This window comes from Litchfieldella anticariensis FP35 = DSM 16096, from assembly GCF_000409775.1.
Lineage (GTDB): Bacteria > Pseudomonadota > Gammaproteobacteria > Pseudomonadales > Halomonadaceae > Litchfieldella > Litchfieldella anticariensis.
In genome coordinates this window covers 1-56197 of record NZ_KE332393.1, presented here as the reverse complement: position 1 = coordinate 56197, position 56197 = coordinate 1, and the positions used below count along the sequence as shown (strand labels likewise).

General features: G+C 60.5%; 55 protein-coding genes (1 of these 55 cut by a window edge). 24 read left to right on the top strand and 31 right to left on the bottom strand.

What is annotated here, in order from left to right:
- From L861_RS18690 to L861_RS18675, 4 genes are all read right to left on the bottom strand, one after another.
- Positions 1-1070 carry the 5' portion of a sodium:solute symporter family protein gene (locus L861_RS18690; RefSeq protein ID WP_016418212.1) on the bottom strand. It extends 427 nt beyond the left edge of the window, so only the first 1070 of its 1497 coding nucleotides appear in the window; its start codon is at positions 1068-1070; its stop codon lies beyond the left edge, outside the window.
- 289 nt (positions 1071-1359) lie between these two features.
- Positions 1360-1752, bottom strand: coding sequence for a RidA family protein (locus L861_RS18685; protein WP_016418211.1), 393 nt, complete (start codon positions 1750-1752; stop codon positions 1360-1362).
- Positions 1749-3215, bottom strand: coding sequence for an N-acyl-D-amino-acid deacylase family protein (locus L861_RS18680; RefSeq protein WP_016418210.1), 1467 nt, complete (start codon positions 3213-3215; stop codon positions 1749-1751). Before L861_RS18680 ends, L861_RS18685 begins: the two co-directional genes overlap by 4 nt.
- A gap of 2 nt (positions 3216-3217) precedes the next feature.
- Entirely contained in the window at positions 3218-4081 is an 864-nt protein-coding gene (locus L861_RS18675) for a MurR/RpiR family transcriptional regulator (RefSeq protein WP_016418209.1), read from the bottom strand.
- A 164-nt stretch (positions 4082-4245) separates the two neighbouring features.
- Here L861_RS18675 and L861_RS18670 point away from each other — a divergent pair, with 164 nt between their 5' ends.
- Positions 4246-5478 carry an amino acid deaminase gene (locus tag L861_RS18670; RefSeq protein ID WP_016418208.1) on the top strand — a complete coding sequence of 411 codons (1233 nt, stop codon included), beginning with the start codon at positions 4246-4248 and terminating at the stop codon, positions 5476-5478.
- Positions 5479-5484: 6 nt separating this feature from the next.
- Here L861_RS18670 and L861_RS18665 read toward each other — a convergent pair whose 3' ends face one another.
- The 4 genes from L861_RS18665 to serA form a co-directional block, all read right to left on the bottom strand.
- Positions 5485-5721 (bottom strand): hypothetical protein, encoded by a 237-nt coding sequence (locus L861_RS18665; protein WP_016418207.1) that lies wholly within the window; start codon positions 5719-5721, stop codon positions 5485-5487.
- Between the two features lie 75 nt (positions 5722-5796).
- A complete protein-coding gene (locus L861_RS18660; RefSeq protein WP_016418206.1) occupies positions 5797-6690 on the bottom strand; it encodes a DMT family transporter in 894 nt (297 codons plus the stop codon).
- Between the two features lie 148 nt (positions 6691-6838).
- Positions 6839-7801 (bottom strand): oxygen-dependent tRNA uridine(34) hydroxylase TrhO, encoded by a 963-nt coding sequence (gene trhO, locus L861_RS18655; RefSeq protein ID WP_016418205.1) that lies wholly within the window; start codon positions 7799-7801, stop codon positions 6839-6841.
- A gap of 162 nt (positions 7802-7963) precedes the next feature.
- A complete protein-coding gene (gene serA, locus L861_RS18650) occupies positions 7964-9214 on the bottom strand; it encodes a phosphoglycerate dehydrogenase (RefSeq protein ID WP_016418204.1) in 1251 nt (416 codons plus the stop codon).
- Positions 9215-9573: 359 nt separating this feature from the next.
- On the opposite strand from serA, the gene L861_RS18645 reads away from it, so the two are divergent.
- The 4 genes from L861_RS18645 to djlA all read left to right on the top strand — a co-directional run bounded on the left by L861_RS18645 (position 9574) and on the right by djlA (position 13544).
- Positions 9574-9855, top strand: a complete 282-nt coding sequence (locus L861_RS18645; RefSeq protein ID WP_016418203.1) for an exodeoxyribonuclease VII small subunit — start codon at positions 9574-9576, stop codon at positions 9853-9855.
- Positions 9839-10735 carry a (2E,6E)-farnesyl diphosphate synthase gene (gene ispA, locus L861_RS18640; RefSeq protein WP_016418202.1) on the top strand — a complete coding sequence of 299 codons (897 nt, stop codon included), beginning with the start codon at positions 9839-9841 and terminating at the stop codon, positions 10733-10735. Before L861_RS18645 ends, ispA begins: the two co-directional genes overlap by 17 nt.
- Positions 10736-10808: 73 nt before the next feature.
- Positions 10809-12734: a 1-deoxy-D-xylulose-5-phosphate synthase gene (dxs, locus tag L861_RS18635; protein ID WP_016418201.1), complete on the top strand. Its 1926-nt coding sequence runs from the start codon at positions 10809-10811 to the stop codon at positions 12732-12734.
- 33 nt (positions 12735-12767) lie between these two features.
- Positions 12768-13544, top strand: a complete 777-nt coding sequence (djlA, locus tag L861_RS18630) for a co-chaperone DjlA (RefSeq protein ID WP_016418200.1) — start codon at positions 12768-12770, stop codon at positions 13542-13544.
- Positions 13545-13665: 121 nt separating this feature from the next.
- Here the strand turns inward: djlA and L861_RS18625 are convergent, their stop codons facing one another.
- The 3 genes from L861_RS18625 to ribA all read right to left on the bottom strand — a co-directional run bounded on the left by L861_RS18625 (position 13666) and on the right by ribA (position 15483).
- Positions 13666-13959 (bottom strand): hypothetical protein, encoded by a 294-nt coding sequence (locus tag L861_RS18625; RefSeq protein ID WP_016418199.1) that lies wholly within the window; start codon positions 13957-13959, stop codon positions 13666-13668.
- A 155-nt stretch (positions 13960-14114) separates the two neighbouring features.
- A complete protein-coding gene (gene trhA / locus L861_RS18620; protein WP_016418198.1) occupies positions 14115-14786 on the bottom strand; it encodes a PAQR family membrane homeostasis protein TrhA in 672 nt (223 codons plus the stop codon).
- Positions 14787-14847: 61 nt separating this feature from the next.
- A complete protein-coding gene (gene ribA, locus L861_RS18615; RefSeq protein WP_016418197.1) occupies positions 14848-15483 on the bottom strand; it encodes a GTP cyclohydrolase II in 636 nt (211 codons plus the stop codon).
- Positions 15484-15671: 188 nt separating this feature from the next.
- On the opposite strand from ribA, the gene hemE reads away from it, so the two are divergent.
- The 7 genes from hemE (at position 15672) to L861_RS18580 (ending at position 22643) form a co-directional block, all read left to right on the top strand.
- A complete protein-coding gene (gene hemE, locus L861_RS18610; protein ID WP_027947947.1) occupies positions 15672-16748 on the top strand; it encodes a uroporphyrinogen decarboxylase in 1077 nt (358 codons plus the stop codon).
- The gene (locus tag L861_RS18605) at positions 16741-17121 is read left to right on the top strand and encodes a VanZ family protein (protein ID WP_016418195.1); all 381 of its coding nucleotides are present in this window, start codon (positions 16741-16743) and stop codon (positions 17119-17121) included. Before hemE ends, L861_RS18605 begins: the two co-directional genes overlap by 8 nt.
- 104 nt (positions 17122-17225) lie before the next feature.
- Positions 17226-18086, top strand: a complete 861-nt coding sequence (gene speE, locus L861_RS18600; protein ID WP_016418194.1) for a polyamine aminopropyltransferase — start codon at positions 17226-17228, stop codon at positions 18084-18086.
- 347 nt (positions 18087-18433) lie between these two features.
- Positions 18434-19435, top strand: a complete 1002-nt coding sequence (locus L861_RS18595; RefSeq protein ID WP_144063080.1) for an amino acid ABC transporter substrate-binding protein — start codon at positions 18434-18436, stop codon at positions 19433-19435.
- Positions 19436-19548: 113 nt separating this feature from the next.
- Entirely contained in the window at positions 19549-20739 is a 1191-nt protein-coding gene (locus L861_RS18590; protein WP_016418192.1) for an amino acid ABC transporter permease, read from the top strand.
- Positions 20740-20749: 10 nt separating this feature from the next.
- Positions 20750-21850 (top strand): amino acid ABC transporter permease, encoded by a 1101-nt coding sequence (locus L861_RS18585; protein ID WP_016418191.1) that lies wholly within the window; start codon positions 20750-20752, stop codon positions 21848-21850.
- A 64-nt stretch (positions 21851-21914) separates the two neighbouring features.
- Positions 21915-22643, top strand: a complete 729-nt coding sequence (locus tag L861_RS18580) for an amino acid ABC transporter ATP-binding protein (protein WP_035568903.1) — start codon at positions 21915-21917, stop codon at positions 22641-22643.
- A gap of 76 nt (positions 22644-22719) precedes the next feature.
- Here L861_RS18580 and L861_RS18575 read toward each other — a convergent pair whose 3' ends face one another.
- A complete protein-coding gene (locus L861_RS18575; RefSeq protein WP_016418189.1) occupies positions 22720-23217 on the bottom strand; it encodes a hypothetical protein in 498 nt (165 codons plus the stop codon).
- A 200-nt stretch (positions 23218-23417) separates the two neighbouring features.
- On the opposite strand from L861_RS18575, the gene L861_RS18570 reads away from it, so the two are divergent.
- Entirely contained in the window at positions 23418-23846 is a 429-nt protein-coding gene (locus L861_RS18570; RefSeq protein WP_016418188.1) for a host attachment protein, read from the top strand.
- Positions 23847-23978: 132 nt separating this feature from the next.
- Positions 23979-25865 carry a methyl-accepting chemotaxis protein gene (locus L861_RS18565; protein WP_016418187.1) on the top strand — a complete coding sequence of 629 codons (1887 nt, stop codon included), beginning with the start codon at positions 23979-23981 and terminating at the stop codon, positions 25863-25865.
- Positions 25866-25951: 86 nt separating this feature from the next.
- On the opposite strand, the gene L861_RS18560 is transcribed toward L861_RS18565, so the two are convergent.
- Entirely contained in the window at positions 25952-26878 is a 927-nt protein-coding gene (locus L861_RS18560) for a LysR family transcriptional regulator (protein WP_016418186.1), read from the bottom strand.
- Positions 26879-27025: 147 nt separating this feature from the next.
- On the opposite strand from L861_RS18560, the gene L861_RS18555 reads away from it, so the two are divergent.
- Positions 27026-27802 (top strand): ferredoxin--NADP reductase, encoded by a 777-nt coding sequence (locus L861_RS18555; protein WP_016418185.1) that lies wholly within the window; start codon positions 27026-27028, stop codon positions 27800-27802.
- 120 nt (positions 27803-27922) lie between these two features.
- Here L861_RS18555 and glnK read toward each other — a convergent pair whose 3' ends face one another.
- The 3 genes from glnK to L861_RS18540 form a co-directional block, all read right to left on the bottom strand.
- Complete coding sequence (gene glnK, locus L861_RS18550) at positions 27923-28261, bottom strand: P-II family nitrogen regulator (RefSeq protein ID WP_016418184.1); 339 nt, start codon at positions 28259-28261, stop codon at positions 27923-27925.
- 167 nt (positions 28262-28428) lie between these two features.
- Positions 28429-29679 (bottom strand): ammonium transporter AmtB, encoded by a 1251-nt coding sequence (locus tag L861_RS18545; RefSeq protein ID WP_016418183.1) that lies wholly within the window; start codon positions 29677-29679, stop codon positions 28429-28431.
- Positions 29680-29761: 82 nt separating this feature from the next.
- Positions 29762-30100 carry a P-II family nitrogen regulator gene (locus L861_RS18540; RefSeq protein ID WP_016418182.1) on the bottom strand — a complete coding sequence of 113 codons (339 nt, stop codon included), beginning with the start codon at positions 30098-30100 and terminating at the stop codon, positions 29762-29764.
- A 272-nt stretch (positions 30101-30372) separates the two neighbouring features.
- Here L861_RS18540 and L861_RS18535 point away from each other — a divergent pair, with 272 nt between their 5' ends.
- The 4 genes from L861_RS18535 to L861_RS18520 all read left to right on the top strand — a co-directional run bounded on the left by L861_RS18535 (position 30373) and on the right by L861_RS18520 (position 34959).
- Entirely contained in the window at positions 30373-30723 is a 351-nt protein-coding gene (locus tag L861_RS18535) for an accessory factor UbiK family protein (RefSeq protein WP_016418181.1), read from the top strand.
- A gap of 111 nt (positions 30724-30834) precedes the next feature.
- Entirely contained in the window at positions 30835-32343 is a 1509-nt protein-coding gene (locus L861_RS18530; RefSeq protein ID WP_016418180.1) for a YifB family Mg chelatase-like AAA ATPase, read from the top strand.
- Between the two features lie 145 nt (positions 32344-32488).
- Positions 32489-33913 carry an amidase gene (locus L861_RS18525; RefSeq protein ID WP_016418179.1) on the top strand — a complete coding sequence of 475 codons (1425 nt, stop codon included), beginning with the start codon at positions 32489-32491 and terminating at the stop codon, positions 33911-33913.
- Positions 33913-34959, top strand: a complete 1047-nt coding sequence (locus tag L861_RS18520; protein ID WP_016418178.1) for a sodium:calcium antiporter — start codon at positions 33913-33915, stop codon at positions 34957-34959. The genes L861_RS18525 and L861_RS18520 overlap by 1 nt, the downstream gene beginning before the upstream one ends.
- 1 nt (position 34960) lies before the next feature.
- On the opposite strand, the gene L861_RS18515 is transcribed toward L861_RS18520, so the two are convergent.
- From L861_RS18515 to L861_RS18505, 3 genes are all read right to left on the bottom strand, one after another.
- Positions 34961-36070, bottom strand: a complete 1110-nt coding sequence (locus L861_RS18515; RefSeq protein ID WP_016418177.1) for an aminotransferase class I/II-fold pyridoxal phosphate-dependent enzyme — start codon at positions 36068-36070, stop codon at positions 34961-34963.
- A 74-nt stretch (positions 36071-36144) separates the two neighbouring features.
- Entirely contained in the window at positions 36145-36639 is a 495-nt protein-coding gene (locus L861_RS18510; RefSeq protein WP_016418176.1) for a hypothetical protein, read from the bottom strand.
- Positions 36636-37640, bottom strand: coding sequence for an alpha/beta hydrolase (locus L861_RS18505; RefSeq protein ID WP_016418175.1), 1005 nt, complete (start codon positions 37638-37640; stop codon positions 36636-36638). Before L861_RS18505 ends, L861_RS18510 begins: the two co-directional genes overlap by 4 nt.
- 217 nt (positions 37641-37857) lie before the next feature.
- On the opposite strand from L861_RS18505, the gene L861_RS18500 reads away from it, so the two are divergent.
- Positions 37858-40044, top strand: a complete 2187-nt coding sequence (locus tag L861_RS18500; protein ID WP_027947944.1) for a malate synthase G — start codon at positions 37858-37860, stop codon at positions 40042-40044.
- 106 nt (positions 40045-40150) lie between these two features.
- On the opposite strand, the gene L861_RS18495 is transcribed toward L861_RS18500, so the two are convergent.
- The 6 genes from L861_RS18495 to L861_RS18470 all read right to left on the bottom strand — a co-directional run bounded on the left by L861_RS18495 (position 40151) and on the right by L861_RS18470 (position 47531).
- Entirely contained in the window at positions 40151-41083 is a 933-nt protein-coding gene (locus tag L861_RS18495; protein ID WP_016418173.1) for a substrate-binding domain-containing protein, read from the bottom strand.
- Between the two features lie 112 nt (positions 41084-41195).
- A complete protein-coding gene (locus L861_RS18490; protein ID WP_016418172.1) occupies positions 41196-41975 on the bottom strand; it encodes an ATP-binding cassette domain-containing protein in 780 nt (259 codons plus the stop codon).
- Positions 41972-43057 carry an ABC transporter permease gene (locus tag L861_RS18485; RefSeq protein WP_016418171.1) on the bottom strand — a complete coding sequence of 362 codons (1086 nt, stop codon included), beginning with the start codon at positions 43055-43057 and terminating at the stop codon, positions 41972-41974. The genes L861_RS18490 and L861_RS18485 overlap by 4 nt, the downstream gene beginning before the upstream one ends.
- A gap of 55 nt (positions 43058-43112) precedes the next feature.
- Entirely contained in the window at positions 43113-44132 is a 1020-nt protein-coding gene (locus L861_RS18480; protein WP_016418170.1) for a sugar ABC transporter substrate-binding protein, read from the bottom strand.
- 122 nt (positions 44133-44254) lie between these two features.
- On the bottom strand, positions 44255-46777 hold the full coding sequence (locus L861_RS18475) for a PAS-domain containing protein (RefSeq protein WP_021029228.1): 2523 nt from the start codon (positions 46775-46777) through the stop codon (positions 44255-44257).
- Between the two features lies 1 nt (position 46778).
- Positions 46779-47531, bottom strand: a complete 753-nt coding sequence (locus L861_RS18470) for a response regulator (protein ID WP_016418168.1) — start codon at positions 47529-47531, stop codon at positions 46779-46781.
- Between the two features lie 234 nt (positions 47532-47765).
- On the opposite strand from L861_RS18470, the gene L861_RS18460 reads away from it, so the two are divergent.
- Positions 47766-48179, top strand: a complete 414-nt coding sequence (locus L861_RS18460; protein ID WP_016418166.1) for a PaaI family thioesterase — start codon at positions 47766-47768, stop codon at positions 48177-48179.
- Positions 48180-48238: 59 nt separating this feature from the next.
- Here L861_RS18460 and L861_RS18455 read toward each other — a convergent pair whose 3' ends face one another.
- Positions 48239-48691: a DUF423 domain-containing protein gene (locus tag L861_RS18455; RefSeq protein WP_016418165.1), complete on the bottom strand. Its 453-nt coding sequence runs from the start codon at positions 48689-48691 to the stop codon at positions 48239-48241.
- Between the two features lie 174 nt (positions 48692-48865).
- Here L861_RS18455 and thiS point away from each other — a divergent pair, with 174 nt between their 5' ends.
- Genes thiS through trmB form a run of 3 tightly spaced genes read left to right on the top strand, consistent with a single transcriptional unit; the run spans position 48866 to position 50662 of the window.
- Positions 48866-49066: a sulfur carrier protein ThiS gene (gene thiS / locus L861_RS18450; protein WP_016418164.1), complete on the top strand. Its 201-nt coding sequence runs from the start codon at positions 48866-48868 to the stop codon at positions 49064-49066.
- Positions 49067-49087: 21 nt separating this feature from the next.
- Complete coding sequence (locus L861_RS18445; protein WP_016418163.1) at positions 49088-49885, top strand: thiazole synthase; 798 nt, start codon at positions 49088-49090, stop codon at positions 49883-49885.
- Positions 49886-49915: 30 nt separating this feature from the next.
- Positions 49916-50662, top strand: a complete 747-nt coding sequence (gene trmB, locus L861_RS18440) for a tRNA (guanosine(46)-N7)-methyltransferase TrmB (RefSeq protein ID WP_016418162.1) — start codon at positions 49916-49918, stop codon at positions 50660-50662.
- Between the two features lie 168 nt (positions 50663-50830).
- On the opposite strand, the gene L861_RS18435 is transcribed toward trmB, so the two are convergent.
- The 5 genes from L861_RS18435 to L861_RS24815 all read right to left on the bottom strand — a co-directional run.
- A complete protein-coding gene (locus L861_RS18435) occupies positions 50831-51094 on the bottom strand; it encodes a PAAR domain-containing protein (protein WP_016418161.1) in 264 nt (87 codons plus the stop codon).
- A 47-nt stretch (positions 51095-51141) separates the two neighbouring features.
- The gene (locus L861_RS18430; RefSeq protein WP_144063075.1) at positions 51142-51987 is read right to left on the bottom strand and encodes a hypothetical protein; all 846 of its coding nucleotides are present in this window, start codon (positions 51985-51987) and stop codon (positions 51142-51144) included.
- 172 nt (positions 51988-52159) lie between these two features.
- Positions 52160-53284: a hypothetical protein gene (locus L861_RS25100; RefSeq protein WP_016418159.1), complete on the bottom strand. Its 1125-nt coding sequence runs from the start codon at positions 53282-53284 to the stop codon at positions 52160-52162.
- 75 nt (positions 53285-53359) lie between these two features.
- Entirely contained in the window at positions 53360-54478 is a 1119-nt protein-coding gene (locus L861_RS25095) for a hypothetical protein (RefSeq protein WP_016418158.1), read from the bottom strand.
- A 7-nt stretch (positions 54479-54485) separates the two neighbouring features.
- On the bottom strand, positions 54486-56197 hold a 1712-nt coding region (locus L861_RS24815; protein WP_016418157.1), incomplete at its 5' end, for a hypothetical protein.

The window sequence follows — 56197 nt, the reverse complement described above, 5'->3', positions numbered from 1 at the left end:
ACCACGTGTCGTGCGGCGGGCGTGCGCCCGGTGAATAGCACGTAGATATCGCGCATCAGCGTCGAGACGCCGGCGATGGCATCCGAGCTGGCGCTGGACATGGTCGCTGAGAGGCCGGCGACCAACAGCAGTAAGCCGAACCCCAGCGGCAGGACTTCGGTCGCCAGGAATGGGAAAGCGTAGTTGCTGTTGTCCAATCCCGGATTCAGGGCGTGGGTGGCCATGCCGAGAATTGCCGGGATGATCGAGAAGCCCAAGTAAAGCACGCCGGTAATCACAAAGGAACGGCGTACCGAAGCCACCGAGTCGCCGGAGTAGATGCGCTGGCGGAACGACGGTGTGGCGAGCACACCCACGGCTATCACTGCAGCCAGCGACAGGGCCGGCAGGCCGCCAATCTTGCCGATACCGAGGAAGCTGGCTGCGCCGGCGTCCATGCTGGCGGTTAGCCCGCCGAAGCCGCCGACCTCGATCAACGCCAGTACCGCCATCAGCAGGAAGCCGGCAAATAGGATCACGGCTTGAACGGTATCGGTCCACACCACGGCGAAATAGCCGCCGATCACACAATAGATGCCAAAGCCCAGTGCTACCAGGATCCGCGCCGTATCAAGGTCGATATCGGCCATCCACGACAAGTAGAGGCCGCCGCCGAGAATATGTGCGCCCAGCCAGCCAATGCAGGCGATATAGATCAGCACTGCGACCAGGTTGCGCACCAGCCGGTTGGCGCCGACGTAGTAGGAGAGCTCTTCGCTCATGGTCATGAAGCGCAGCTTGCGTATCGGGGCGAAGCATAGCGCCAGTAGCAGGATGCCTACCGCACCGCCGATACCATACAGTGCGCCAGCCCAGCCGTTGGCATAACCGAAGCCCACTGCCCCCATGCTCGAGCCAGTGCCGACCATGGTCGCCACAGTGGTGCCGATGGTCAGGAAGACGGGGATGCTGCGCCCGCCGAGCAGGAAGTCGTCGCCAGTGCCGCGTTTATGGCGCGAGATCCACCAGCCGAAACCGATCATGACGAGCACATACGCCAGAAAGGCGCCAAGGAAAATCTGACTGTTCATGGTATCCTCTTGTCGTTGTTTACGGAAACACTGCACAAATGTCTACGCGTGCGAATCGCTGCGTTGCGCGGTGCTCGAAAGCCTCACCTATACCCCATAGGCTCCGGTTTCTGCGCTCCGTGCGCCTTGCGCTTCATCCCGCTTGACGATTTTCTCAGTGCTTCCTTGCCCGGTCGTTGCCGCGACCGGCGGTAAGCAATGTCATGATTGCGTCGGGTGGTCCGTCACGGCCCTTGCCCGTACGCATCTCGGCGTCGCGTTCCTTGCCGGGAGCGCGACGCCCCTCGTCTCAGGCCCGCTCGGCCCGAAAGCACTTCACATCGACCTCCACCTTGCAGTCGACCACCAGGTCCTGGACGCTGCAGATCCGGGCTGGGGGGTTGTCGGCGAAGAGCTCGTGAAACACCTTGTTGAACGACGAGAAATAGCGTGCATCGGTGAGTACGGCAGTGACATGCACCACGTCCTCGAGGTCGTAGCCAGCTTCCTGCATGATTGCCAGGCAGTTGTCGAAGGCTAGTCGCGTCTGCTCGACGATGCCGCCTTCGACCACTTCGCCATCGACCATCGGTGTCTGACCGGAGACATAGAGCCAGCCACCGGCCTCCACGGCGCGGGCAAAGGGCAGTTTCTGGCCGCCGGTACCGACGCCACCTTCGACGCCGTAGCGGGTGATGCTCATGGGGAGTCCTCCATACGGTGGGTGAGATGTCGTGAGCGGCGCAGCATGCGTCCGGCACGTTCGCCGGTGGCTGCGCCATGTCGATAACCGATCACGCCATTGACCATCACCAGCTCGATGCCGTGAGCCGGTGCGATGGGGATGTCGTAATCGGCAGTGTCTTCGAGGGTTTCGAGATCGAAGAGCGTCAGGTCGGCGAAGGCACCTTCACGGATCACTCCGCGATCGGTGAGGCCAAAGTTGGCCGCCGAGAGGCTGGTCATCTTGCGTACCGCTTCGCTCAACGGTATCAAGCCCAGATCTCGACTGTAGCGAGCCAGCACGCGTGGAAAAGCCCCCCACAGCCGTGGGTGCGGGTGCGGGTCGTTGGGGAGGCCATCGGAGCCAACCATCGACAGTGGATGGGCGAGCACCTGCTGCATGTCGTCCTCACTCATGTTGTGGTAGACCGCGCCAGCCGGTTGCAGACGCCTGGCGGCTTCGAGCAGCGATACGCCCCAGTCGGCGGCGATGGCCTTGAGCGGACGCCGGGCCTGGTCGGGGTGCGGCTCGGACCAGGTGATGGTGATCTCGATCTCGTCGCTGACCTGGCCCAGGTCCAGGGTCGAGGAGCCAGCGGTGTAGGGATAGCAGTCGCAGTGGGCGCGCTGATGACGGGCCGCCGTGTCGAGCCTGTCCAAGGCGCGGTGGGCGTTGCCCCAGTTGCCGGCCCCGGCGCACTTCAGATGCGAAATCACCAGTGGTACCTCGCCACAACGGGCGGTGGCGAAGGCTTCGTCCATGGCATCGAGCAAGCCAGCGAACTCGTCACGTAGGTGAGTGGTGTAGACGCCGCCGGCCTTGCCCACCGCTGCCACCAGGGGCTTCATTTCCGCTGTGGGCGCATGAAAGGCATTGCGGTAGGCGAGCCCTGAACTCAATCCCAGCGCTCCCTCATCGAGGGCTCGCGCAAGAAGGGCCTGCATGGCGTCTATTTCAGCCATACTGGCGGGACGGGCGAAGTCGTTCATCACCTGGCTACGAAGGCTGGTATGACCGACCAGGGCGGCGACATTGACGCTGGGTATGGCGGCATCCACCGCCGCGGCATAGGCGGCGAAGCTTGGGTAACGAAAGTCCTCGACGCGGCCGAGCAGATTCATGGGGTCCGGCACCTTGCCTTCGAGGCTGACGGGGCTGGCGCTGATGCCGCAGTTGCCCACCACCACCGTGGTCACGCCTTGGGACAGCTTGGGTAACATTTCCGGCGTGCGGATGACGTTGGTGTCATCATGGGTATGTACATCGATGAATCCCGGTGCCAGGTATCGGCCCGTGGCATCGAGGCTGGCCGTGGCCGTGTGCTGACCCAACTCACCGATGGCGACGATACGTTCGTCACGAATTCCGATATCGGCCTGGAAGGGAGGAGCGCCGGTGCCGTCGAGCACCTGAGCGCTGCGAATCAGTACATCAAAATGCATGGTCAATCTCCCAACGGCTGGCGATTGTCGCCGCCGCGGTGGGCATCGAGGGTGATCTTGAGGCGGCGCAGTTTGTCGCGCGCGCGGTCGCGGTGACGCGTAGCCAGTTCCAGTGCCAGTACATCGATGGCCGCCAGCATGGCGTAGCGCGACGCGGAGGGGTGATAGATGTAGTCGGTTTCGCGTGAGACCACTGGCAGCACTACGTCGGCGGCCTCCGCCAGTGGCGAACCGCTGGCTGTTATCGCCACCACCTGGGCGCCATACTGACGGGCGATGCGAGCGGATTCGATCATCTCCGGGGTATAGCCGGTGACCGACAGCACCACTACCACATCCTCGGGATCCAGGGTCGAGGCCACCATACGTGGCAGCAGTGCCTGAGGGTAAGCACTAATCGCATAACCCAGACGTACCAGGCGAAACTGCATTTCTTGTGCCAGCATGCTGGAACCACCGCCGGCACCGAATACTAGAATCTGGCGGGCAGCATCAAGGCGTTCCACGGCACCGGCGACATCGGCCTGGCCCATCAGGTCGCGGTTCACGGCCAGGGTTTGGGTGGCGATTTCGTAGACCGCCAGGGGGCCGTCGGCGGGATCGGCTTCCTGGATGAAGCGTCGCCCGGCAGCCAGGGCGCGGGTGAGGCGAGTCTTGAGGTCGCGTACGTTATGACAGCCCACGGCGCGGGCGAAGCGCGTCACAGTGGCGTCGCTGACACCGGCCCGGGCGGCGATCTCGCTGATGCTGGCCTCGGTGACGAAGTCGATGTCGTCGTAGATCAACTCGGCGACCTTCTTTTCGGCGTCGCGCAGAACGGCGAAACTGGCCGTAATGTGCGACAGAATGTCGATGTCTTGGCTCACCGTCGTCTCCTCTGGCGTGGGCTTCGGGGCAATACCGAGAACCGGGAGGCTTGCCTGTCAAGCTAAGTATGTTAATTTCTAACAAAACGTCAAGTGTGTGTGAAAGTTTCGTTCAATGGCATATTGTATGAAAAACATCGCAGGAAGAATGATGGGAGAGGGACATGAGAGACGTGACGAGCGCGCCTTGGAACTGTGACAAGGGCACCATCGAGACCAGCCCTGACGTGCTGTCCGGGGTTAGCCTGCCGGCAGCAGTCATTTTCGAAGGATCGCTTGCGCACAACCTGGAGTGGATGCAGCGTTTCGCCACGGATCATGGCGCGCGTCTGGCACCACATGGCAAGACCACCATGACCCCCGCCCTGTTCCAGCGTCAGCTAGATGCCGGAGCGTGGGGCATCACCCTGGCGACGGCGCCACAATGCCGGGCTGCTTTCGCCCATGGGGTGGAGCGTCTGCTGATGGCCAACCAACTGGTTGGCGAGGCCAATATGGCGATCATTGCCGAACTGATCGAGGCGGGAGCCGATTTCTATTGCGTAGTCGATAGTGTGGCCAATGTGCGCCATTTGGGGCGCTACTTCGCAGCACGAGGTTTACGCCTGCAGGTACTGATCGAGTTGGGTGTGGATGGCGGGCGCTGTGGTTGTCGCGACCAGGACGAGATCATGGCCCTGGCCGAGATGGTCGACAGCGAGCAGGCGTTGGTATTGGCGGGTCTGGAGGGCTACGAGGGTGTGGTGCATGGCGATAACCCTGAAGCCGGCATTCGTGCTTATGCCTGGCATCTGGTGGAGGCTGCCCAGGCGCTGGATCACGATGGTCTGATCGAGGTACCGGCGCCGCTGATCACAGCTTCAGGGTCAGCCTGGTACGACCTGATTGCCGAAGTCTTCCATGAGGCGCATCTCGGCGAGCACTTCGTACCGGTGCTGCGTCCCGGCTGCTATGTGGTCCACGATCACGGCATCTATCGCCTGGCCCAACGTGGCGTGCTGCGGCGGCGTCCCGATCTGGAGCGGGGCCTGGAACCGGCACTGGAAGTCTTTGCTCAGGTCCAGTCACTGCCCGAGCCCGGGCTGGCCGTGATCGCCCTCGGCAAGCGCGACATCGGCTTCGATCAGCTACCTCAGCCACTACGTCGCTATCGAGAGGGCGGTAGTGCTGATCGGGTGCTGTCCGTTGCCGGCTGGGAAGTCACCAAACTGATGGACCAGCATGCCTTCGTGCGCTTGCCCGAGGAGGCCTCGGAAGCAGGCAACGGCGAGATCAGGATCGGTGACATCGTGGCATTCGGGGCCTCCCATCCCTGCCTGACGTTCGACAAGTGGCGTCACATCTGCCTGGCGGACGAACGACTGAATGTGATCGAGGTGATGACGACCTGCTTCTGAACCAACCTACCAGGCGATGCCATTGGCCTTGAGCTGTGAGGCAAAACGATGCGCCACGCGATTGAGCTGATCCTCGTTGACACCGGGGAGAAGTCTGCGCGCTTCGGCGAACAGTGGCTCGGCCTTTTCATGGCGCCCTGAGTAGATCAGCAATATCAGAATACCTTCAATATCCTTGTCGCTATGGATGTTCTCAGGCTTTCTGCTCTTTGGCTGGGTCTGGCGTGTCCGCGAGATTCGCAAGGGGGCGTCTCCAATTGGGGATGGAACATTGGCCGCTAGCGGCCCCCGGACATATCGGCTGCTGCAGACCGTTCTTTAGTCGACGACTACCCCTGGCGCTAGCCGTGCCAAGCGATCACCAAACAGGTAGGCACCTAGCGCGACCAGAATCAGTAAGGCGCCGGCGATCATCGAGACCGTCGGTCGCTCGCCGTTGAGTCCCATCCCCAGCCCTAGTGCCAGTACTGGCGTGATCAGGGTGACCAGCGCCACGGTGGCTGCGGATAACCGCGACAGGATCAGGTAATAGCACAAGAAGCCTAATAATGAACCGAACACACCGAGGTAAAGCACCGCCCATAGACCGCGTGTCGAAAGTGGCATGGCCAGGGGTTCGCCACTGGTTAGCCATAGCACCGCGAAACAGGGCATGCTGAGGATCAGAGCGCCAAGAGTTTGATTGAGCGGCTTCAGGCCGGCCCTTACGCGTTGCACGGCAATGCCGCTGCCACTGAATAGGGTCACCGCTACAATCATCATCGCCAGGGCGCCAAGTTGCCGAGTGCCGCTGGACAATGAGTCGGCGAAGATCACGGCCAATCCCACCACACCCAGTACGCACCCCAGCCAGTGCCAACGCTGGAGTTTCGTCGTTCCGGGCAAGACCTGAAGAATCAGACCCGAGATCAAGGGGGCCAGACCGAACATTACCGACATCATGCCCGACGGCAGGGTCAGGGAGGCGCGATAGCTCAGTGCCATGGCCCCAAAGATGCCTGGCACGGCGGCCGCGTAGCTGAGCAGCGCATGGCGCGTCCAGCTAAGCCGGCCGCCAATGGCTTTGAGGATCACCAGGCCCAGAATCGCCGCAATCGCCATGCGCAGCCACACGCTGCCCACCGGAGCGCCGGCTTCCGCGCTCCACTTGATGGCTAGCGGGGTGGTGGCCCACACCAGTACGACGATCAGATAGGCCGGTCCGGTTGGCATGACATCGTCCTTTGAAATAGGCCTGGCGATATGTGATAACGCCAGGGAACCATGACTGAGTAGGAAATCGTTTGGACGTTAATCATTACCATGAAAAAAGCCGCCACGTCGAGACGAGTATGGCGGCTTTTTTCTCGATCCGAAGCGATCAGCTCTCGGCCTGCTCCTGCATCAGCCGCGGGTCACGGCCGATCGGGTGTGGCTCACCGCGGGCCTTGGCCAGCTCAATCTGCTTCTGGCGCTCACGGGCCCCGGCACGGGTCTTCTCGGGGAGTGAGTCCCAGCAATGGGGACAACTCACGCCGGGTTCGTAGTACTCGGAGCGCTGGTTCTCGGCAGAGATCGGCATGCGGCAGGCGTGGCACTGATCGTATTCGCCTTCGCTGAGGTTGTGGCGTACCGTAACCCGGTTGTCGAACACGAAGCACTCGCCGCGCCACAGCGATTTCTCTTCGGGCACCTTTTCCAGGTAGTTGAGCACGCCACCCTTGAGGTGATAGACCTCTTCGAAACCTTCGCCGAGCATGAAGCTCGACGCCTTCTCACAGCGGATGCCGCCGGTGCAGAACATCGCGACTTTCTTGTGTCGGGTGGGATCGTAGTGCTGGCGCACATACTGCGGGAATTCGCGGAACGACTTGGTCTTTGGGTCGATTGCGCCAGTGAAGGAGCCGATGGCCACCTCGTAGTCGTTGCGAGTATCGATCACCAGCACCTCAGGATCCGAGATCACCTCGTTCCAGTTTTCGGGCTCGACATAGGTTCCCACGCGGTGGTTGGGGTCGACGCCATTTACACCCAAGGTAACGATCTCCTTCTTCAGCTTGACCTTGGTGCGATAGAAGGGCGGCTCGTCACAGTAGGATTCCTTGTGATCGATGTCGATCAGGCGCGGATCGGCCTTGAACCAGGCAAGCAACGCATCGATACCTTCGCGCGGTCCAGCCACGGTGCCGTTGATGCCTTCCTTGGCCAGCAGCAGGGTGCCCTTGACACCGTTGTCGAGCATCACTTGGCGCAACGGTTCACGCAGATCTTGATAGTCTTCGAGCGTGACGAACTTGTACAACGCCGCGACGACGATTCGCGGGGAATCGCTGGGATGGATCATGCAGTGTGTCTCCTGGTAGTCGTCCTCGCAAAGGACGGACCGGGTAAAATCGTGGCGAGAATTCTACCCTCAACATACGGCTCGTGCATCCGTTGGGCCAATACACGACGCCCCCGACGCTCTAGGAGCCTCGGGGGCGGAATCGTCATGCACCGTGCGAGATCACTCCTGAAAGTTGGTCTCGGAGTAGAGCACGCGCAGACGTAGGGTGTGATTGACTTGCTTGAGCGCCTCTAGTGCCTGGGCGCCATAGGCCTTGTCGACGTCGATCACCACGTAGCCGACCTTTTCATTGGTCTGCAGATACTGACCGGAGATGTTGATGTCATTCTCCGACAGCACGTGGTTGATCTCGGACAGCACGCCGGGCACGTTGTCGTGGATGTGCAGCAGACGGTGCTTGTCCGGGTGCGCCGGCAGCGCCACTTCAGGAAAGTTGACCGAGGTGATGGTGGTGCCGTTGTCGGAGTAGGTGATCAATTTCTCCGAGACCTCGACACCGATGTTTTCCTGGGCCTCCAGGGTCGAGCCGCCGATGTGCGGTGTGAGGATGACATTCTCCAGACCGCGCAACGGACTGACGAACTCCTCGCTGTTACCTTTGGGTTCCACCGGGAAGACATCGATGGCCGCCCCCAGCAACTTGCCGCTCTTGAGCGCATCGGCCAGTTCCTCAATTACCACCACGCTGCCGCGCGAGGCATTGATCAGGATCCCGCCTTGCTTCATCAAGGCGATCTGCTCCTTGCCGATCATCCACTTGGTGGAAGGCACTTCGGGCACGTGCAGGCTAACGACATCGGCGCGTGCCAGCAGCTCTTCGAGGCTACCGACCTGGCGCGCGTTGCCCATGCCCAGCTTAGTGACCACGTCATAGTAGATGACATCCAACCCCAGCGACTCGGCCAGCACCGAGAGCTGGGCACCGATATTGCCATAGCCGACGATGCCCAAGGTCTTGCCACGGGCTTCGTGGGAGTTCTTGGCGGTTTTCAGCCACCCGCCCTGGTGGGCGCGAGCGCTCTTCTCGGGAATGCCGCGCAGCAGCATGATCGCTTCTGCGAGTACCAGCTCCGCCACTGAACGGGTATTGGAGTAGGGCGCGTTGAACACCGGGATGCCGCGAGTGAGCGCTGCACCAAGGTCGACTTGGTTGGTACCGATACAGAAGCAGCCCACTGCCACGAGTTTCTCGGCGGCATCGAACACACGCTGGGTCAACTGGGTGCGGGAGCGAATGCCGATGAAGTGGACGTCACTGACCTTCTCGAGCAATGTCTCTTCATCGAGTGAGGTCGACAGGTGCTCGATATTGGTGTAACCAGCGTTCAGAAAGTTATCCACCGCGCTCTGGTGGACGCCCTCGAGAAGCAGGATCTTGATCTTGCTCTTGTCCAGGGAGGTTTTGGCCATGGTCGAATCAACCCTTTCCGCGGCACGAGCCGCTTGCTATCAGTATGATTTTTAGCCTGTTGGCCAACCGAAATCGAGAGCAGCGGCCCGGAGAAAAGGGTGTGAAGGGAGCTGCCCGGATGCAGTGGCGAGAGACGCCCGGGGCGCAACAGGGTTGCTATCCTAGCACAGCCGTGCCTCATCCCGATGGTTGGGCGAAATGAAAATGCTGCACCGCGAAGATGAGCACCATGCAAGTCAGTGTCATTCGGGGCAGACGCACCCCGGGTAGGAGCGTGTATACTATGCCCTCGATTTACGACCCGGCATGGAACACCGGTGCCGACTCACGATCGGTCCGATGATGAGCGAGACGCACCATGGCTAACAAGGACATTGGGTTATCTGAACATGAAGCGCCCCAAGATTTCGCGGCGACCCTCGAGCGACTGGAAGCATTGGTCAACCAGCTCGAGTCCGGTGAGTTGTCGCTGGAAGACTCTTTGGCAGCGTTCGAGCAGGGCGTGAACTTGACTCGCGACGCTCAGCGTCGCCTCGACGAGGCCGAACTCAAGGTGCGTGCCTTGATCGAGCAACCGGATGATTCCCTGCATGACATGCCTTTCGCGGAACCCGAGGCGGGGGATGTCGGTGAACGCTGAGTTCTCATCCCTGGAAGCACGACTGGCAGGTGATCGAGCACGTGTCGATACGTGTCTCGAGCGCCTGTTCAATGCGCGCCTGCCAGCGTCTTCGCGGCTCGAAGCGGCGATGCGACATGGTGTACTAGGGGGGGGCAAGCGCTTGCGTCCGGTGTTGGTATATGCTGCCGGACGTGCCTTGGGTGCGCCAGCCGAGGCGCTGGATGCTCCCGCTGCGGCGGTGGAGCTGATCCATGCCTACTCGTTGGTTCACGACGACCTGCCAGCGATGGATGACGACGATCTGCGTCGTGGCCAGCCTACCGTGCACAAGGCCTTCGATGAGGCGACGGCGATTCTGGCCGGCGATGCGTTGCAAACACTAGCCTTCGAGGTGTTGGCGGTTGCCGAGCACCCACGTCTCCCAGCATTGATTCGCACCCTGACCATGGCGTCGGGGCGCGATGGTATGGCAGCTGGCCAAGCCCTGGACCTGAGCTCCGTTGGCAACCACCCTGATGTCGAGTCGTTGGCTACCATGCATCGCCACAAGACCGGTGCGCTGATCCGCGCGGCGGTACGCTTGGGAGCGCTGGTGGCCGTGGCCGAGAGCGATCCGCGGCTGGGTGCCCTGGATGACTATGCAGCGGCCATCGGCCTGGCGTTCCAGATTCAGGATGACATTCTCGATGTCACTGGCGATGCCGCTACGCTAGGCAAGGCCTCGGGAGCCGATGCGGCACGCAACAAGCCCACTTATCCGGCTCTGCTGGGACTCGATGGCGCTCGTGCCAAGGCACGCGCCCTGCTCGACGAGGCTTTGGCGTCGCTCGCCCCGTTGGGTGAGCAAGCGACACCGCTGGCCGAGCTGGCCCGATACATGATCGAGCGCGACCACTGAGGAAGCACTGAATCAATGACTGCATGCCGTTCGACAATCGATTCAGTGCTTCTCCTGACAAATAGATGAGCCCATGAAGCTGTTCGACGAAATACCCGCCGAGCGCCCGGCGACGCCATTGCTCGATACTTTGGATACACCTGCTGCGCTGCGCGCCATGAATCAGGCGCAGCTCTTGCAGGTGGCCGATGAGTTACGCGCCTATCTGCTCTACAGCGTCGGTTGCAGTGGGGGCCACTTCGGTGCTGGCCTTGGGGTGGTGGAGCTGACCGTGGCGCTTCACCATATCCTGGAAACGCCTCACGATCGGCTGGTATGGGACGTGGGCCATCAGGCATACCCGCACAAGATTCTTACCGGTCGACGTGAGCAGATGCCGCGTATTCGGCAATACGGTGGTCTGGCAGCCTTCCCGCGCCGTGCCGAATCGGAGTACGACACCTTTGGCGTGGGGCATTCCAGTACCTCGATCTCGGCGGCACTGGGCATGGCGCTGGCGGCCCGCACACGTGACGAAAAGCGCCGCGTATGCGCAGTGATCGGCGATGGCGCGCTGACGGCGGGGATGGCGTTCGAGGCCTTGGCCCATGCTGGCCACGTCAATGCCAACCTGTTGGTGGTGCTCAACGATAACGAGATGTCGATCTCCGAGAACGTTGGTGGCATGGCGAGTTATCTGGCACGGATCTTCACCAGCAAGCCCTATACCTTGATGCGCGAGAACAGCAAGAAAGTCCTCTCGCACCTGCCCGGCGCCCTGGAGTTCGCCAAGCGCACTGAAGAACACATGAAGGGCATGATCAGCCCGGCCACATTGTTCGAGGAGATGGGCTTCAACTATATCGGTCCCATCGATGGTAACGACCTGCCGACATTGGTGCACACACTGCGTAATATGCGTGATCTCGAGGGCCCCCAGTTCCTGCACATCAAGACACGCAAGGGGCGTGGCTTCCAGCCCGCCGAGTCCGACCCGATTGGCTATCACGCCATCACCAAGCTGGAGAAGGAACCCTCACCGCCGCCCAAGGTTGAGTCCAGGGCCCCTGAGCAGGCCCAACCGCAAACGAAACTGAAGCCCAAGAAGTACTGCAATGTCTTCGGCGACTGGATCTGCGACATGGCAGCGGTGGATGAGCGGCTGATCGGTATCACGCCGGCAATGCGTGAAGGTTCGGATCTGATTCGCTTCTCCAAGGAGTATCCCGAGCGCTATTACGACGTGGCGATCGCTGAACAGCACGCGGTCACGCTTGCCGCCGGCATGTCGTGCGAGGCAATGAAGCCTGTGGTGGCGATCTATTCCACCTTCCTGCAGCGTGGCTACGACCAGCTTATTCACGATGTGGCCGTGCAGAATCTTGACGTGACTTTCGCCATCGACCGTGCCGGTCTGGTCGGTGAAGACGGTCCGACTCACCACGGTGCTCTGGATCTTTCCTATCTACGCTGCATTCCAGGGCTGGTGGTGCTGGCCCCGGCCGATGAGGCCGAATGTCGCACCATGCTCAGCGCTGCCTACCATCATCCTGGCCCGGCGGCAGTGCGCTATCCGCGCGGTAAGGGACCTGGTGTCGCCATTTCCGACTCGCTCGAGCCGATCGAGATCGGCAAGGCGAAAATAGGGCGTGAAGGCAAGACGATCGCCTTGCTGGCTTTCGGCAGTCTCAATGCACCGGCTGCGGAAGTGGCCGAGCGTATGGATGCGACGCATCTCAACATGCGCTCGGTCAAGCCGTTGGACCGTGACGCCGTGTTGGCCGCTGCCCGCGACCATGAACTGTTGGTGACCCTGGAGGAGAACGTGGTCGCCGGCGGTGCCGGTAGCGCAGTCAACGAGTTGCTGGCGGTGGAAGGGGTGCTGTGTCAGGTACTCAATCTGGGCCTGCCAGATGTCTTCGTTGAGCACGGCAAGCCTGCCGAGCTACTTGCCGAGTGCGGTCTGGATACCGAGGGGATCGAGGCGTCCATACGTCAGCGCCTTGGCCGCAGAAGCTAAACCATTGCCACATCAATGTAACGGTGGACAACCATGTTGATAGCGACAGTGATCGGGGCGGTGCTGGGCTATATGATCGGTGGCCCGTTGGGCATGCTGATCGGGGCAGCACTCGCTTATTGGGGTGTCCAGCGCGTGTTGCGGAAGAGCGTGCTGGGAAAATTGGCTGAGATACAGGCGCAGTTCCTCGATTCCACTTTTGCGGTGATGGGCTGCCTGTGTAAGGCGGATGGTCAGGTCACCCAGGATGAGCTGGAGGTTTCCAAACAGTTTTGGGAACGCTTTCGCTTGAATGCCGAACAGCGCGAGCGAGCCAAGGCTTCATTCAACCGCGGCAAGGCGCCTGATTTTGATTTGGACGCGGAACTGGCCATTGTGCGTCGTATCGCCGGCGGCCAGCGCGCGCTGTTACAAGTGTTCCTGCAGGTGCAACTGTCGGCGATTGCCGCCGATGGGGTGCTACATCCCGCCGAGCATGAAATGCTGCTGCGGGTGGCGCGAGGATTGGGCTGCTCGGAAGCGGAAGTCGCGCAGATCGAGGCTATGCTGCGTGGCGGCGGTGCTCAGGCGCCGGGAGCCACTTCCGGGCAATCACTGGAAGATGCCTATCGAGTGTTGGGCGTCGATGCCAGTGCCAGCGATGCAGAGATCAAGCGTGCCTATCGTCGCCTGATGAGTCAGAACCACCCTGACAAGTTGGCCAGCAAGGGCTTGCCGGAGAGTATGCGGGAAATGGCCAAGGAGCGGACGGCCGAGATCGGTAATGCCTATGAGTTGATCAAGAAGGCACGTGAGCGCCAAGCCGCTTAGGATTGGCTAAATCCTAAATCACCGCGACGGGTATTACCCAATAACAACAAGGCGCCGACATTGATGTCGGCGCCTTTTCTACCATTTGAGGCTCTGTTAAATGGGGCCTTCGTTGATAGGATCAGGAGTTGCCAGTGGCTTGGCGGCCTGGCTGCTCTTCACTTGGATTTCCAGGGAAGCGGGTGAGAGGCTCTCCCTTGGTGATCAAGTTTAGCCGGGCCTCGGTCATGGCGGAGCTGTTACCGGTGTAACGGTAATCGGCCACGGCATCCGGGGCGACCTGTTCGGACCTTGCGGTAGAGGCCGACGCTGTCTCCTGGTTGACCTGCAGTGCCCTTTCAGATGCGATGCCAGCGTTAGCCACTATTGGGAGTGCTGCGAGCAGAACGGTTGCTACGTAAGTCAGGGTTCTCATGTTGAATTCCTCATGTCGAGTGATGAGGATATTATTGTTAACAGGCTAATAATTAGCTAAAACATTATATCAATGGCAGCAATGCCCTGCTTCTATCAGAACGGCCGTCTTCCTGCATTGGCAGATATCATTGATTGGGGGACAGGCGAGGGAGATCACGCTGAGAAAGGCAGCACTGCGGTATAGACAGCGAAATAGTGACAGGTGCTGCCGCCAAGCACGAACAGGTGCCAGATGGCGTGATGGAAGGGAATGGCGCGAACCGCATAAAAGATTACGCCCACGGTGTAGGTAATACCGCCGGCAACCAACAAGGTGATGCTGGTCGCTGATAGATGACGGCCTATCTCACCGAAGGCAACCACGACTAGCCAGCCCATGATCAAGTAGATGGCCACGCGCAGTGTGCCGAAGCGGTGCGGCCATGCCAGCTTGAGTGCGATACCACCGAGAGTCAGCCCCCAGACCGTTGCCAGCAGCGTCCAGCCCAGCGGGCCGCGCAGGTTGACCAGCAGAAAGGGCGTATAGGTACCGGCGATCAAACCGTAAATAGCGCAGTGGTCGAGCTGCTGGAAGGCGCGTTTGAGCTTTGGGTGGCGGGTGCCATGATAGAGGGTTGAGGCGGTATAGAGCAGGGTCAACGTAACGCCGTAAAGACTCACTCCGACGATCTTCCAGGGGTCGACTTCTGCCGCGACACTGGCCAGCACGATCAGCACCGACATACCAGCCACACTCAGAGCCGCTCCTATACCGTGGCTGATGCTGTGGAGGAGTTCTTCGCGGAGGCTGTAGAGAGTGTCGTCGAGGGGGGGCTGATCCGTCATGATGAATTCTCCATGACCTTTCAGACCTATCGAACAACGGGTTCGTTCCGTTTGGTCCGGCTCAAGGCTTGCGTTCGATATCGATATCCGAGGCTTGGGTAAAATCGCCAAGCGCCATCATGTGACCGAGCTTGCCGGCCTTGGTGGCCAGATACTGTTCGTTGTGGGGGTTGAGGCCGGTAGTGATCGGCAAGCGCTCGGCAACGGTCACGCCATCGCGTGTCAGGGCCTCGACCTTACGTGGATTATTGGTCATCAATCTCAGTGACGCCACGCCCAGGTGTTCGAGCATCGGCACGCACAGGTCGTAACGCCGCAAGTCGGCGCCAAACCCCAAACGTTCATTGGCTTCCACGGTGTCGGCACCCTCGTCCTGCAGGTGGTAGGCGCGAATCTTGTTGAGCAGTCCGATACCGCGCCCTTCCTGACGCAAGTAGAGCAGCACGCCACGGCCTTCGTTGGCGATACGCTTGAGTGCCTCCTGAAGCTGATAGCCACAGTCGCAGCGCATCGAGAACAGCGCATCGCCGGTCAGGCATTCTGAATGGACGCGTCCCAGTACCGGCTCACCGTCAGTGATATCGCCTAGGGTCAGAGCGATATGGTCCTTGCCCGTGGCTTCGTCTTCGAAGCCGTGCATGGTAAAGGTCGCCCACGGAGTGGGAAGCTTGGAGGCGGCGATGAATCGGATCGTCACAGGAAACCTCGATGATGGACGACGGCGGTGCACAAGTGGAGCGGACATTCTAACAGGAACGTCGCCGATCCTCACGGCGCCTCGTGGTCAATGAGTATTGGCACTAAATGGGGTAATCGGGATTGTGAATCAAGCCGACGATGCCATGTTTGGGTACAATGCGGGCAAATTGACAAGCGGTGATGATCATGGAACTCAATAACGATCGCTTTCTGCGCGCCTTGGCGCGTCAGCCGGTGGACCGCACGCCGGTGTGGATGATGCGTCAGGCAGGACGTTATCTACCGGAATATCGCCAGCTGCGTGGCCAGGCCGGCAGCTTCATGGACCTGTGTCGCAATACCGAACTGGCCTGCGAGGTCACGCTGCAACCGCTGGAACGCTATCCGTTGGATGCCGCCATCCTATTCTCGGATATTCTGACCATTCCCGATGCCATGGGCCTGGGATTGTATTTCGAGACTGGCGAGGGCCCCAAGTTTCGCAAGCCGGTACGCACCACTGAGGCTGTTGCCGCTCTCAAGGTGCCGGACACCGAGCGCGATCTCGACTACGTGATGAACGCCGTGCGTACCATTCGTAGTGAACTGAATGGTCGAGTGCCGCTGATCGGTTTCTCCGGCAGTCCCTGGACATTGGCCACCTACATGGTCGAAGGGGCTTCGAGCAAGGACTTCCGGCATGTGAAGACCATGCTCTACGATACACCGGATGCCATGCATCACTTGCTCGATCTGCTGGCCCAGGCGGTGACCGATTACTTGAATGCCCAGATTCGTGCCGGTGCCCAGGCGGTACAAATCTTCGATACCTGGGGCGGTACCTTGTCGACTCCCGCCTATCTGGAGTTCTCACTGCGCTACATGGAACAGATCGTCGCTGGCCTGATTCGCGAGCATGACGGGCGCCGGGTGCCGGTGATCCTGTTCACCAAGAATGGCGGGCAGTGGGTGGAACATATCGCCAGTGCCGGCCCCGATGCCGTGGGCCTGGACTGGACTACCGAATTGTCGCAGGCACGGGCACTGGTCGGCCATCGTGTAGCATTGCAGGGTAATCTCGATCCCAATGTGTTGTTTGCCAAACCGTCGGCGATTCGTGCCGAGGTGGCACGCATCCTCGATAGCTATGGTGAAGGGCCAGGGCATATCTTCAATCTGGGGCATGGCATTAGCCAGTTTACCGATCCCGAGCGTGTCACCGCCTTCATGGAGGCGCTGCATGAGCTGAGCCCGGCCTATCACCGCCGGATCCACAATGCCTGAGTTCCTTTGCCTCAAACGCTGGTATGAGCGACGCTGGCTCTGGGCCTTGCTGGCCGTATTGGCGGCAGTGGCGATAGCTGTCGGTAGTTTGACGCCAGGCAGTGAAATGCCCGAGCGGCTGCCGTGGGACAAGTTCAACCACTTTGTCGGCTATGCCGGCCTGGCAGGGCTGGTGGGGCTGACCGGGTGGCGGCCGGCGCCAACTTTTCTGATCGTGGCGTTTTACGGCATCGTCATCGAATATCTGCAGATGGCGGTGCCTGGACGCAGTGGTGGCGATTGGCAAGACATTCTGGCCAATTCTCTGGGGGCGGCCATTGCCGTGTTGTTGCTGAAGGCCCTGCGCTGGGGCGCTTTTCGCCGTCAGGGATAGCCGCCGCCGATCAGCGTTGAGTCCGTCGGGCTGCTAGGCTATCTTGCGCAGCCCGCCATTCGCTCGGCGGCCTGGCATTCACTTCCGTCATACGAGGGTCCAAGATGACCAAGTCTCTCGACGCCAACTGGTTCACCGAAGTCTACGACAGCCACGCTAGCGCCTTCTCGTTGAAGGTCACGGAGAAGCTGCTCGATGTGCGCAGCCCTTACCAGCATCTCGAAGTCTATGCCACCGAGACTTACGGCAACCTGATGGTGCTTGATGGCTGTGTAATGCTCACCGATCGTGACAACTTCCTCTATCACGAGATGATGGCGCATCCGGCGCTGTTCACTCATAGCGATCCCAAGCGGGTGGTGATCATTGGTGGCGGTGATTGCGGCACTCTGCGCGAGGTGCTCAAGCATCCGGGTGTCGAGCATGTCACCCAGATCGATATCGATGAAGAAGTCACCAAGGCCGCAAAACGGTTTTTCCCCGCCTTGACCGAATCCAACGACGATTCGCGTGCCGAGCTGCTGTTCGCTGATGGCGTGAAATGGGTCGACGAGGCTGAGGAAACCAGTATCGATGTCATGATCATCGACTCAACCGATCCGGTAGGCCCGGCGGAAGGTCTGTTCAAGACCGATTTCCTCAAGCGTTGTCACCGTATTCTCAAGGAGGGTGGGGTCATCGTTCAGCAGAGTGAGTCGCCGCTCTATCACAGTGGCTCGATCATCCGTGATCTGCGCCAAGGCATGCAGGAGGCCGGTTTCTCGAGCGTTGCAACCCTGCCATTTCCGCAACCGGTCTATCCTTCTGGGTGGTGGAGCGCGACACTCGCCGGCAAGGAGTGCGACGTGACTCGCTTCCGCGAGGCCGATGCCAGTGCCTCTGACCTAGCGTTCGATTACTACACTGCCGACGCCCACCGTGGTGCCTTGGTACTACCGCCTTTCATGCGTCGTCTGCTGGATTGAGCGGATAACGTTTTTCCCTTTACTGACCCCTCCCTAGTCGCTGCCCCAGCATCTCGTCATGCTGGGGCAGCTGTTCCTTGGCATCAGGGCGGCGCGATGGTGTGGCAGTGGTGAGTATTTTGCACCTTGGTGGTGCCATCTGAACGATCGAATATTAGCTATTGCTGGAAATTGCCAAGAAGAAGCCTGATATTTTGCTGTTTTTCCTGCGTTGAATAAATGTTATCGCCAGAATGTCACGTGGTTGGAACAGTCTTTGCTAAGGTGCATGACACATGCGCAAGCATGCACGAATTCCATACTATCCGAGGGAACTATCCATGTCGTACAAAAACAACAAGCTGGTAATGCTGACCTCCGTCGCTGCTCTGGTGCTCGGGGCAACGTCAACCGCTCAAGCCGCCACGCTTGATGATGTCAAGCAGCGGGGTGTGGTGCAGTGTGGGGTCAGTGATGGCCTGCCGGGCTTCTCGGCACCCAACGACCAGGGTGAATGGCAAGGTATCGATGTCGATGTTTGTCGTGCGGTGGCTGCTGCCGTCTTCGGCGACTCCGAGGCCGTGCGCTATGTGCCACTGAACGCCGTGGAACGTTTCACCGCCCTGCAGTCGGGCGAGGTCGACGTACTATCACGTAACACTACCTGGACCACCACACGTGACACGACGCTGGGGCTGAACTTCGCCGGTGTGACCTTCTACGATGGCCAAGGCTTCCTGATCTCGTCCGATCTGGGGATCAGTAGCGTCCAGGAACTCGATGGCGCGGCAATCTGCATTCAGGCAGGCACCACCACCGAGCTCAATGTGGCTGACTATTTCCGTGCACACGAGATGCAGTTCGATCCTATTGTCTTCGACACTTCCGAGCAGACAGTGGGTGGCTTCGAGGCTGGTCGCTGCGATGTCCTGACCTCGGACACCTCCCAGTTGGCCGCGTTGCGTATCCAGCTGTCCGACCCGAGTGGTGCCATGATCCTGCCCGAGGTGATCTCCAAAGAGCCGCTGGGGCCGGTGGTTCGCCAAGGTGACGATCAGTGGTTCAACATCGTCAAGTGGTCGCTGTTCGCCATGCTCAACGCCGAGGAGTTGGGCATCAGCAGTGAGAACGTCGACGAGATGACGAATTCCGAGAATCCCAATATTGCGCGTCTGCTCGGCCAGGATGGCAACTACGGCGAAGGCATGGGACTTTCTGCTGACTGGGCTTATAACATCATTAGCCAGGTAGGCAACTATGCCGAGATCTATGATCGCAACGTGGGTTTGAATTCTCCGCTAGAGATCGAACGCGGCGTCAATGCTTTGTGGACCGAAGGCGGTCTTCAGTACGCGCCACCGGTACGCTAAGCGTTCCGCCTGAGGCTTCGGTATGACCGAAGCCATGTATCGGCCCAGGGCCGGAAGATCCCGGCCCTGAGAGCCGTTCTCGATTCTGTTTGACTCCTGGCGGAGACATTCTCATGTCTGCTAGATCCAAGCTCCCTGCCCAGGGCCCAAAACCTCCATTCTGGCGTGACCCCGCCAAGCGGGCCCTGGCCTTCCAGCTAGTGTTGGTGGCGGCTGTCGCGGCCTTCCTGCTGACCATCATCGGCAATACTCAGGACAATCTCGCGGCACGCGGTATTACCACTGGCTTCGGCTTTCTTACCAACACGTCGGGCTTTGGCATCGTTCAGAGCCTGATCGATTATTCGTCTCAGAGCACCTATGGGCGCACCTTCGTGGTTGGGTTGCTCAATACCCTGCTGGTATCCGGTCTGGGTGTGTTGGCGGCGACCATCATCGGCTTTACCGTCGGTATCGCACGCTTGTCACCCAACTGGCTGATTGCTCGGCTGGCTAACGGCTATATCGAGATCTTCCGTAATATCCCGTTGTTGCTGCAGATATTCTTCTGGTATTTCGCTGTGCTACGGGCCATGCCTAGTGCTCGGGAAAGTCTTTCGCTGGGCGAAGTAATCTTCCTCAACGTGCGTGGGCTTTATCTGCCCCAGCCCATGTTCGAGTCCGGCTTTGGTTTGATTCCATTGGCCTTGGCCATCGCTATCGTCGCCAGTATCGCACTGCTGATCTGGAACAAGCGCCGCCACGAGGCGACGGGACAGCGGTTGCCGGCAGGTTGGATCGCCCTTGCACTGATCGTGGGTTTGCCGCTAGGGGTGCTGGTAGTGACCGGCGTGCCGGTGACTTGGGATATCCCGGAACTGGGGGGCTTCAATTTCCGGGGTGGAATCACCGTGATCCCCGAGTTCCTCGCCTTGTGGCTGGCGCTGTCGATCTATACCGCCTCTTTCATCGCCGAGATCGTGCGCTCGGGAATCCAGGCGATTTCCCATGGCCAGACGGAAGCTGCCCAGGCTTTGAGTCTACCCCAGGGGCTGGTATTGAGACTGGTGGTCGTTCCTCAGGCCCTGCGTGTGATCATCCCGCCACTGACCAGCCAGTATCTCAACCTGATCAAGAACTCCTCGCTGGCCACGGCTATTGGCTATCCCGACCTGGTGTCGGTGTTCGCCGGTACCACGCTCAACCAGACGGGGCAGGCGATCGAGGTCATTGCCATGACCATGGCGGTCTACCTGACCATCAGCTTGCTGGTATCGATGTTCATGAACTGGTTCAACGCCCGCGTGGCGCTAGTGGAACGCTAGGAGAAGCGCCATGATCCATAACCACAAGACGATCGAGGCGCGTCCGGCGCCGTCCAGTACCATCGGGCCCATCGCCTGGCTGCGCACCAACCTGTTCAGTGGCCCGATCAATACGCTCTTTACCCTGCTTGCCCTCTATCTGCTGTATCTGCTGTTAGTGCCGGCGATTCAGTGGGCGCTTATCAATGCCGACTGGATTGGCACCAGCCGTGAGGATTGCTCGCGCGAAGGGGCCTGCTGGGTATTCGTCAATGCACGTATCGGGCAGTTCATCTACGGTTTGTATCCGCGTGATGAACTCTGGCGAGTCAACGTGATCTTCGCTGTTTTCGCCATATTGGTCGCCTGGCTGGCAATCCCTCGGCTGCCGCTCAAACGCTGGGTAGCGGCGGTGACCTTGATAGTGTTCCCGATATTCGTTTACTTCCTGCTCTATGGGGGCTACTTCGGGCTACGCGTGGTCGAGACTCACCGCTGGGGCGGGTTGATGCTGACCTTGGTGCTGGCGGTCGTCGGCATGGTCGCTGCCTTGCCGATCGGGACCCTGCTGGCCTTGGGGCGGCGCTCCCATATGCCCATCGTCAAGAGCTTCAGTGTGGTGTTCATCGAGTTCTGGCGTGGTGTGCCCTTGATCACGGTGCTGTTCATGGCCTCGGTGATGTTGCCGTTGTTCATGCCTACCGGTGTCAGTGTCGATCGCTTGGTTCGAGCCCTGATCGGCATCACCCTGTTCCAAAGTGCCTACATGGCCGAAGTGGTGCGCGGTGGCTTGCAGGCGATCCCGCGCGGACAGGAAGAGGCTGCGGCGGCGTTGGGCATGGGCTACTGGAAGCGCATGGGACTGATCGTACTGCCGCAGGCACTGAAGATGATGATTCCCGGTATCGTCAATACCTTCATTTCCCTGTTCAAGGACACCACCCTGGTGATGATCATCGGGCTGTTCGATCTATTGGGGATCGTTCAAGCGGCACTGTCGGATTCGCGCTGGCTGGGGTTCGCGCTGGAGGGCTACGTTTTCGCCGGGCTGATGTTCTGGATCTTCTGTTTCAGCATGTCGCGTTACAGTCAGTACCTCGAGCGTAAGCTGCATACCGGTCACAAACGCTGAGCAAGCAAGGACAATCATAATGCGTGAACAAGCTTCCATCTCTCAGGCCAGCACCACGGCCACGATGGTCGAGATGCGCGGCGTCAACAAGTGGTATGGCGACTTCCATGTGCTGCGCGATATCGACCTGACGGTCGCCCGCGGCGAGCGTATCGTCATCTGTGGACCCTCGGGGTCCGGCAAGTCGACGCTGATTCGCTGCATCAATCATCTCGAGGAGCATCAGCAGGGCGAGATCGTGGTCGCCGGCATGCCATTGACCCAGGACGTCAAGCGTATCGAACAGATCCGCCGGCGGGTTGGCATGGTGTTCCAGCACTTCAATCTGTTTCCTCACCTGACGGTGCTGGAGAATTGCTGTCTGGCACAAATGTGGGTGCAGAAGAAACCGCGCCGCGAGGCGGAGGAGCGTGCCATGCAGTACCTCGAACGCGTGCGTATCGCCGAGCAAGCCCGAAAATATCCGGGCCAGTTATCGGGCGGCCAGCAGCAGCGAGTAGCGATCGCCCGTTCGCTGTGCATGCATCCGGAAGTCATGCTGTTCGACGAACCGACCTCGGCGTTGGATCCGGAGATGATCAAGGAAGTGCTCGATGTCATGGTCGAACTGGCCGAGGAAGGCATGACCATGCTCTGTGTGACCCACGAGATGGGCTTTGCCAAGACCGTGGCCGACCGGGTGATTTTCATGGACCAGGGGCAGATCATTGAAGAGAACGCGCCGGAGCCGTTCTTCCATAACCCGCAGTCCGAGCGCACCCAGTTGTTCCTGAGCCAGATTCTTGGCCACTGAACCAGGCAGCGACAAGGCAGAAGAACAACGCCCCAGCCTTCATCAAGCTGAGCGCTGTCCTTCAGGAACGTGAGTGTTACAAGCGTGGCTCGTGGCGCGGTGTCGGCTCCGGAGTGGCGTTGGCGGCCATGTCCAGGGTGGGTTCACTCTGGCGCTGGCGCCTTGCCGAGGCAGCCGGTTGGGTAACGCGAGCTGCGCCGAGTACGGTATCCTCGACATCGTGCCGGCGGGCGGCACCGGTCCAACTGTCGTTGGTATCGTGTACTGCAGGACGGCGGTCGAAGGAGCGTGTGATGACCTCTCCCGGGGCGAAGCCCGCCCGCTGGTTGACCAGAAAGTGGGGAAGTAGCCACAGTTCGGCGAGCAGCCGGGCCCCAACCATGGCCAGCAGCAGGATGCTGATTCCCAGAATCAGTTCAGGCCAGGCCTGTGACCAAGCCGTTTCGGCAAGCCAAGGGGTACGTGGTGCTAGCCAGGCGACACCTGTCATCAGTAGGCCGAGCTGGATGACCAGATGGCTGAATATCAAGGTGCGCCGTGACAGGGGACGACGCGGAAACAGAAACTGTCGCATTTGAGGGATCTCCCGGTGAATCGGCACTCTCGATGCTGGCCGGTTGCGCCGACCTCCATGCCGGCGCCACCGATGCTACCTCACTTCTTGGGAAAACTGCAGGGGCTAGGTTCGAATAGCGATATTGACCACCCGCGCGACCCTTGCCAATCTCGATAAGGTAAGTATCGCGGTGTCAGCAACCCAAGGAGCGTAAGTTTATGACGACCTATATTGTGGTGGCGGACTCGGCCCGGGCGCGCGTTTTCACCCGTGATGCCTTGCAACTGGTGGAGCAGGATAGTCTCGTGCATGCCGAAGGGCGCTTGCATGAAGGCGACTTGGTGACCGATGGCCGTGGTGACGTGCATGAGTCGACCGCGACCACTGCACGTGCGTCAGGCGGAGAGAATGCCGCTTCCAATCATCATGCCGAGATGTTCGCCAAGGAAGTGGCCGAACGTATTTATCGAGCACGCGTCGATAATCACCTCCAGAAGCTGATACTGGTGGCGCCACCGCGTTTTCTGGGACTCCTGCGTGACAAGCTCGACTCTCCTTCCGGCAAGTTGATCATTCATACCCTGCCCAAGGACCTTTCCAAAGCCAGTCAGTCCGAGATTCAGGAGGCTGTCAGCGACCTGCGCTGAGCATCTTCGTTTTTTGGCTGTCTTCGTTTTTTGGCTAAAGCCTGGGTTATCCCGGCCGATAGGGAACAACGGCGGCGCGTGGCACCCGCGTGCCGCCGTTCTGGAAAACTCCCTATTTCCGCGAGAGTGCCCATGGTTTCTTCCCTGCGTATACGCATTCTGATCGCTACCTTGGTGGTGATCGCTCTGGCACTGGCGTTCAATGGTATCGCCAGCTATCTGACTGTGAAGTCCCACAACGATAATCAGGTAAGCCAGCAACTGGCATCCTTGACCCAAGGTCATGCTCGAGCGATCGGCGAATGGGTTGGTGCGCGAACCCGTATGATCGAAGCGGCACGTGCCCCGGTGGCAGGTGACGATCCGGTCACGGCACTGGTCCAGTTGGCTGAATCTGGCGGCTTTCTATCAGCCTACCTTGGCAAGCCCGACGGTAGCCTGATCGCTTCCGATGGCTGGGTACCGCCCGACGACTATGACCCACGACAGCGTAGCTGGTACATCGATGCCACCAACCGTGGTGGAACCATCGTCTCGTTACCCTACGTGGACGCCAATTCAGGACAGATGGTGGTGTCTTTTGCCACTCCGGTCGAACGAAATGGCAAGCTGGTTGGCGTGATTGGCGGAGATGTGGTGATCGACACTATCATTGCCGACGTTGCGACAATTCAGCCGACACCTTCGAGTTTCGCCTTCCTGAGTACGGGGGGCGAGACACTGATCGCTCACCCCAATTCGGACCTCATTCTGGAACCTGTAACCCGACTGAGTGGCTATTTGACGCCTCAGACGATGGAGGCTCTGGGACACGAAAGTGACTGGCGCGCCGTCGATATCGAAGGGCATGGCAAACGCCTGTCAGTGGTGCCTATCGCGGGCAGCGATTGGGAATTGGGTGTGGCGCTCGATACGCGTGAGGCCAATGCCGGCCTGCGAGGTGTCATTCACTCCTCGTTGATCACGTTACTGGTGGTGGCGGCCATGGCTACTGTACTGCTCGGGATGTGGCTAAAGCGCTCCTTGGGCGGCCTGGTGAGGGCCCGCGATGCGATGGAAAACATCGCCAGTGGCAGTGGCGATCTGACACGCCGCCTACCGGAAGAAGGGCGTGATGAAGTGGCGCAGATTGCCTCGGCATTCAACCGTTTCGTCGCCAAGATGGAAGCGGTGATGCTGACTATCCGGGATAGCAGCGAAGCCGTGCGTGTTGCCGCCACTGAAATCGCCAGTGGTGGTCAAGATTTGTCGCAACGCACCGAAACCGCCGCTTCTAGCCTGCAGCAGACCTCGGCCTCGATGGAAGAGATCACCAGTACCGTGGAGCATACCGCTGAGTCTTCGCGGCAGGCCGATTCGCTTTCCCAGTCGGCGTCCTCGGTGGCAACGCGCGGTGGTGAGGTGGTGTCCCAGGTGGTCAGTACCATGGAAGACATCACCGCTTCTTCGCGGCAGATCGCCGACATCGTGACGTTGATGGACGGCATCGCCTTCCAGACTAACCTGTTGGCGCTAAACGCCTCCGTGGAGGCGGCACGGGCCGGCGAACAAGGCCGTGGGTTCGCCGTGGTCGCCGGTGAAGTACGTCAACTGGCAAGCCGCTCGGCATCGGCCGCGCGCGAAATCAAGGCGCTGATCGACACCTCGGTGGCCCGGACCGAAGACGGGGCCGAGTTGGTGCGCACTGCCGGCACTACCATGGACGAGATCGTCTCCAGTATTACGCGGGTGGCCGACGTACTGAGCGAGATCACCACGGCTACCGCCGAGCAGAGCGACGGTATCGGTCAGGTCAACGTGGCGGTTTCCGAGCTCGACCGCATGATTCAGCAGAATGCCGCCCTGGTCGAAGAGTCGACCTCCGCCGCCGAGCAACTCAAGGAGCAAGCGGATCGGCTGGCAACGGCCATAAGTGGATTCACCCTGACTGAGGGGCATGCTCCACCAGGTGTACCACGGCTGTCTGCACCGGGGTCTCGGTCTCGCGAAGAGGTTCGTCGGCAACGCGAGCTGGTCTGAGATGGCTAGTATCGCGCTTTGAAATACCGATCCCATTCGGTCTTGGCTGAGTGGGATCGCTTTCTTGTCGACGGGAAAGCGGGGTGCTAGGGAATATAGGGCAGGTCGATCTCGTCGCTGCGTTCGATACCTTCGGTCATCTGTCGACACAAACGTAGGAATTCGCGTATCCCGGTAGTCAGGTACTTGTGGCGATGCCAGATAAAGGTGAACTGACGCCGAAGATCCAGTTCCGGTGTAGGAAGCGACACCAGGCTTCCCCGACGGAAAGCATCGCGTAGCGCCAGACGCGACACGCAGCCGATGCCCAGTCCCGATTCCACGGCGCGCTTGATGCCTTCGGTATGTTCCAGCTCGAGCAGGATATTGAAGCGCCCGCGACGATGCCGAGCGGCATGCTCCAATGTCAGGCGTGTTCCTGAGCCCTGCTCGCGCATGATCCAGTCGGCACGCAGCAGGCGGTCCATGTCCACTTCGCCAGCTTTGGCCATTGGGTGGTGCGGCGAACAGAACACCACCAGTTCGTCTTCCACCCAAGGCTGCATCACTACGTCCTCGTGCTGACAATCGCCCTCGATTAGACCCAGATCAAGTTCGTGCTGCACGATGCGTTCGATAATGGCAGAGGTATTGCGTACTTGCAGCCGTACTCGGCTGTCTGGATGGCGCTGCAGGAAATCGCTGATCAAGAGGGTGGCAAGGTAATTACCGATGGTCAGGGTGGCGCCCACATCGAGTGAACCGATGCCACGCTGACCACGCAACAGTTCCTCTATCTCCTCAGCGCGGTCGAGCAGGGCAACGGCTTTGGGCAGGATTTGGAAGCCCAGCGCATTGAGCTTGAGTCGCTTGCCGATGCGGTCGAGCAATTGGCAGTCGAACTGGCGCTCCAGCTCGGCCAGCGCCGTGCTAGCCGCCGATTGTGACAAGGCCAGGGCACGTGCGGCCCGCGACACACTCTCATGCTGGGCAACGGCGACAAAGACTTCCAACTGACGCAGGGTATAGCGCACGATGAACTCCTGAGAATCTGTATATCCATATTATAGATAAGGTTTATCCATACAACCCATTTAACAGATATGAAGCGAGCACTTAGAATTGTCATCAAAGTTTAGGTGGCAGCGTTATTCGCCAGTGGAATATGAAAGGAGCCGGTCGTGAGCAAGTTTGCCTTGGAAGAAGTTCTTAGCGTTCATCACTGGAACGACAGCCTGTTCAGTTTTCGCACGACGCGGGAACGTAGCCTGCGTTTCAAGAATGGCCAGTTCGTGATGATCGGCCTCGAAGTGAATGGCAAGCCCCTGATGCGGGCCTATTCCATTGCCAGCCCCAATTATGAGGATCATCTCGAGTTCTTCAGCATCAAGGTTCCGGATGGCCCGCTCACCTCACGCCTGCAGCATCTCAAGGTTGGCGACCAGATCATGGTCAGCCGCAAGCCTACCGGCACCTTGGTCACCGATGACCTTCTGCCTGGGCGCAACCTCTATCTGCTGTCTACCGGTACCGGTCTGGCGCCGTTCATGAGCCTGATCCAGGATCCCGAAGCCTACGAACGCTACGAAAAGATCGTGCTGATCCACGGCGTACGCAACGTCAGCGAACTCGCTTATGCGGACTTCATCACCAAGGAATTGCCAGCCCACGAATACCTGGGCGAAGAGATCAGCGAGAAGCTCGTCTACTACCCGACGGTTACCCGTGAGGAGTTCCATACCATGGGGCGCCTGACCGACCATATCAGCAGCGGCAAGCTGTTCGAGGATACCGGCCTGCCGGTGATCGACCCCAAGCAGGACCGCGCCATGATCTGCGGCAGCCCGGCGATGCTCGACGACACTAGCGCCTTGCTTGACGACCTCGGCTTCCAGATCTCACCGCGTATGGGGGAGCCCGGCGACTACGTGATCGAGCGGGCCTTTGTCGAAAAATAAGTTAGAAGCGTGAAGAGCGCCGCTTCGCGGCGGAAGCTGGAAGAGAAAAACCCCTGCGGGCGTGAATTGCAGGGGGTTTTCTTTGTTCGTCGGTACCTATCAAGCTCTGGCTTCGAGCTTTCAGACCGCGTCCTTGCCGGTTTCGCCGGTGCGGATACGAATGACCTGCTCCAGCGGTGAGACGAAGATCTTGCCATCGCCGATCTTACCAGTGTTGGCGACTTGGGTAATGGCGTCGATGACCTGTTCGGACATGTCGTCGTCCACTGCCACCTCGAGCTTTACCTTGGGCAGGAAGTCGACCACGTATTCGGCTCCCCGGTACAACTCGGTGTGCCCCTTCTGTCGTCCGAAGCCCTTGACCTCGGTGACGGTGATGCCCTGAACGCCGATCTCGGAAAGTGATTCCCGAACGTCGTCGAGCTTGAACGGCTTGATGATGGCAGTCACCAGTTTCATGGTCCTTCTCCTCGCATCTGTTGTGCGGGTGGCGCACCGAGCCCCCACATGATCTTTAGCATTGCCGAGCGGTGTTGGCTGTCAAGCATACACCGCTCGAGCGGGGATTAAAAAAGGCCCCCCGGAGGGGGCCAGGGGAGCACGCCAGCTCACTCGGTTCGGCGCGATCACTTCTTCGCGCCGTTGAATTCGGGGTAGGCTTCCAGGCCACATTCAGCCAAGTCGACCCCTTCGTACTCTTCCTCTTCGCTGACCCGGATACCCATGATGGCCTTGAGGATCAGCCATACCGCCAGGCTGGCGAGGAAGACCCAGGCAAAGATACCGATGATACCAATGATCTGGGCGCCAAAAGAGGCATCGGCATTGCTCACCGGCACTACCAGGACCCCCCAGATGCCGACCACACCATGCACCGAAATGGCACCGACCGGATCATCGATCTTGAGCTTGTCGAGTGCCACGATGGAGGCAACCACGATGGCTCCACCGATAGCACCGATAATGGCCGCGCCCAAAGCGGGGGGCGAGAGCGGGTCGGCAGTGATCGCTACCAGCCCGGCAAGGGCGCCGTTGAGGGCCATGGTCAGGTCAGCCTTGCGGAACCACAGCTTGGCCAGCACCAGGGCGGCAATCACGCCAGCCGCAGCGGCGGCATTGGTGTTGACGAAGACTTGAGCGACGTTATTGGCGGAAGCGGCGTCGGACATCTTCAACTCGGAACCGCCGTTGAAGCCGAACCAGCCCATCCACAGGATGAAGGCGCCCAAGGTCGCCAGCGGCATATTGGCGCCGGGAATGGCGTAGATACTGCCGTCCTTGCCGTACTTGCCGGCACGGGGGCCGAGTACCAGTACACCGGCCAGAGCGGCGGCTGCACCTGCAAGGTGCACGATGCCGGAACCGGCATAGTCGGAATAACCGACTTCGGAAAGCCAGCCACCGCCCCAGGTCCAGTAGCCTTCCACCGGGTAAATGATACCGGTCATGATCACGGCGAAGGCCAGGAAGGTCCACAGCTTCATACGCTCGGCCACGGCTCCGGAGACGATGGACATGGCGGTGGCCACGAACACGACCTGGAAGAAGTAGTCTGAACGCATGGAGTAGTAGGGGGCATCCTCACCGCCGGCGGTGATGGCATCCAGCGAATTCTCGACACCGATCAAGACGCCAAGGTTGGGCAGGAAACCGCCGCTGTCGCTGGAGTACATGATGTAGTAGCCGATCAGCAGGTACATGGTACAGGCCACGGCGAACAGGGCGAAGTTCTTGGTCAGGATCTCGGCGGTATTCTTGGAGCGCACCAGACCCGCCTCGAGCATCGCAAAGCCGGCGGCCATCCACATGACCAGCACACCGCAGATCAAGAAATAAAACGTATCGAGCGCATAAGTCAGCTCTGAAAGTTCTGTCATTGGGTAATCTCCTGAGCCAGCGTTATTTTTCGGTAGTTACGTTGGCGTAGAATTCCTGCGTACTTAGCGGGCGGAAGGGCAATCAGACGGCATCGGCACCACGTTCTCCGGTACGAATCCGTATGACATCTTCCAGCGGTGTCACGAATAGCTTGCCGTCGCCGATCTTGCCACTGTTGGCGGCGGTGCGGATGGCATCGAGAACGGCTTCCAGGCGGTCATCGTCCACTGCGACCTCAACCTTGACCTTGGGTAGGAAATCGACGACATACTCGGCGCCACGATAGAGCTCGGTATGACCTTTCTGGCGACCGAAGCCCTTGACCTCGGTCACGGTGATGCCCTGTACGCCGTTGTCGGCCAGCGCTTCCCGGACATCGTCAAGCTTGAATGGCTTGATAATGGCGGTGATGAGTTTCATCTCAGATCTCCCGTCAATGGCGTGCTATTAAATAGGCTTGCGCCTATTGTGCATCAAGCGCAAAGCATGCCATGATTGATTAACCTATTTAAAATCAGTGTGTTATGTTTATTTTTGCGTTGCGGCATGAATTGGCGATTACCGCGGTGACCACTCTGTGCGCAAATATGGTGCGCGCGCTCCATGTTGATGCATCAAGTTGGCGCATGCGTGACAAGGCGCTCTTGCGTATCCTGTAGGAATTCATGTGCCACTGAGCGAGGAGCGACCCCATGGTGAGCAATGACCGTATCAGCCGACTGGCCCAGCGGCTTGGAGAACGTCTTCAGGACGCGTCGCATGCTCCTGAGGAACTGCAGCGCGGGGTACAGCAGGTTGTACGTGGGGCCTTTGATCGGCTGGAACTGGTATCGCGGGAAGATTTCGATATCCTGATGGACGTCCTGCAACGTACTCGCGCGCGCGTCGAGACGTTGGAGAAGCAAGTGGCGGCTCTTGAGGCGGCGTTGGAAGCCCGGCAAACGCTGGGGACTCCAGTGATCGAGCACCATGGCGATACTCCGCCGGCCGAAGACGCCGGAGCCGGGGAAACGGCCGAACCGTCTCCGCGCGACGGCGATTGACGACAATACTAACGAAGAGCACGACGTGATCGGACATCGGTGTGCCACCGATACCGAATGATGATGGGCGTCGTGACGTCAGGGATGAATGACAATGTGCAAGGAACGCCGATGACGCTGGCTCTTATCAATACGCGTGCCAGTCTGGGGTTGGACGCCCCCGAGGTTCTGGTTGAAGTCCACCTCGCCAATGGCCTGCCGGGGGTGACCTTGGTAGGGTTGCCCGAGACAGCGGTCAAGGAGAGTCGAGAACGGGTGCGTAGCGCCCTGATCAATGCCGGCTTCGAGTTCCCCAACACCCGCCGCATTACCTTGAATCTGGCGCCCGCCGACCTGCCCAAGGAAGGAGGGCGTTTCGATCTGCCCATCGCATTGGGCATCCTGGTGGCGTCAGGCCAGATACCGGCCGAGGCATTGGAGGGCGTAGAGTGCCTGGGGGAATTGGCGCTCGATGGGCGTCTACGCCCAGTGCCCGGTGTATTGCCGGTCGCGCTGGCAACGCGTCGTGCTCGGCGGCGCTTGTTGGTACCGCAGGCCAATGCCGATGAAGCCGCCTTGGCTGGGGACTTGGAAGTCCTGCCTGCCGACCACCTGCTAGAGGTGGTGGCACACCTATTGGGGCATACGCGGATCAAGGCACATCGGCTCCAAATGCCTGCTGCGCCCCCTGAAGCTACCGCCGATCTGCTCGAAGTACGAGGGCAACATCAGGCTCGGCGTGCCTTGGAGGTCGCGGCGGCGGGTGGTCACAACCTACTGTTTGCTGGCCCTCCAGGCACTGGCAAGACCATGCTTGCCAGCCGCCTGCCTGGCATTCTGCCGACGTTGACCGAAGATGAAGCACTGGAAGTGGCTGCGATCCGCTCAGTATGCGGATTGCCATTACGCGAACAGTGGGGACAGCGTCCCTTCCGTGCCCCGCATCACACCGCCAGCGCCGTGGCATTGGTGGGTGGCGGCTCCAAACCGCGTCCTGGCGAGATCTCCCTCGCGCACCAAGGCGTGTTGTTTCTCGATGAGCTTCCTGAGTTCAGCCGCAGCGTACTCGAGGTGATGCGTGAACCCATGGAGTCGGGATGCATTTCCATCTCCCGGGCCAGCCACCAGCGCCAATATCCGGCACGCTTCCAACTGGTGGCGGCAATGAATCCCTGCCCCTGTGGACATCTGGGTGATCCTCGTCAGCGTTGCCAGTGCACCGCCGCCCAGATCCGGCGCTACCAGGCACGGTTGTCCGGACCCCTGTTAGATCGAATCGACTTGCAGGTGGAAGTGCCGGCATTGCCTCCAGAACAGTTGACCTCGACCCAGCATGGGGAAAGCTCGGCCCAGGTACGTACCCGGGTAGAGGCAGCGCGCGAGCGCCAGTATGCCCGCGGTGGCCTGAATGCCCATCTACCGGGTCGTGAACTGGAGGCGGCCTGTGCACTGGGAGCCGCAGAACGTACTTGGTTGGCCGAGGTGCTGGAACGTCTGAACCTTTCGGCACGGGCTTACCATCGCGTACTGCGTGTCGCCCTGACGCTCGCCGACCTGGCCGGAGAGGCACACCCCGCCAAGCCACAGTTGATGGAAGCCATCGGTTATCGTCAGTTGGATCGGCTGCTCAGGCGCACCTGAGCAATGCGGGAACGCCATAGTGATGAGCACCATGGTGACCGCTTTCTCTTGAGGGATCGAATTCTCTTCGGCAAACGATGGAACCGGGTAGCTACCCGCATCAACTAAGCTGGTAACGTACCCCAACGCTAGCCAAGGAGGCTCGATGAACGAGACGGAGATCGCTGAGATGGATGCCTCCGCTCTGATCGATTCTTATCGACATGACTGGGTCTCGCCGCACGAGGCGGTGGCGAACGCCTTGGAGCGCATCGATCGCTACAATCCCGTCATCAACGCCTTTTGTCATGTGGATCATGAGGGGGCGCTGGATGCTGCCCGTCAGGCAGAGGGTCGTTGGCAGCGAGGTCAGCCGCTGGGGCCGGTGGATGGGCTACCGGTGACGATGAAGGACTTGACCCAGGTGCGTGGTATGCCGGCGCGTGAAGGGACGCTGATCTCTGACCCTGCACCATGCGAGGAGGATGCGCCACCGGCACGACGGCTACGCGATGCGGGAGCCATCATTCTGGGCAAGACCACCACGCCCGAGTACGGCTGGAAGGGCGTCACCGACAGCCCGCTGACGGGAGTGACCTACAACCCCTGGGATACACGGCTTACGCCTGGTGGTTCGTCGGGTGGTGCTGCCGCAGCCTGTGCGCTGAATCTGGGGGTGCTGCACCAGGGAGGCGACTCTGGTGGCTCGATACGAATTCCTGCTTCCTTCACTGGTACCTTCGGTTTCAAATCGACGTTTGGTCTGGTGCCTCAATGGCCGCCCTGCTCGTTGCCGTCGATGTCGCATATCGGGCCGATCACGCGCAGTGTCGACGATGCGATACGCATGCTCAACGTCATTGGTCGCTATGACTCTCACGATAGTTATGCCATCGCTGCAGCGCCGGAGGACTGGGGGGAAACCACTCGCCAGCCCCTCGAGGGCGTGCGTATCGGACTAATCACCAAGGCGCGTCGTGTCGGGGTTGACCCACAGGTTACCGAAGCCGTCGAACGAGCGGCAAAGACGCTGACCGAGCTGGGTGCCGAGGTGGTACCCAGCGATCTCGATCTGCATGAAGCTGGCGAAGCTTTCAAGGTTTTGTGGTTCACGACGACCTGGCGGTTGTGCTACCAGATGACCGAGGCCGAGCGCCACCAGATCAGTCCGGGATTGCTGGAAAACGCTTGGCGTGGTGAAGCGTTCAGTGCCAATGATGTCCTCGTCGCCGAAGAGGCCAGGGCCACCTTGACGTCACGCTTTGAAGCGCATTTTCGTAATGACTTCGACCTGTTTCTGATGCCAAGCGTGGCGGTACTGCCATTCGCCGCAGGTCGGGAGGTGCCCGAAGGCAAGGGGATGAGCGACTGGATGGATTGGACCCCGTTCAGCTATCCCTTCAACCTGACGCGTCAGCCGGCCGCATCGATACCTTGCGGGTTCAGCGCCGAGGGGCTCCCGATTGGCTGTCAACTGGTGGGAGCGCGTTTTCAGGATCGCGTCGTGCTGCGTGCTAGCCGCGCTTACCTGCATGCCGTACCGCCGCGCTTTCCCATCGCGCCGTACGTTGGTGGGCGAGATCCGGGTTGATGCCGATGTCGCCCGATAGCCTGTCGCTGCCTGTCGCCATTGGGCTCTTTCTGGTATGTGCCGGGGTGATCGGCGTAGCAGGAACACGCCTGGCTCGCATCGTCGACGAACTGGCTGACCGCACCGGGCTTGGCGAAGCGGTGGCAGGCGCGGCCTTGCTGGGGATGGCAACGTCGCTATCGGGTAGCGTGCTATCGGTGTCCGCGGCGTGGGCTGACCGCCCGGAACTGGCCATGAGCAACGCACTGGGAGGCATAGCCGTCCAGACCCTGTTTCTGTCCATCGCCGATGTCGCCTACCGGCGTGCCAATCTGGAGCATGCGGCAGCTTCCCTTGGTAACCTGATGCAAGGCACGCTGTTGTTGTGCTTGCTGGCCCTATTGCTGGTGGGCCGTTTCTCCCCGGACATAAGCCTATGGCACGTTCATCCGGTGACGCCACTGCTGTTCTTTGCCTACGCGTTCGGCTTGCGCCTGGTCAACAAGGTGCATGTCAATCCCATGTGGCGTCCCGCGCGCACGCTGGAGACACGCCTCGACGAGCCGGATGAGGCATCCATGCGTCGCTCGCTGACGGCGTTATGGGGGGCATTCGCTGTGATGGCCATCGCGCTGGGGCTTTCCGGTTGGGTGCTCGAACGCAGTGCCTCGAGCATTGCCGCGAATACCGGCCTCAGCCAGACGACGGTAGGGGTATTGCTGACCTCGGTGGCGACGTCCCTGCCCGAGCTGGTGACTACGCTGGCGGCCGTGCGTCGGGGAGCGCTGACCTTGGCTGTCGCCGGGATCATCGGGGGAAACGCCTTCGATACCCTATTCGCTGCCGCCGCCGATGTCGCCTACCGAGGCGGTTCGATCTACCACGCCGTACCCGATTCGGTCGTGCTGTGGATCGCCCTGTCGCTGCTGATGACGGGCGTCATGCTGGCCGGGCTGATTCGCCGCGAGGAACAGGGCCCCGGCCGCATCGGCTTCGAGAGCGTCACGGTTATCGGCTGTTACCTGGCGGGGGTACTCATGGTCATGCTGGGGGGGACCGGCGAGTAGGTTACCCCCCATCGCGTAGCGCCCTTTCCAGTGTGGCCAGGCGTCCAGGTGCCAGGGCCTCCTCCACTGCCGTGATGCGCAGTACATGGCCGAGTGCCGGATGGGGTGGCCGGTGGATCAGGCTGCCGGCTTCGAGCAGTTCGGCATGGACCTTCTTGGCCAGTTCGGCATCGGGTAGGCGCACGGCAACGAAGTTGGTGGCACTGTCGGGAACATCGGCGCCAAGGTCGCGCAACCAGTGGGTCAGGCGCTGGCGCCGTTCGATCACTGCCTGGATATGGGCATGCGTCTCGTCGGCATGATCGAGCAGGGTTTCGGCAGCAGCCTCGGCCAGTGATGACACCGCGTAGTGGATGCGCACCTTGTGCAACATCTCGATCGTTTCGGGTTCGGCGATCGCATAACCAATGCGCAGCCCCGCCAGGCCGTGGGCCTTGGAAAAGGTGCGTAAACGGATGGTACCGGGCCACGCCTCGCCAGCGCTGGGTGAAGAGGCGTCATGACGGAAGTCATGATAGGCCTCGTCGAGCAGCAGATGGCAGTCCTCGGGCAAGGCCTCTCGCAGTCGTAACACCGCTTCGTCGTCATGTAGATGACCGCCGGGATTGTCGGGATTGGCCAGATAGACCAATCGAGCACCTTCCCGATGGGCAGCCTGAGCCAGTGCATCGAGATCCGGAGCCAGGGTTCCCGTGTCATCGCGGTAGTCGATTTCGACGATGCGACATCCCTGACCGGCAGCGAAATAGCCGAAGGTCGGATAGGTGCCGGCACTGGTTACCACCGTGGTGCCGGGAGTGGCCACGGCGCGCAGTGCCAAGGCCATCAGGCTATCGGCGCCGGCATCGATCAATAGGGTCTCACGCGGCGTATCGAGCCGTTCGCTCAGGCGCGTTCTCACCCCCATGGCTTCCGCATCGCCATAACAGCGCGCCAAGCCGGCCAGTTCGTGGCCAAAACGCGCCCCAAGCGCCCGATGGGGCATGTCCAGCCCCTCATTGGAGCCCAGTCGGTATGGGATCTCACGGCCCAGACGCCGTTCCAGGGCCTTGAGACCGGGAAAGGGATTGCTTGGGCCATCGCGATAGAGGTGATCGGCAAAACGCGGCATGTCGAAAACTCCTGGCAATACGGATGTATGTTCATTGTCGTCATCTTGGGCGCTGCGATCCAAGTCCCAACGATTCATAGCGTGGTAACGTCGATGGCGCCACTGATATGCCGTTGCCAACGAGGCGCTTCCTCACCGGGGCGACGCAGCGATAGCGTCAACCGGTAGGGCAACAAGTCCCGGTCCGAGAGAGTCAGGCGCGGACCGTCGGATACCAGCTCGCATTTCAGCAGCCATTGATTATCCGGTGCTTCGGTATCGGCCAGGACCGGCGTCCAGTCGAGGACTTGCGGCCCTTTCTGCTGGGCGAGCAGGGCCCGGGTCAGGTTTTCGTGAAGGCGTTCGGTATCGATACCCAGGCTTGCATCGACCTTGGGGGCGGATAGTAGTATCACGACTTCTGTCGTGGGACGGTTCCAGACCGGCTCTTTCAACACCAATTGGGCGGCCCGCTCGCTTAGGCTGACGAGGGCTTGGCGAATAGGAGAAGGTTGTTCTGGGGCTCCAGCACAACCGCTAATGGCAAGTATCAGTAGCGCCATCGCCAGCCACAGGATAATGCGGCTCATGGATGCTTGGACACCGTCGGCGGGAGGCTCGAGGAACCTGGTGGTACTTGCTCGAAGCTGCTGATGAAGTCCTCGAGTTCGGCAAACAACTCTTGGCGTATCGACTCCGTCTCGTTGACCAGATGGTGACGAGCTTCGGGGTGACGATGGATGCGGGCCTTGGGGAACTTGCCCGCGAGAATACCCAGATTCCATTCCCAATCCACTGTCAGGTCCTGTTCTCCCTGTAGGATCAACACCGGTAGCTCGCTAGGGGCCAAGGCCAGCAGTCGTGGCATCCAGCGGCGCATGGCAGTGATCCAGGTCACCGTGAGCCGATCGGGCTGTAGTGGGTCGCCTTCGCGCAAGAAGGTGGTGAAGGCACTGTCCGTCGAGTTGGCGCGATACTTGCGCGGCAAGGAACGGATAAAGGGGCTGGCCAGCAGGTGTAACCAGCTTGACTGCTGCCAACGCCAAGGACGTACCAACGGGGCCAGCAGGGCCAAGCCGGCCCAATGGCAGTCTTCACCCTGGCTCAGGGCATCGGTGGCCAGAATGGCAGCGCCAGTGCTCTGGCCGATGCCGATCCACGGGTGCGGGGCCAGGTCGCGTGCTTCCAAGTGTTGCTGCAGGGCAGTCAAGCAAGTGGCATAGTCATTGAAATCGTCGATCGAGGCGCGTGCACCGCTGGACAAGCCATGCCCCGGCAAGTCCCAGAGCACCACTCGCCAGCCGCGTTCGAGAAGTCTTTGCAGAAGGTGACGATAAAGGCCCAGGTGATCGAAGTAGCCATGGACCACAAAAGCAGTGCCATGAGGGGCTTCAGGGCTCCATACTTGGGTCCATAGACGAAAATTCCCGGCGTCGATGAAACCCACGTGCAGACCGACATGATCGGCGAGTAATGGCGCCAACTGATAGTGGCCGAGATAGTGGTCGAGATGGTCGGTCCATGGTTCGCGGCCAGACATATTGGCTGGCGCGATCGGTCCAAGGGCCTGCAAAGGTGCGAAGTCGGTCATTAAACCCTCCCAGTATCCTCTAATGCTAGCGCCTCGCCACCTCGTGAGCCATAACGTAGCGCCGGGTTTTCATCATTTGGTCGAGCGCCTGAAGACCTGGGCGATTATTTCGGGTAGCATATGGAAGTCATTTCCACAAATAATAATGATCAAAAACAGCAAACGACCCATGGCCGGCACTTACTTTCTGTCGGCTTCAGCGCATCAGGAGACCTTCATGACCGACCGTGTCACCCGCCACCGTCTCCAGGTGGCCTCAGAGCTGGACCGTTTCATTACTGACCAGGCCCTGCCCGGGAGTGGTGTGGATGCCGAGACCTTCTGGGCGGGCGTGGACACTCTCTTTCATGTTCTGACCCCAAAGAACCGTGAATTGCTTGCCGAGCGCGATCGTCTGCAGGGCGAACTCGATGCTTGGCACCGTGAACACCCCGGCCCGGTGCGGGACATGGCAGCCTATCGAGCATTTCTGCAAAAAATCGGCTACCTGGTGGATGCCCCTTCCAACGTTGCGGCGAGCACCACCAATGTCGATCGTGAGGTGGCCGAACAGGCCGGACCGCAGCTCGTGGTTCCGGTCAGCAATGCACGCTATGCCCTGAACGCTGCCAATGCTCGCTGGGGTAGTCTCTATGACGCGCTCTATGGCACTGACGTCATCAGTGAAGAAGAGGGTGCCGAGAAGAGCGCGAGCTACAATCCCAAGCGTGGTGCAAAGGTCATCGCTTACGCACGCGGTGTGCTGGACCTCGCCGCTCCCTTGGCCACCGGCACCCATCGCGATGCCGTGGGATATGTCATACGCGATGGCCACCTGGTGGTAACTCTGGAAGGCGGCCGCGAGACCGGCCTCAAGGATCCTGGCAAGTTGGTTGGTTATCAGGGCGACAGCACCAAGCCGGAAGCCATCCTGCTGGCCAACCATGGCCTGCACCTGGAGATCCAGTTCGACGATCAGCATCCCATCGGCAAGACCGATCCGGCTGGCGTCAAGGATCTGGTGGTCGAGGCGGCACTGACCACCATCATGGATTGTGAAGATTCGGTGGCGGCAGTGGATGCCGAGGACAAGGTCGGCGTCTACCGCAACTGGTTGGGGCTGATGAAAGGCGACCTGGAGGAGCAGGTCGAGAAGGGTGGTAAGACCATCACACGGCGCCTGCATCCCGATCGTGACTACATCACACCACAGGGAGACAGCCTGACCTTGCCTGGACGGTCGCTGATGTTCGTGCGCAATGTCGGCCACCTGATGACTACCCCGGCGGTGCTCGACGCTGACGGCAACGAACTGCCTGAAGGTATTCTCGATGCTGTCGTCACCGGGCTGGTCGCGCTTCACGATCTCAACAAGGGTGAAGGACAGCCGCGTAACTCGCGCACCGGTTCGGTGTATATCGTCAAGCCCAAGATGCATGGTCCCAAGGAAGTGGCGCTGTCCAACGAGCTGTTCGGACGTGTCGAGGACATCCTGGGTATGCCGCGCGACACCCTGAAGATGGGCATCATGGATGAGGAACGCCGCACCTCGGTCAATCTCAAGGCATGTATCAATGAGGCAGCGTCGCGGGTGGTGTTCATCAATACCGGTTTCCTCGACCGTACCGGCGACGAGATGCATACCGCTATGGAAGCCGGACCCATGATCCGCAAGGGCGACATGAAGGGAGCGTCCTGGATCAATGCCTATGAACGCAACAACGTTCAGATCGGTCTGGCCTGTGGCCTGCGCGGCCGAGCCCAAATCGGCAAGGGCATGTGGGCCATGCCCGATCTGATGGCCGCCATGCTCGAGCAGAAGGTGGGACATCCCAAGGCCGGTGCCAACACCGCCTGGGTGCCGTCGCCGACCGCCGCGGCTCTGCATGCCTTGCACTACCATCAAGTGGACGTGGACGCTGTACAGCGCGAGTTGGAGGCTCAGGGCGAACCTGCCCTTATTGAAGAGCTCCTCGACGATCTGCTCACCGTACCGGTGGCCGAAAACGCCGCTTGGTCCGATGCCGACATCCAGCAGGAAATCGACAACAACTGCCAGGGCATTCTCGGTTACGTGGTGCGCTGGGTCGAGCATGGCGTGGGCTGCTCGAAGGTACCGGACATCCACGATGTGGGGCTGATGGAAGACCGTGCTACGCTGCGCATCTCTAGCCAGCATCTGGCCAACTGGCTGCACCATGGTGTGGTCGATGCGGAACGAGTTCGAGAGGCATTGGAGCGCATGGCCAAGGTGGTCGACGAGCAAAACGCAGGCGACCCCAACTACACGCCTATGTCGGCCGATTTTGCCGCTTCCACGGCCTTCCAGGCGGCCAGTGACCTGATCTTCAAAGGTCGCGTGCAGCCTTCCGGCTACACCGAGCCGCTACTGCATCACTGGCGTGCCGTGCACAAGGCCAAATAAGCTCGGCTATACGGGCTACGGGCCATGAGGGAACGCCTCTGCCGGAAGAACGGTGGGGGCGTTCTTGTTGGTATTGAGGCATCGATGTTGGCGCCATGGCATCGCTTCACTCCGTGGGAGCGCGATCCCAGTGCCCGAACTGCTTGGCAGTTTCCCGTGTTACCAAACGTGTGGGAAGTCGGATCACTTGGCTTTTTGGCTGTCCGGTCGCGGCCAGGTGCTTTAGGCTTTCGCGAACGGCCGTTTCGGCCATTTGGCGAGGGGATTGTGCGGCTGTAGCGATCAGCAGGGATGGGTCCTCTTGTAGCGCGGTGATACCTTCAGGAGAACCGTCCACCGAGACGATGAACAGGTGGGTCTGTCCAGCCAGGCGAGCGGCATTGGCCGCTCCCATGGCCGAGGGGTCATTGATGGCGAAGACAGCATCCAGGTCAGGGTGGGCGCTGATCAGATAGGTCATGGCTTCCAGGCCACCACTGTAGGTGCCGCCGCCATTGTGGTCATCGCTGAGCAGCTTGATCCGGGGGTGATGGTTCAGCACCGAGCGACAACCGGCCACCCGGTCGGTTACCGATGATACCGGCGCGCCGTTGATGATCGCCACTCGCCCAGTGCGTCCCAACCGCTCGACCATATAATCGCAGGCCACTTCTCCTGCCTGAACGTTATCGGTGGTCACGGTAACATCCGCCCCTTGTGCATTGATGTCGACCGCGGCCACCACGATGCCGGCCTGCTGGGCTCGCTGGACTGCCGGTCCGATAGCCTCGCTGTTGGCGGCGGCCAGCACGATGATATCCATTCGCTCTTCTGTGAAGGCATCGAGCTGGCGTACCTGGCGTTCGAGATCATAGGCGCTGGATCTTACCTCCAGAGTGACGTCACCGGGGTGCATCGTCCGTGCCGCGTTACCGACGGCATCTGCCAGGATGGCAAAGAAGGGATTGCCAAGATCCGCCACGCTGACGCCGATCTTGAGCGGCTCGGCATGGAGCTGGGCGGCATATATCGACAACAGGGCGATAAGCAGCTTGCGCATACAGGCTTCCTGATCGGAAAAGGTGTGAAGCTGCCCCGGACATCGCCACAGCTTCACACCAGGTGTTACCTAAAAATTGCCAAGCACGGGCAGTTGCTGGACAAGGCTTGGGTCATGCGATGTCGGATTCCACCTCCGTGGCACCGGTCATGATGGCGACGGCATCGGACATGCTATGTGTAACCGGACGGATCACGGCAGCCCGGCGGCCCAAGCGATGCACATGAATCCGGTCGGCGACCTCGAACACATGCGGCATATTATGACTGATCAGGACGATCGGTAGCCCCTTGTCGCGCAGTTGTCGGATCAGGTTCAGCACCCGTCGCGATTCCTTGACGCCCAAGGCCGCCGTCGGCTCGTCCAGAATCACTACCTGGCTGCCGAATGCCGCCGAGCGGGCGACTGCCACCCCTTGACGCTGGCCACCGGAGAGCGTCTCGACGGCTTGGTTGATGTTCTGTATGGTCAGTAGTCCCAGCTCGGATAGCTCTTGTCGCGCCTGGCGCTGCATCTCGGCCTTGTCGAGCATGCGGAACACGGATCCCAGAATGCCGGGCTTGCGTAGCTCGCGGCCCAGGAACAGGTTGTCGGCGATGCCCAGTGCCGGTGACACGGCCAGTGTCTGGTAAACCGTCTCGATTCCCGCCGCACGGGCTTCTATCGGGCTACTGAAGCGTATGGGCTTGCCGTGCATGCGGATTTCGCCTTCGTCGGGTATCACGGCGCCAGACAAGGCCTTGATCAGTGTCGACTTGCCGGCGCCATTGTCGCCGATCACCGCCAGCACTTCGCCTGGGTACAGATCGAAATCTGCCCGGTCGAGCGCGGTTACCCGTCCATAGCGTTTGACCAGGCCGGACGCTTCCAATACGGGAGATGAGCTATTCATGCCGATGTCCTCCGAATCCACTGGTCGGTGGTGACGGCGACGATGATCAGCATGCCCACGGTGAACTCTTGCCACAGCACATCGACCCCAGCCAATGCCAGCCCGTTGCGGAATACCCCGACGATCAAGGCGCCGATCAAGGTGCCGAAAATGGAGCCTCGCCCGCCGAACAGAGAGGTACCACCTATCACCACAGCGGTGATGCTGTCCAGGTTGGCGGTATAACCTGCTTGAGGGCTTACCGAGCCGGTGCGACCGATCAACAGCCAGGCGGCGATCGCGCAGATGACGCCGGCTACGATGTAAACCGACAGCAAGACCCGGCGGGTGCGGATCCCTGCCAGCTCGGCCGCATCCTTGTCGTCACCGGTGGCGTAGACATGACGACCCCAGGCCGTCCAGTTCAATGCATACCAGACGGCGCAGAACATCACGATCATGAGGATCGAGCCGTAGGTGAAGCGAGCTCCGAACAGCTCGAAGGCAGTACCGCCCCACTGCAGCAGCGGTGCCGTTGCCTCGATGTCCTGCGAGCGAATGGCTTCGCTCTTTGAATACCACAGGTTCAGTGCGAAGAAGATATTCCAGGTACCGAGGGTGGCGATGAACGGCGGCAGTTTCAGCCGCGTCACCAAGGTACCGTTGAGCAGCCCACAGACGGCGCCTGTCAGCAGGCCGATGGCCAACGCCAATGACGGAGGCAGGCCGAAATCGATGGCCATACGCCCCATGACCACCGACGCGAGCACCATGATGGCACCAACGGAAAGGTCGATGCCCATGGTCAGGATGATCAGTGTCTGCGCGATGCCTAGTGTGCCGATGATGGTGACCTGTTGTAGCACCAGCGACAGGTTGAACGGAGCCAGGAAGCGTTCACCCACCAGTAACATGAAGACCAGCACGGACGCGACCAGTACCAGTGCTGGCGCTGCTGTTGGATTGGCATGGAAAAAGCGATGGATCCGCCTGCCCAGGGAGAGCGCCTCTTCCTCGAACCGGGCCACCTGACCGGCCGAGGTGTTCGCCACGTGCTCATGGGCGGCAACATCGCGTGGGCCTGATTGGTTGGATTGTGTCATAACTCACCTGTTGGTAGGCCGGCATCCTGAGCGGATGCCGACGGACAACGACTGCTCAGCCCCAGCACTGCTCCAACCCCTCGCTGGACGAGCGTGAAGGCAGCCCCTCCACGGGAGCGTCGGTGATCAGTTCCACCCCGGTGTTCACGAAATCGAGCCCTTCCGACATGTGTGGTTTCTCACCGGTATTGACGTAATTGACGATCGTCTCGACGCCCATGGACGCCATCCGCAAGGGGAACTGCATCGAGGTAGCACCGATGACACCGTCGGCGACGTTGTTCACTCCCGGGCACCCGCCATCGACCGAAACGATGGTCACGGCATCCTCTCGACCCGTGGCTTTCAAGGCCTCGTAGGCGCCAGCGGCAGCCGGCTCGTTGATGGTGTAGACCAAGTTGATGCTGGGGTCCTTCTGCAGCAGGTTCTCCATGGCTCGCCTGCCACCTTCCTCGGACCCTTGGGTCACATCGTTGCCGACGATACGCGGGTCGTCTTCGTCGCCAATGTCGTTGGGGTCGTTGAGGTCGATGCCGAAGCCTTGCAGGAAGCCCTGGTTGCGGGCAACGTCGACGGTGATTTCGCTGGCACTCAGGTCCAGCAGTGCGATCTTGGCACTGTCGGCTTCATCGCCCATTTTGGCCCGGGCCCATTGGCCGATCAGTTCACCGGCCTTGAAATTGTCGGTGGCCAGGGTGGCATCGGCGGCATCGGCCGGGTTCAAGGGCGTATCGAGGGCGATGACTAGCACACCGGCCTCGCGGGCGCGCTCGATAGTGGGCACGATCGCCACCGGGTCGTTGGGGGTGATCAGGATGCCTTGGGCCCCGGAAGACACCAGGTTCTCGATGGCTTGCACCTGCGAGTCGTTATCGCCGTCGAAGCGGCCGGCGAAGGTACGCAGTTCGGCATCCAGCATGTCGGCCTGTATCTGGGCGCCTTCACGCATCTTGACGAAGAAGGGATTGGTGTTGGTCTTGGTGATGAGGCCCACCAGTACCTCGTCGGCCAGTACCGCAGGAGTGACGAGCGTTGCCGCCAAGCCCAAGGTCAGCGCGGAAAGGGACTTCATCATGGTGTACTCCTGAGTGTTGTTGTTGTACCAGTGACACGAGACACCATGGCAGCGTGATGCTAACCAACGATTTCATCACCGCGAGGCGATTTGAAATATTTGTAATATTCGTCGCGCTGCCCTCAGCGCTCAGGAGAGGGCTTGGCGAAAAAGGCTTGCCATTGTTCGGGACGGATCGGTTTTTGCAGGAACGCATCGCCCAGGGATAGCCCGTACTCACGTTCCAGCGCTTCGCGCGGCATGCCCGATGCCAGCACGACCGGGATCGTGGGCCAGTGGCGGTGCACCCGTTCGCGCAGATCGACGCCGCTTAGCGCACCATTCAAGTTGACATCGGTGAGAATGAGCCCAGTCATCTCGGCATTGTGATGCAACCAGTCAAGCGCCTGTTCGGCATGACGGAACGACTCGACAGGGCGGTGGGTGGCGATAAGGTCCGCTGTCACTCGTCTGACCTCGGCGTCGTCTTCCACCACGACGACGGTCTTGTCGATTGGCACCGCCACGGCGAGCACGGATGTGGTTGCCGGCATGGGATGTGTCGTGACGGCTGGTACCGGCCAACTCAAACGCACGGCTGTACCCTGGCCCGGCTCGGACTCCATGCTGAACTTGCCCCCACTTTGGGTAACGAAACCATAGACACTGCTCAATCCCAGGCCACTGCCTTGGCCCATGGGTTTGGTAGTAAAGAAGGGCTCCAGCACCCGCGCTTGTAGCTCGGCTGGTATGCCTTGACCGGTATCGCTGACGGTGACTGTCACTTCAGGTATCTCGCCCAGTGAGAGCCCGGTAGCGATGACGAGTTGGCCGCCTTGTGGCATTGCCGCACTACTGTTCAAGGCCAGGTTGAGAATCGCGTTTTCCAGTTGCGAAGGGTCGATATAAAGCCGTGTGTCCGGCGCCTGTAACCGGATCAGCAATTGGGTATGAGCCGAAACGCTGTACTCGAGTAGTTCTTCGAGCCCATCGATCAGGGCATCGATATGGACCCACTCCGGCTGCAGGTGCTGCTTACGGCTGAATGCCAGCAGGCGCTGCACCAACTGCGTGCCCCGCTCGCCGACATCCAGGGCGCGTTCAGTGTATTTACGTGTTTTCTCGGGTAGGTCGGTCTGCTGTTCGAGCAGTTGCAGGTTGCCTAGAATCGCTGCCAGCAGGTTGTTGAAGTCGTGTGCCACACCGCCGGTCAGTTGGCCCAGAACCTCCATCTTCTGGGCTTGTTGCAGTTGCTGCTCGATCGTACGCCGGTCGGTGAGGTCGCTGTAGAGTGTCACGAAGCCGCCACCGGGCATCGGTTGGCTGCGAAACTCGATGACCCGGCCATCGTCATAATGGCGCTCGAAACTCTGGTAGGCCTGATGGCGGCGGACGTTGATCGTGCTCATGTCGACCGAACGGTTGGCCAGTGTCAGGTTGCGGTGAGGATGTCGTGCCATTTGGCATTGTACCTCGGCCAAGGGCATTCCGATTCTGATTGCACCTTGAGCCAGGCCGAACATGTCCAGATAACGACGGTTCCAGGCAATCAGCCGATCGTCGTCGGAAAATACGCTGAGCCCGTCCTGGATTTCGTTGAAGACCGTCTCCAGCAGGTGTTTCTGGGCGCGTAGGTCGTGTCCCGCCTGTTCGATGCGTCCGGCGTGATCGCGAAAGACTTCGTAAGCCCTGGCCAGTGTCCCTATCTCGTCGTGGCGGGTGATGGCGATGCGCTTGGGGGCTTCGCCGCCCTGTGCCAGTTGCACCATGTCCTGCGTGACGACACCCAGGTCGCGTATCGTCTTCAGATTGCTCATGTAGTGCAGGATGACGCCCAGAATCAGCAGCCCGGTCATCAGCATCATCCCGAACAGCACGCGGTCGACCTGGGAGTGGACGCTCTGCTGCTGGGCCACGACTTGGCGTTGCAGAGCGCTGGCGAAGCCATTGACCTCATGGGTCAAGCGTTCGGATCTGGCCCGCAGACTGGCCAGCAGGAATGCCTTGTGCTGAGCGATCTCAGCCATCTGGTCCGCACTGGCTTCCGCCAGTTCCAGTAGTCGCTGGTAGGCTGGGGCATGCGGCATCTCCGGGGTTGGAGGTTCAGCCAGTATGGCCCATTGTTCGATCCACTGGTCGGGGTCGCTGAGGCCTTGATACAGCGCTTGCAATATTTGCCAGTGAGTCAGGGATTGCTCTCCGCTCGTCTCGGTGGCCTGGCCGACGATCTGGGCGACTTCGAACTGGGCTGTCAGTAGGTCCTCGCGAATGAAGAGTTCGGTTTCCACCAGGCCGGTCAGACGGTCGATATCGCTCTGCAACGCATTGAGCTGAGCTTCCAGCATCCGTCGGAAGGAGCGGTCGCGGATCGAGGCGGCCACCGCCACCAGCGACTGGAAGCGTTGAGTCAAACGGTCGCGCTCGATCTGCAGCAGGAAGGGCTTGGCGGCCGAGGCCACGTAGGGCGCCAGGGCCGCCAATTGAGCCACTTCCTCGGAAAGCGTCAGTGCGGTGCGAATCTCCGGCAACGTACGGGCTTCGAACTCGCTGACGGCATTGCGGGTCTGGGTCAGGCCAAACCAGGCGACCAACACCAGGCCAAGCGCCAATAGCGTCGCCACAACCAGTGCTACCAGGGCACGGCGCTGCAACGTCCAACGTCTCATGTCAGCGCTTGCGCACCTGGGCTTGGAATACATAGCCCAGGCCTCGTTCAGTCAGGATGTAGCGGGGGTGCTTGGGGTTGGTTTCGATCTTGCGACGCAGGCGCAGAATCAGCACATCGATGCTGCGGTCGAAGGAGTCGCTATCGGTGCCACGGGTGCGCTCCAGCAGGCTATCGCGGCTCAGCACATGGTTGGCCGACGTTACCAGGCTTTCCAACAGGTTGTACTCGCCGAAGGTAAGGTTGACCGGTTGGCTGTGCGGGTCGTAGAGCACGCGCCGGGTCAAGTCGAGCCGCCAGTCGTCGAACCATAGGCACTCGTGATCTTGGTCGGCGACGGCCTGCAGCGTCACGCTGAGTTGCTTGGAGCGGCGCAATAGGGCATGCACCCGCGCCATCAACTCACGCAAATTGAAGGGTTTCATCAGGAAGTCGTCTGCCGCTACCTCCAGCCCCAGGATGCGATCGGTTTCATCCCCCTTGCCGGTCAGCATCATGATCGGTACCGGGCTGGTCGCTCGGATCTCGCGAGCCACTTGCAGGCCGTTCTCGCCGGCCAGTTTCAGGTCAAGTACGATCAGGTCCACCGGGTCGTGGGCGATCAGTTCATGTAGTGCCTGACCACTTCTCAGGGCACTGACCCGGTAGCCTTCTTCCTGGAGGACATCCTGCAAGACATCCAGCATGTCGACTTCATCGTCCACCACGGCAATGTGGTACCGGGTTTGGTTCGTCACGGGGTTTGGTGTTGTCATTGTCCCTCCCGCCAGGGCGCCAGCGCCCTCGACCTGTCGCGAATGAATCCTTGCACCGACATGTTAATGGAAGATTTCTTCATTGCCGGTATGCTCGACCATTGAACGATTCGGATCATGGCGTCGTTGGGCAGTATTCGTGTGACTTTCCTTTGATGGGCGACTGTGCGGAAGGCGTGGCTTGCGCTATCTTGAGCCTCAATGTCCACCGTCTCGTGCTGCCAGGAGAGCCACATGCCCGTGATGACCGCCGCCGCCATCGAGGAATTTCTCGACGAGGTCTTTCCTCATCGCCAGGGCACCATCGAGGGGATCGACGAAGGGCGTGCGACCATGAGCCTTGCCATCGAGGATGAGCACCTGCGTCCCGGTGCTTGCGTGTCCGGTCCTAGCATGATGGGGTTGGCGGACGTCTGTCTCTATGTGGCGATCCTGGCCCAGATCGGCCCTGAGCCAATGGCAGTGACCACCGACATGAATTGTCATTTCCTGCGGCGCGCACGCGGCGATCGCGATCTGATCGCCAATGCGCGCATCGTCAAACTGGGCCGGCGCCTGGTAGTGGGGGAGGTTCAACTGTTCTCTGCGGGCGATGAGGCGCCGGTCGCGATCGTTACCTCGACCTATGCCTTGCCGGATACCGACTGAGAGGGTGTTTACAAACTACTGCGCTAGATCATGCTGCGTTGAAATCAGCCTCAAAATGCTCATTTACAACCTCGTAAACTCCGCTTTTTCGGCTGATTTCGCCTTGCCTGACCGTCGCTCGTCACATTTGTAAACACCCTCTGAGCGCGCCAGGCACACCAGCCTAGCGCCAACCAACCAAGCATCAGCAATACTCCACCGACGGGCGTCACCATTCCCATGGCGCGGGTGCCAGTCAGCACCAGTAGATAGAGCGATCCCGAAAACAGCAGCATACCTGCTGCCCAAAGCCCGAGTACCAGGCGCTGCCCCGGCACGTCCGTTATCTGCTGCCAGACCAGAATGCCGAGACAGGCAAGGGTATGCCAAGCCTGGTAACGCACGGCGGTTTCGAAGGCTTTGAGCAGTGCATGGGGAATTCGTCCTTCCAGGCCATGTGCACCGAAGGCGCCGGCGGCGACAGTGATGAAACCGCTTAGAGCAACGGCGATCCAGGCAAGGCGATGAGGCATGGTAGGGTCTCTTGACTCGTGAAGGCGTGCTTACGATAGTCCGCCGCTGGGATGTTGTCGAAAGGATGTCAGGCCGAGCCATGCTCGGCAAAGGATGTCTGACGAAGCGTTTGGCGTTAAAATATAGGCCCGCTGTGGAAAGCGGTCCGTTCGTGAGGATATTCGGAGGCAGCCATGCAGATTCAGCTCAACGGTGAGATGACGGCGCTCAATGGCGACGTCACGATTCATGACCTCATCGAGTCGCTTGGGCTGGCCGGTCGACGCATCGCTGTCGAGGTGAACGAGGAAATCGTGCCGCGTAGTCAGCATGTCGATACCCGGCTTGCCGATGGCGACTGCGTGGAAATCGTACATGCCATTGGCGGTGGCTAAGTGACCGCGCAAGGAGACGAAATGTCTGAACTGTTCCAGGATCAGCCGCTGAACGTGGCGGGTCGTCAATTTACGTCGCGTCTGCTGGTGGGAACCGGCAAGTACAAGGACTTCGATGAGACGGCGCAGGCTATCGAGGCCAGCGGCGCCGAAATCGTCACCTTCGCCGTGCGGCGTACCAATCTGGGGCAGAATGCGGACGAGCCCAATCTGCTCGACGTGATTTCACCCGAGCGCTATACCCTGTTGCCCAATACCGCCGGCTGCTATACCGCCAAGGACGCAGTGAGAACCTGCAAGTTGGCCCGTGAGCTGCTCGATGGCCATAAGTTGGTCAAGCTCGAAGTGTTGGGCGATACCGATACTCTCTATCCCAATGTGGTGGAGACGCTCAAGGCTGCCGACGAGCTGCTCAAGGATGGCTTCGATGTCATGGTCTACACCAGCGACGATCCTATCGTCGCCAAAGAACTCGAGAAACGTGGTTGTTGTGCCGTGATGCCGCTGGGCTCGTTGATCGGCTCTGGTCACGGCCTGCAGAACCCTTACAACCTGCGCTTGATCGTCGAACAAGCGGAAGTACCCGTGCTGGTGGATGCCGGTATCGGCACCGCCTCGGATGCCGCTATGGCCATGGAACTGGGTTATGACGCCGTGCTGGTGAATTCTGCCATCGCCCATGCTCGTCAGCCGGTGCTGATGGCTCAAGCCATGAGAAAGGCGGTGGAAGCCGGGCGCGAGGCCTTCCTGGCCGGGCGCATGCCGCGTCGCCAGAGTGCCGAACCGTCTTCTCCCTTTGCTGGCCGTATCAACGGCTGAGCCTCTAACTGGATTCTTGCTGCGAGCCGTATGAACGATCAACGACACGATACGCCTGACATGTCCTCCTCCGTTGCCTCTCCCCAGGCGCCATTACATCGCCGCGGCATCAAAAGCTATGTGCTGCGGGCGGGACGCATGACGACCGCTCAGACCCGTGGGCTGGAAGAAGTCTGGCCGCGCTTGGGGCTGACGCTCGATGAAGGGCGCCAGGATCTGGATGCGTTGTTCGGACGCCAGGCACCTAGAGTCGTAGAGGTCGGGTTCGGCATGGGGTCGTCGCTGATCGAGCAGGCCGAACGTCATCCTGAGACCGACTTCATCGGTATCGAGGTGCATGCACCGGGGGTCGGCAAGCTGCTCGACGAGGCTGACAAGCGAGGCTTGACCAATCTGCGCGTCTATCGCGAGGATGCACTTCGCGTGTTGGACGAATGCCTCCCCGAGGCCTCGATCGATACCTTGCAGCTGTTCTTTCCTGATCCCTGGCCGAAGAAGAAGCACCACAAGCGGCGCATTCTGCAGCCAGCGTTTGCCGAGCTGGTACGTACCCGCCTCCAGCTAGGCGGCACCCTGCACATGGCCACCGATTGGGAGAACTATGCCGAGCACATGGCCGAGGTCATGGCGACAGTGCCGGGCTATCGCAATGTTGCTTCCGAAGAAACGTTTCCTTATGTACCACGCCCCGAGTTTCGCCCGCTGACCAAGTTCGAGGCGCGTGGCGAGCGTCTGGGGCACGGTGTGTGGGACCTGATTTTCGAGCGTTGTCGCTAAGTTACACCTGAACGTCTTTCAGCATCGATCGCCGACGCTGGGAATCTGGCTCGCATTCGATGACCGGACCAGGGCCGGGATAACGCCGAACGCAACTACCAGTTGAGCCAGCGTGAGCCGTGGCAGAGTGTCAGAGTATGAAAAATGCCAGCATAGGCGATCGGAACCTCAACCTGACACCACTATCGTCCCGCCACAGGATGTCTGGCTCCCGTCGAGCGCGGCTTCGGTACCACGGATCTTGAATTTGGCGGTACCGGTGGCAATGCTGGCGCCGCATGAGCTCTTATCGCCGACCCGCGCCACGGGAATGCCGCGCAGTTTGGTGGTGGGCGAGCCGGACACGATACGATGAGGCCCTCCCTTGCAGGAACAGACCACCTTGTCGCCGATCTTGGCGATCAACCGCCCTTCAACCTTGGATATACTCACGCTACCTCCTTGTTCATTTGCTGCACCGTCATGTCTTGACCGTTGCGTCAGGCCTCGGCGTCAGTGCTTTCATGGGCTAACCTGGCGAGGTGATTCTTTCGTTGCGCCCGCCGCAAACGATCCCGTTTGATCCTGACCCCTTCCCGTGGGCGATCGGGAAATAGCTCGCACAACTGGTCGACCGAAAGATCGAGGTGATCGCGAAGTCGCTGTAGCTCTTCTGGCGACCATTGCTTCACCGGTGTCCATCCCAGCTGGTAGCGCTTGTTGATCACGCTGCGTTTGTGGCGATGAGGAAACAAGGCAGCGAGTTCCTCGGCTGGCAACGCGCGGTTGTCCTCCAGGCGCTGTAATTCCTCGACGCTCCACGGCTCGCCATGCCCTCCATCCCCGTGAGGGGTATAGCTCAGGCCCTCGGCTCGGGCGCGAAACTTGATGGCCGCCTCACTACGATGGGGTAAATGCTTCCTTACCTGGCGATGGCCACCCCGCGGAAACTCACGTCGCAGAATGGCCAATTCCTGCTCGGTCCACGGCACCACCGAAAAGACACGTATCCCGAACTTCTTGGCCGCATGGCGGATGGCAAGTACGCTGCGATGGGGTAGAAAGCGGCTCTGAACCTCACGCGCCTTGAGGGTCGGGTAATGCTGGGCCACCAGGGATAGTTCCTCTTCGGTCCAAGGCTGCTGACCGTAATCCCGGTTGGGCTCGCGCTTCTTCAGACCCAGCTTGTATGCCATTCGCCGTATGGCCTTCTGGGTACGGTGGGGAAAGTGAGTCATCTGGAGCTCGGGCATGGTCATGAAATGAAAGTGTCGTTCGAGGCATGCCAACTCGACTAGCGTCCATTCCCGGCGCCCACCCTGCCCTGGCCTCACTTTTCTGCCCATCTTCAGCTCCCTTACTTTCCCGTCACGAGGCGTTGGCATGGTATTTTCACCAGCCCCACCAAAATAGAACGATACGATGAGGCCCGGCAAAAAGTAAGGAATTCCGAAAGCCACCATGGCTTTTCCAAACCGCTCCTTCTTTTTCAAAAATTCTCGAAGATTCTTTTCGCCCTCACACCACGCCCTGGCGGCGATAGGCCTCGGCAAAAATCTCCTCGATCGGGCGCAGCGGATCGCGCTGGCGAATCCGCCGCACCTCGGCGGACAATTTGACCAGTTCTGTGCTGGGTTTGGCCCACTGCGCTTTGGGTAGCGGCTTGGACCACTCTTCGACGTTGGCCAATTTCAGTTGTGGGCGCCGTTGCTGGATGATGCGGTGTTCCCGCTCGGCCAGGTAGCCTGGCAGCGGACCTAAGGTGATCACATAGTGAAAGTACCACCACGATGCGTGGAGGTAGCGCCAGAGGGAGGGAGCTTCGCGCAGCCCCTCGTGGAGCTTGCGGCGTTCATTGCGGATGGTATGCGCCCCCTGATGGGGCGGATCGCCCGGCGCCCGCAGCCCCAGCGGGTCCTGAACCTCATCGAGGCTGTTCAGTTCGTACTCCATGTAAGCCCGCAGCACCTCCCACTCGCCGAGCGATAACGCCATGCCCGCCGTCAGGCCCTCCGTCTTGAGCCACTTGCCCGTCTCGGGGTGGGCATAACCGATCCCCAGGCCGTACTGCCGGGTGGTGCCGTACTGGGTCGCCCCGTACCCCTCCACCGCCCAGGCCATCAGCGATTCCCAGGGCACGATCACCGCCTCATCGACCTCACGTCCCAGCCGACGCTCCTTGACGATAAAGCACACCTCGCGGCGCTGGCGATGAAAGCGAATCGGTACGGCGTTCAAGCGATCCCGATGATTCCTACGCATGGCAATCCACGCCAGCAGGGAAAACGTCCCCCCCCCAAAAATCGCCGTACCGAGAAATATCTGATAGAACTCCCAGTCCATCACGGCGATCAGCAATAGTGGTGCGAGCACAAGACAGAAAAAAATAAAGAATAGAGGGCCCCAGATAGCCAGTTGATAACCGAAAACGGTGGGCGGGCCGGCTCCATAATCGAGATAGACATCGTTCATCTCGCCGATGACCTGGCTGAAGTCCACTGGCGACAACGGTGACAGGCCGGTGGGCAGCGGCAGCGGCGCCAGGTAGGTGACCTTGCTGGTGCCGATGCGTTCGGTGTCGCCAGCCCGATGGGGCTGGCCCGGCGTCGGTTGGGGTAGTTTCTCGGAATGCTTCTTTGCCATTGTGTTCTCAATCGTCCTTGGGCGACCCGAGCGTTACCGCCCTTCCAATTCGATCTCTGGAGGTGAGCATTACCTTTATGCCACCACCCCCTGGCGGCGATAGGCTTCGGCAAAAATCTCCTCGATCGGGCGCAGCGGATCGCGCTGGCGGATTCGCCGCACCTCCGCGGACAATTTGACCAGTTCTGTGCTGGGCTTGGCCCACTGCGCTTTGGGTAACGGCTTGGACCACTCTTCGACCTTGGCCAGCTTCAGTTGCGGGCGCCGTTGCTGGATGATGCGGTGTTCCCGCTCAGCCAGGTAGCCGGGCAGGGTCCACAGGGTGATCGCGTGAATGAAGTACCACAGCGGCACATAGAGATACCGCCAGAAGGACGGATTCTGGCGCAGCCCCTCGTGGAGCTTGCGGCGCGCATTGCGGATGGTATGCGCCCCCTGATGGGGCGGATCGCCCGGCGCCCGCAGCCCCAGCGGGTCCTGCACCTCATCGAGGCTGTTCAGTTCGTACTCCATGTAAGCCCGCAGCACTTCCCACTCGCCGAGCGACAACGCCATGCCCGCCGTCAGGCCCTCCGTCTTGAGCCACTTGCCCGTCTCGGGGTGGGCATAACCGATCCCCAGGCCGTACTGCCGGGTGGTGCCGTACTGGGTCGCCCCGTACCCCTCCACCGCCCAGGCCATCAGCGATTCCCAGGGCACGATCACCGCCTCATCGACCTCACGTCCCAGCCGACGCTCCTTGACGATAAAACACACCTCGCGACGCTGACGATGAAAGCGAATCGGCACGGCGTTCAAGCGATCCCGATGATTCCTACGCATGGCAATCCACGCCAGCAGGGAAAACGTTCCCCCCCCAAAAATCGCCGTACCGAGAAATATCTGATAGAACTCCCAGTCCATCACGGCGATCAGCAATAACGGCGCAATCACAAGGCAGAAAAACATTCCGAAGGAGGGCCCCAAGATAGCCAACTGATAGCCGAAAACGGTGGGCGGACCGGCCCCGTAGTCGAGATAGGCATCGTTCATCTCACCGATGGACTGGCTGAAGTCCACCGGCGACAGGCCAGTGGGCAGCGGCAGCGGCGCCAGGTAGGTGACCTTGCTGGTGCCGATGCGCTCGGTGTCGCCGGCGCGATGGGGCTGGCCCGGCGTCGGTTCGGGTAGTCTCTCGGACTGCTTCTTCGCCATTGTGTTCTCAATCGTCCTTGGGCGACCCGAGCGCGATGGCCCGGCCGTCGATGTCATGCCACTCGCCCTGGCCGGACCGGGAACTGGGGCTCACCCGATCGTTTGGCACATAGCGCTGCTCAGGCCCCGCTCCCCGCCCACGACGAGGTCGAATCAGGAAATATTGATCATCGACGCGGTGGCCACCTTGACCATCCGGCCATAGATAGCGCACCCCCAATGCATAGCGCACCTTGCCCGGCTCCTCGGGGGGCGTCTCCCCGACCACCATCAGGCCGGCATGCCGCTCGGCGCTCGTGACTACCATCCCGCTGGTCCAGTCCTCGGTGATATCGTGCCAGGTGGTGGATGTCCAGCGCCCACGCGTCCCGGCTGGCGTCAGCCGCCAGACCCGGATCGCCAGGCGCAGGGGCGGCTCGCCACCCAGCGCCGAGAGCATGGCCGGCGAGACATTGGGCATATGCAGGGTAAAAATGTATTTGACCGGATTACGGATGCCTTCGGTCCAGCTGTCGAACCATGCGGGCATGAAGGTCTCGCCGTAGCGTGCCTCGACCACGGCGTGGGTGGGCTGCAAGACCTGCTCGAGGGACTGCAGATAGCGTTCCAACGGCTGATCGGTAGGCTCCGTTCCCCAGGGGGACGTCAATAGCCACTGGTCATGCTCGCTAAGGTTGTAGCGGTTGTACATCCAGGAGCCGGCCAGTTCCAGGGCGGTAAAGACCAGACCCAAGGCATTGAGCCGCAGGAACAACTTGCCCAGGTGCTTACCGGCGACCGCCCAGGTGGTCACTCCTCGTCGCACGGCGTCTCCCGTGCGCACTGTTCTAAAAAAGCCGTAACCGTGGGCGCCCATCATGCCCACGTTGCCGCCCATGGCTACCATCGCCCCCGTAGTGGTCCGCGACTGGCCGCTACGCACCGCCTCCGCCAGGTTGCCGACATTGCCTACCAGACTAATTCCCGCAGCGACAAAGCCCATGAAATACCCCACCACCCCCAAACCGAAGTGCATCATCCCCAGCCGAGCGCTGATCGGGCCCGTACCCAGCGCTTCGCCCAGCACTCTGGCCTGGCGCTCCAGGACCGAATGGCCGATCCCTTGGGCAGTCAGGAAGCCGGCCGCCCCAGTAGCAAAAAAGGCGCTCGCCACATTCAGCCTGGCTTGAGTGCGCACTTTTCCGGGAGCATGGTCAGGCAGGCTATTCAGCGTCTGGAAGGCCTGTACCATATTTACCGCCTGGGCCACGAAGATCGCCAGGCTCAGGCCATCGCCGGCGACGTTCAGCGTTTTCGCCGTGCTGGAAATGCCCTGGCGGAAATGACGGATCAGGCGGCTCACTTCCTGTTGCTGGGCCGCTGCCGGCAAGACCAGGGTGATGCCGGCCCGGGCCTCGGTCAGCGAGGCATCGCCCAGCGCCGCCGCCAGTTGCGTCCGCTCTGCTGGCGTCATATCGACGGGACTCAGCGACTCGGCCAGGAGACGTTCGTAGTGACCCAGTTCGCTCTGGAGGCCTGTCCTTTCGCGCTTCAGCCCCCGGACCGGTGGGGAGCGATGCCCATGCGCTGCCTGGGCTTGCCGAATCCGGTTGTTGAGCGAGCGCAACTGCTGACGCTTGCCCAGCACGGTGCTCAGGGTCCGCTTGAAGGCGTTCAGTTTCTCATCGCTGGCGAGTTCGAAGGTCAGCTCGCCACGCCGGGCGGCATCGATCAAGCGCG

What these genes read in the sequence shown, in the direction of transcription:
- L861_RS18685 (WP_016418211.1), bottom strand. Translation starts at nt 1,752, where the DNA reads ATGAGCATCACCCGCTACGGCGTCGAAGGTGGCGTCGGTACCGGCGGC.
- L861_RS18680 (WP_016418210.1), bottom strand. Translation starts at nt 3,215, where the DNA reads ATGCATTTTGATGTACTGATTCGCAGCGCTCAGGTGCTCGACGGCACC.
- L861_RS18670 (WP_016418208.1), top strand. Translation starts at nt 4,246, where the DNA reads ATGAGAGACGTGACGAGCGCGCCTTGGAACTGTGACAAGGGCACCATC.
- L861_RS18660 (WP_016418206.1), bottom strand. Translation starts at nt 6,690, where the DNA reads ATGCCAACCGGACCGGCCTATCTGATCGTCGTACTGGTGTGGGCCACC.
- trhO (WP_016418205.1), bottom strand. Translation starts at nt 7,801, where the DNA reads ATGATCCATCCCAGCGATTCCCCGCGAATCGTCGTCGCGGCGTTGTAC.
- serA (WP_016418204.1), bottom strand. Translation starts at nt 9,214, where the DNA reads ATGGCCAAAACCTCCCTGGACAAGAGCAAGATCAAGATCCTGCTTCTC.
- L861_RS18645 (WP_016418203.1), top strand. Translation starts at nt 9,574, where the DNA reads ATGGCTAACAAGGACATTGGGTTATCTGAACATGAAGCGCCCCAAGAT.
- ispA (WP_016418202.1), top strand. Translation starts at nt 9,839, where the DNA reads ATGTCGGTGAACGCTGAGTTCTCATCCCTGGAAGCACGACTGGCAGGT.
- dxs (WP_016418201.1), top strand. Translation starts at nt 10,809, where the DNA reads ATGAAGCTGTTCGACGAAATACCCGCCGAGCGCCCGGCGACGCCATTG.
- djlA (WP_016418200.1), top strand. Translation starts at nt 12,768, where the DNA reads ATGTTGATAGCGACAGTGATCGGGGCGGTGCTGGGCTATATGATCGGT.
- L861_RS18625 (WP_016418199.1), bottom strand. Translation starts at nt 13,959, where the DNA reads ATGAGAACCCTGACTTACGTAGCAACCGTTCTGCTCGCAGCACTCCCA.
- trhA (WP_016418198.1), bottom strand. Translation starts at nt 14,786, where the DNA reads ATGACGGATCAGCCCCCCCTCGACGACACTCTCTACAGCCTCCGCGAA.
- hemE (WP_027947947.1), top strand. Translation starts at nt 15,672, where the DNA reads ATGGAACTCAATAACGATCGCTTTCTGCGCGCCTTGGCGCGTCAGCCG.
- L861_RS18605 (WP_016418195.1), top strand. Translation starts at nt 16,741, where the DNA reads ATGCCTGAGTTCCTTTGCCTCAAACGCTGGTATGAGCGACGCTGGCTC.
- speE (WP_016418194.1), top strand. Translation starts at nt 17,226, where the DNA reads ATGACCAAGTCTCTCGACGCCAACTGGTTCACCGAAGTCTACGACAGC.
- L861_RS18595 (WP_144063080.1), top strand. Translation starts at nt 18,434, where the DNA reads ATGCTGACCTCCGTCGCTGCTCTGGTGCTCGGGGCAACGTCAACCGCT.
- L861_RS18590 (WP_016418192.1), top strand. Translation starts at nt 19,549, where the DNA reads ATGTCTGCTAGATCCAAGCTCCCTGCCCAGGGCCCAAAACCTCCATTC.
- L861_RS18585 (WP_016418191.1), top strand. Translation starts at nt 20,750, where the DNA reads ATGATCCATAACCACAAGACGATCGAGGCGCGTCCGGCGCCGTCCAGT.
- L861_RS18580 (WP_035568903.1), top strand. Translation starts at nt 21,915, where the DNA reads ATGGTCGAGATGCGCGGCGTCAACAAGTGGTATGGCGACTTCCATGTG.
- L861_RS18575 (WP_016418189.1), bottom strand. Translation starts at nt 23,217, where the DNA reads ATGCGACAGTTTCTGTTTCCGCGTCGTCCCCTGTCACGGCGCACCTTG.
- L861_RS18570 (WP_016418188.1), top strand. Translation starts at nt 23,418, where the DNA reads ATGACGACCTATATTGTGGTGGCGGACTCGGCCCGGGCGCGCGTTTTC.
- L861_RS18565 (WP_016418187.1), top strand. Translation starts at nt 23,979, where the DNA reads ATGGTTTCTTCCCTGCGTATACGCATTCTGATCGCTACCTTGGTGGTG.
- glnK (WP_016418184.1), bottom strand. Translation starts at nt 28,261, where the DNA reads ATGAAACTGGTGACTGCCATCATCAAGCCGTTCAAGCTCGACGACGTT.
- L861_RS18545 (WP_016418183.1), bottom strand. Translation starts at nt 29,679, where the DNA reads ATGACAGAACTTTCAGAGCTGACTTATGCGCTCGATACGTTTTATTTC.
- L861_RS18540 (WP_016418182.1), bottom strand. Translation starts at nt 30,100, where the DNA reads ATGAAACTCATCACCGCCATTATCAAGCCATTCAAGCTTGACGATGTC.
- L861_RS18535 (WP_016418181.1), top strand. Translation starts at nt 30,373, where the DNA reads ATGGTGAGCAATGACCGTATCAGCCGACTGGCCCAGCGGCTTGGAGAA.
- L861_RS18530 (WP_016418180.1), top strand. Translation starts at nt 30,835, where the DNA reads ATGACGCTGGCTCTTATCAATACGCGTGCCAGTCTGGGGTTGGACGCC.
- L861_RS18525 (WP_016418179.1), top strand. Translation starts at nt 32,489, where the DNA reads ATGAACGAGACGGAGATCGCTGAGATGGATGCCTCCGCTCTGATCGAT.
- L861_RS18520 (WP_016418178.1), top strand. Translation starts at nt 33,913, where the DNA reads ATGCCGATGTCGCCCGATAGCCTGTCGCTGCCTGTCGCCATTGGGCTC.
- L861_RS18515 (WP_016418177.1), bottom strand. Translation starts at nt 36,070, where the DNA reads ATGCCGCGTTTTGCCGATCACCTCTATCGCGATGGCCCAAGCAATCCC.
- L861_RS18510 (WP_016418176.1), bottom strand. Translation starts at nt 36,639, where the DNA reads ATGAGCCGCATTATCCTGTGGCTGGCGATGGCGCTACTGATACTTGCC.
- L861_RS18505 (WP_016418175.1), bottom strand. Translation starts at nt 37,640, where the DNA reads ATGACCGACTTCGCACCTTTGCAGGCCCTTGGACCGATCGCGCCAGCC.
- L861_RS18500 (WP_027947944.1), top strand. Translation starts at nt 37,858, where the DNA reads ATGACCGACCGTGTCACCCGCCACCGTCTCCAGGTGGCCTCAGAGCTG.
- L861_RS18495 (WP_016418173.1), bottom strand. Translation starts at nt 41,083, where the DNA reads ATGCGCAAGCTGCTTATCGCCCTGTTGTCGATATATGCCGCCCAGCTC.
- L861_RS18490 (WP_016418172.1), bottom strand. Translation starts at nt 41,975, where the DNA reads ATGAATAGCTCATCTCCCGTATTGGAAGCGTCCGGCCTGGTCAAACGC.
- L861_RS18485 (WP_016418171.1), bottom strand. Translation starts at nt 43,057, where the DNA reads ATGACACAATCCAACCAATCAGGCCCACGCGATGTTGCCGCCCATGAG.
- L861_RS18480 (WP_016418170.1), bottom strand. Translation starts at nt 44,132, where the DNA reads ATGATGAAGTCCCTTTCCGCGCTGACCTTGGGCTTGGCGGCAACGCTC.
- L861_RS18475 (WP_021029228.1), bottom strand. Translation starts at nt 46,777, where the DNA reads ATGAGACGTTGGACGTTGCAGCGCCGTGCCCTGGTAGCACTGGTTGTG.
- L861_RS18470 (WP_016418168.1), bottom strand. Translation starts at nt 47,531, where the DNA reads ATGACAACACCAAACCCCGTGACGAACCAAACCCGGTACCACATTGCC.
- L861_RS18460 (WP_016418166.1), top strand. Translation starts at nt 47,766, where the DNA reads ATGCCCGTGATGACCGCCGCCGCCATCGAGGAATTTCTCGACGAGGTC.
- L861_RS18455 (WP_016418165.1), bottom strand. Translation starts at nt 48,691, where the DNA reads ATGCCTCATCGCCTTGCCTGGATCGCCGTTGCTCTAAGCGGTTTCATC.
- thiS (WP_016418164.1), top strand. Translation starts at nt 48,866, where the DNA reads ATGCAGATTCAGCTCAACGGTGAGATGACGGCGCTCAATGGCGACGTC.
- L861_RS18445 (WP_016418163.1), top strand. Translation starts at nt 49,088, where the DNA reads ATGTCTGAACTGTTCCAGGATCAGCCGCTGAACGTGGCGGGTCGTCAA.
- trmB (WP_016418162.1), top strand. Translation starts at nt 49,916, where the DNA reads ATGAACGATCAACGACACGATACGCCTGACATGTCCTCCTCCGTTGCC.
- L861_RS18430 (WP_144063075.1), bottom strand. Translation starts at nt 51,987, where the DNA reads ATGGGCAGAAAAGTGAGGCCAGGGCAGGGTGGGCGCCGGGAATGGACG.
- L861_RS25100 (WP_016418159.1), bottom strand. Translation starts at nt 53,284, where the DNA reads ATGGCAAAGAAGCATTCCGAGAAACTACCCCAACCGACGCCGGGCCAG.
- L861_RS25095 (WP_016418158.1), bottom strand. Translation starts at nt 54,478, where the DNA reads ATGGCGAAGAAGCAGTCCGAGAGACTACCCGAACCGACGCCGGGCCAG.